A 47,718-nucleotide genomic window follows, 5' to 3' on the forward strand; every position below is an offset into this window, starting at 1 on the left:
AGTTCCGTCAGTTTGAGAACCTTGTTAGATTATAAAGGTGTAAAGCGCTGCTTTATGGACAGGAATCAAAGAGTATGTTTGAGAACCTTGTTAGATTATAAAGGTGTAAAGCAAAAAGGTAACTTCAATAGCTTACGTGTATGTTTGAGAACCTTGTTAGATTATAAACGTGTAAAACAAAACACATCTGAACAATGTTTACAGAATAGTTTGAGAACCTTGTTAGATTATAAAGGTGTAAAGCAGTATTCATCTTTTCTGTGGGACTGTGCTTGTTTGAGAACCTTGTTAGATAAGAAAGGCGTAAGGCACAGGCAACGCAAGCGGAAGTTATACTTCATTTGGTATGGTTAAGGAATAATTATTAGATGTAAAAAAATGGGAATGCTTGGTATGATAATGGGATGATGTTATGCAATAAATTTGAAAAAGTGTATCAGTTTGGCGGCTTAAACTGCCTAAATTAAAGATACTGATATTATAGCAGTACAAAATCGCTGAAAATGAACTATATTTTGATAAAAATGACCTAAAATAAATAGATTTGAAGGGATTATCAATAAATAAGTAACAGATAAATGATTGTTAGTAAAAAAAGCAAAAATTTAACTGCCGTAATTTAAATAATGCAAATTACGGCAGAGTCATGTTTTTAAAGTTTACGGTATTTTGGAAAAAGAGTAGATCTGGTGACTCTTATCTTCAGAAAGCAAATTCATGTGATTTGCTAACTGTTTAAAATTGAGAGATGTTCAGGCTACGTATCATATTAAGTTCCGAAAGGAATGCCGTTCATTCTGACAAGGTTTCCCACTCATCATACAGTGCTGCAAGCTTATCCTGAATTTCAGACTGTTCATCTGTGAGTTTTCTAAGCTTTGCAAGGTCTGTGCCTACCGATGGATCAGCGAGAAGTTCATTTATTTCTCCATCCCGTGTTTCGAGTTTTGCAATTTCTTCTTCACATTTTTTGAGTGCAGCTTCCTGCTTGCGCTTCTGGGCCTGAGCTTCTTTCTGGGCTTTCCAGTCCATAGCACCGCTTGAAGAGCTTTGTGCTGAAGAAGCAGCGCCCGTATCGTTTGAAGCCTGTGAGGAGGTTGTCATATTTGATGATGAAGAAGTATTGACTGAAAAAGCGCCATTATCACTTGATCCTGCATACTTAAAACTTCCTGAACCGAGAGAACTACCGTCATTTGTAGAGGTCTCGCCAAACAGTCTGTTGTTCTGCTCATCGCAGTGATCAATATAATAGTCGTAGTTGCCTATGTAGTTAACAATCCGGCCGTGAGTAAGATCTAGGATTCTTGTAGCTGTCTTGTTTATGAAATATCTGTCATGGCTAACATACAGGACAGTTCCCTCATAACCTGAAATTGCACTTTCAAGGATCTCTTTACTGGTTATATCAAGGTGGTTTGTAGGCTCATCCAGGATAAGAAAGTTGGCGTCGGAGAGCATAAGCTTTGCCAGCGAAACCCGGCCTTTTTCTCCGCCTGATAAGTCACCGATTCTCTTAAATACATCATCGCCTGTGAAAAGAAAAGCAGCAAGAGTGTTGCGTATTTCTGTATTATTAAGTGTCGGATAAGCATCTGAAATTTCTTCAAAAAGAGTCTTTTCATCGTGAAGAACGTGGTGCTCCTGATCGTAGTAACCAATCTGCACTTTTACTCCAAGTTCAATTTTTCCATGGTCAAGGGACTCGATGCCGTTGATCATTTTGAGCATGGTTGTTTTTCCTGTTCCGTTATCACCTATAATGGCAACGTGTTCGCCTTTTTTGATTTCGAAGCTTATATTGGAAAAGAGCTGTTCATTGCCAAAAGATTTGGAAATACCATCGACTGTAAGAACATCATTACCGCTTTCGCAGACAGGTTTAAGAGAAATCTTCATTCTGTCATCGATAACTGTCGGTTTGTCCAAAACCTCAATCTTATCCAGCATTTTTTCGCGGCTTTCAGCTCTTTTTATTGATTTTTCCCTGTTAAAGCTTTTTAGCTTTGCAATAACCTCTTCCTGATGCTTGATTTCCTGCTGTTGTTTTAAGTAGGCGCTGAGTTCAGCGGCTCTGACCTGTTCCTTTTTTATTGCGTAAGTGCTGTAGTTACCGGTAAAAGAGCTGACTTTTGTGTTTTCAACTTCGATTACCTTACCGGCAATTTTATCAAGGAAATATCTGTCGTGTGAAACAATAAGAACAGCCCCCTTGTAGTTTAAAAGGTAGTTTTCAAGCCATCTGATAGAATTCATATCAAGGTGGTTGGTTGGTTCGTCAAGGATAATAAGATCGGGCTTTTGAAGGAGCAGTTTACCAAGTGCTACTCTTGTTTTCTGACCGCCGGAGAGAGTAGAAATCTGTTTATCATATTCTTCCTGAATAAAACCAAGACCTTTTAATACGCCTAAGATTTCACTTTTCCAGGCATAGCCGGATTCTCTTTGAAACTTTTCGTTCATCCGGGTATATCTGTCCATAAGTCTTGTAAGATCATCACCTGTGAGATGTTTCATCGATTCTTCGGCATCTCTGAGCTCTTTTTCGAGATCAATGATATCTTTTTTTACTGTAACAAGCTCATCCCAAATGGTGTTTTGGGTGTCTATATTCTGATTCTGAGCAAGATAACCCCAGGAGGTGTCCTTTGAAAAAGTAACCTCACCATCATCAGGTGAGAGCTCTCCGATAATCATTTTTATGAGAGTGGTTTTGCCTGCGCCGTTGCTGCCTACAATAGCGGCTTTTTCATTATTTTCTATATGAAAAGAGGCACCTTTCAAAATGTCTTTTCCATCAAATGACTTGCATAAATTGTGAACTGATAAAATCATTGTTTTTCTCCATATGTAAATGCTGTGACAACACATTTTAGCATGATAATTTAAAAGATACAAAACTAATAATTTCTGAATAAATATGATTGACCTTGTCAAGACCTATATATATAATATGAGTGGATTTTTTGATTGTTCAAAGGAGTTTGCCTTGAAACGAATATATATACCTGTTGCGTGGGAACTTGTTTTTGTAATTGCCACAATTATATGGCCTAAGCAAGCTTTCCATTTATTTTTTGGATTCTATTTTGGATTACTTACATATTTCTATTTTATTTATAAGCAGTTCTCATTCAGAAAGCTGTACAAGAATTTTGGGAGAGTGACGGGATTTTGGATTCCGGTTGCAGCAACCTTTATTGGACTGATACTTGCGAGTAAGTTGAGGATGCTTTTGTCATCACAGTTTTCATTTAATATTGACGAGGGTGCTGTTAGCATAATAGTTCATAATGATATCGTTCCGACTTTCTTTTATGCTCTTATGATGATTATCATAAAGCCGGTATCGGAGGAACTTTTCTTTAGAAAAGCGCTAATTAGATTTGACAATAAAAAGCAAACTATATGCTTTACTATAATAAGCTTGATTCTGTGTGCACTGACAAGAGCACATGGACCGTTGGGGATTTTGGAATGGGCAGTCATGGCTCTTCCGGTAACAATTGCATATATTGCCACCAAAAACATTTATATATCGGTTATGGCTCACGTATTATTCGAGTTTTACGACAATATCTATGAGGTTGTTTACACTGTCGGAAGAATCTTGAATAGATGATTCTAAGTGTTTAAGAACAAATTTATAAATGTCTTCAAAGGAGAGGAAAAAAGTATGTTGGAGAAGTGTTTCAAACTCAAAGAGCATGGCACTACCGTAAAGAGGGAGGTGCTTGCCGGATTAACCACATTCCTTACTATGGCATATATTCTTGCCGTAAACCCTAACATTTTAGGAACAGTAATGAATGCAAACGGCGTATTTGTCGCAACTGCGCTTGCTTCTGCAATCGCAACATTTGTAATGGCTTTCTTGGCTAATTATCCGATCGGTCTTTCAGCAGGACTTGGACTTAATGCATATTTTGCATACACAGTTTGTCTTGGTGAACTTGCCGCAGAGGAGAATCCTTTCACAATCGCTCTCACAGCAGTATTTTGTGAAGGTATTATCTTTATTATTCTTTCATTCTTTAAATTCCGTGAGCAGATTATCAACAGCATTCCACAGAATCTTAAGTATGGAATTTCAGCAGGTATTGGTCTTTTCGTAGCATTTATCGGTATGCAGAATGCTCATATTATCGTTGCAAATGATGCAACAATAGTAGGACTTGGAAGCTTCTCGGATCTTGATATGGTTCTTGCCCTTGTAGGACTTATCATTATTGCAGCACTTGTTCATTACAATGTAACAGGTGGCGTTCTTATCGGAATCATTGCAACATGGATTATCGGTATGATTCTTCAGGCAACAGGAGCTTATACAGCAGCTAACCTTTTCCCTGATTTCTCACAGGGACTTCAGCTTGGCGCAATTTCAGAAACAGCATTTAAGCTTAACTTTGGATGGGCAGCTAAGCACCTTATCCAGTTCATTGCAATTACATTCAGCTTCCTTTATGTAGATCTTTTCGATACAGTCGGAACTGTTGTAGGTGTAGCTGATAAGGCAGGACTTCTTGATAAGGATGGAAACCTTCCAAGAGTTGGTCAGGTATTTATGGCAGACGCCGTTGGTACAACTGCAGGTGCTCTTCTTGGTACATCAACTGTAACAAGTTTTGTAGAGTCAAGTGCAGGTGTAGCTGCAGGTGGAAGAACAGGTCTTACAGCATTAACTACCGGCGTAATGTTCCTTGTTTCAATCGTTCTTAGCCCATTGTTCCTTGCTATTCCTTCATTTGCTACAGCTCCGGCACTTATCTATGTTGGTATGCTTATGCTTATGTCAATTGCAAAGGTTAAGTTTGATGGTGACATTGCTGATTCTGTAGGTGCTTATCTTGCAGTAGTTATGATGCCTCTTGCATATTCAATTGCTACAGGTATTATGTTCGCAGTTCTTGCATGGGTTATTCTTAAGGTTATTACCAAGAAGGCTAAAGATGTAAGTCCGGTTATGTGGATCGTATTTGCATTATTTGTTCTGAGAATTGCAGCTCTTATTTTTAATTTCCAGTAATATATTTTTGAACAAAAGGATGCATGACATGCTGTATGAGTGCATGTCATGCATTTTTAATATCATACGAGGAAATTGCTTTGCAATACCGCTCGGACGCGAAGAGTCGCGAGCGACTCTTTATTATTTCTATTGTGCTTATGGAGAATATATATGTCAGCTAAAAAAAATAATGGTTTTGTAACTAAGAAGTTTAGCCTGAAGATAGTGTTTATTGTTATTGCAGCTCTATTTGTGCTGACTCTTGCTCAGGGTAGTTTTTACTCTGTAAAAGAGCAGGAACAGGCTATTCTTACAATGTTTGGAAAAGTTGTCAGAGTTGATACTGCAGGACTCTATTTTAAAATCCCATTTATTCAGCAGGTTCATCTGGTAGATATGACTACTCACGGTATCGGTATCGGATATGTTCTTAAGGATGGTCAGAACATAACTGTTGAAGATGAAGGAGTTATGATCACGTCTGACTTTAACTTTGTAGATATTGATTTTTATTTGGAATACAAGGTCAGCGATCCTGTTGCTGCATATTATAACAGCGAAGATCCTGAAATGATCATGAAAAACATGGCACTTGCCAGCATCAGAAACACAGTGGTTAATTATCCTGTTGATGATGTTATTACCACAGCAAAGGGGCAGATACAGGCAGAGGTTAAGGAAAGACTTACAAACGAACTTGCCGAAAAAAATATTGGTATGTCTGTAGTGAATATTTCTGTACAGGATGCTGAGCCACCGACAGAGGATATTGTTCAGGCGTTTAAGTCTGTAGAGACAGCCAAGCAGGGAAAAGAAACTGCTGTAAACAATGCCAGGAAGTATCAGAGTGAGGAACTTCCCAAGGCAGAGGCTGCTGCTGATAAAATCCTACAGGACGCAGAAGCTGCCAAACAGGCCAGAATCGCAGAAGCTGAAGGTCAGGTTGCCAGATTTAATGAGATGTACGAACAATATAAGCTTCAGCCATACATCACCAAGAAGAGACTTTTTTATGAAACAATGGAAGAGCTTCTTCCTGATTTAAAGGTAATAATAACAGATGGAAACACACAGCAGATGCTTCCGCTTGACAGTTTTAACGGATAAGGAGAACGACTATGGAAACAGTTAATGAAAAAAAAGGCATTTTTAAATATGTTTTACTTGTTGTAGTTCTCTTTTTAGCATTCATGGTGGGAGCTTCAACATATGTGGTTCATCAAAATGAATATGTAACTGTAAGAAGATTTGGTAAGATAATCAATATTGCGCAGGATCCGGGACTTCATTTTAAGACACCGTTTATGGACAGTACACAGTCAATTTCAGCAAAAGTAATCCTTTATGATATTCCTCAGTCCGATGTAATAACAAAGGATAAGAAGTCTATGATCACAGATACCTATGTCCTTTGGAAAGTATCTGATCCCCTTAAATATGTTCAGACACTTAATGCCATTGACGCAAGAGCAGAGGAGAGAATTGAGGCATCTGTCTATAATGCTACGAAAAATGCCATATCTTCAATGACTCAGGATGAAGTTATTGAGGCAAGAGGTGAGCAGCTTACACAGCTTATTACAACAGAGGCAGGTTCCGATATGGAAGGATACGGAATTGCCATAGTTCAGGCTCAGATCAAAGCTTTGGATCTTCCTGATGATAATAAACAGGCTGTTTATGACAGAATGATTTCTGAAAGAAATAATATTGCTGCTTCTTATACTGCGCAGGGTGATGCAGAGGCTCAGAAGATTCAGAACGAAACTGACAAGCAGGTTGCCATCATAAAAGCTCAGGCACAAAAAGATGCGGCTGTTTTAGAGGCAGAAGGAGAGGCTGCATATATGGAGACACTTTCCAAAGCCTATGACACAGAGGAAAAAGCAGACTTTTACAGCTATATCAGAGGCCTTGATGCTCTCAAGGAGTCACTAAAGGGTGAGAAGACACTGATTCTTGATAAGAATTCAGAACTTGCTCAGATCCTTTATGGTAATTTTAATTAAATAATAAGCAGTAGGTTAAGGCGTCCCTTGGGGGCGCCTTTTTATGTCTGCCGACGTAAAAAAAGCAGCACACAAAAAATTAATAATTTAACTGTTGATTTTCTTTTTTTTATGTTGTAAGGTATTTGTGACATAACGTTAGTTTACAGTATAAGTTATTTCTATTAGGACAGAATTCGTCAGATTGACGTAAATCGTTCGAAGATCCCACGTTAAGAGCTTTTATAGATACAAGGTATTGTTGATATAGTGCGTTATGCACAGAATGGAGTTAATTTGAGAGAAAAATACGAAACATTAAAACTTAGTGACCTCAGAGAAATTGCAAAATCAAGAGGAATAAAAGGCGCAACATCCATGAAGAAAGCGGAGATCATTGATCTTATGTGCGAAATGGATGAAAAAGAGACCAAAACCAAAACAGAGAAAAAAATTGAAAAGGCTCCAAAGGCTGAAAAAACTGAGAAATCAGATAAAACTGAAAAGTCAAAGGATAGCGAAGCACATTCAGAAAAAACTCAGAATCATGAAAAGAATGGTGCACATCGCAAAAATATCGTGGTTAAGACTGTAAAGAAAGAGGAAACAGCTGAGACTGCCAAGACAGAGCCTAAGAAGGAAGAGCCGGAGACACCTGTGGCTGATGGCGATGCTGCAGATGGAATCCTTGAAGTTATGCAGGACGGATATGGATTTATCAGATGTGAGAATTATCTTCCCGGTGAAAATGATGTATATGTAGCACCAAGTGTTATAAGAAAGTTTAACCTTAAGACCGGAGATATCCTTAAGGGAAGATGCAGAGAGAAAAAGGAATCTGACAAGTTCGCTGCTCTTGCAGTACTTGATTCTGTAAATGGGTACAAACCTGAAGTAGCTATGGGAAGGTGGAACTTTGAAAATATGACACCTATTTTCCCAAATTCAAGGATTAAGCTGGAACAGCCGGGGGCATCTGTAGCCATGAGGATTATGGACCTTATAAGCCCAATAGGTAAGGGACAGAGAGGTATGATAGTTTCCCCTCCAAAGGCAGGTAAGACAACTCTTCTTAAGGATGTTGCAAAGTCTATTCTTAAAAACAGTCCTGATATGCATCTTCTTATCCTGCTTATAGATGAGCGTCCCGAGGAAGTTACAGATATCAAGGAGTCAATAGAAGGATCAAATGTAGAAGTTATCTATTCTACATTCGATGAGCTTCCGGAACACCATAAGAGAGTAGCAGAGATGGTTATGGAAAGAGCGAAGCGCCTTGTTGAGCATGGCAAGGATGTTGTTATACTTCTCGACTCAATTACACGTCTTACAAGAGCTTATAACATTGTAGTTCCACCTTCAGGAAGAACTCTTTCCGGTGGTCTTGACCCTGCAGCTCTTCATATGCCTAAAAAGTTCTTCGGAGCTGCCAGAAACATGAGAGAGGGCGGAAGTCTTACAATCCTTGCAACAGCTCTTATTGAGACAGGTTCCAAGATGGATGATGTTATTTACGAGGAGTTTAAAGGAACCGGTAACATGGAAATGGTTCTTGACAGAAAGCTTCAGGAAAAGAGAATCTTCCCTGCAATCAATATACCAAAATCAAGTACAAGACGAGAGGATCTTCTTCTTTCGAGTGAAGAGCTTGCTGCTATTAACAGCTTAAGAAAGGGATTCAACGGCATGAAAGCAGATGATGCTGTTGATCAGTGCATAAACCTCTTCTCCAAGACCAGAAACAACGTAGAATTTGTTCGTATGGTTGAAAAGCAGATTCGTTATTGATAATAATAATAAAAACCATGTCCTATTGATTAAATGATAGGGCATGGTTTTTTTGTTAGATATCTCGCAGATCAAGAAGGTTTTCAATTTCTTTGGCCTGTTTTGCCATGTTTTCTTCCTTCTTTTTCTGACGAAGTGTTTTATCTGTAATATGCTCAAGGTTAGAAGGATCAAAAGGATTGGTACCGTTAGAAGCAATGTTTAGTGCTTTCTTTTCATCGGGTACAATCTCTTTGGCAATATCTTCCTCGACCTCGTTGATTTGTTGCTTTTGGGATATTTCGGGATTCAGGTTTATTTCAGGTGCTTCGGCCAGCGGAGCATGTTTTTCATTTCGCTTTGCAGCCAAAAGACCGATCAGGTCTACATTTAAGTTGGATATGCTGCAACCGACAGCATTTTTACCCTGAATATCAAAATTTCTGACTACAATAGTGCTCATTTCATAGTTGTGGAGTGTGGCACCATAGCGGAACCTGACATCAAGCGCATCTCCGGGCTTTAAAGTTGTATTTTTGTCTAAAATAAGTGAAATGCCTCTGAGTGAGATGTCGTGTATGATACAGTTTTTTAGATCGGCGTTGTTGCCGTTAACTGACATAAGTCCGAGCTTTTCAATATAAAATCTTTCAGCTCTTCTGGAGTTTTCGGGTTCAAGCTTTGAAGAAGCTTTTATCAGGTGAAAATTACCATATCTGGTTTTGACAGGAGTAATTGTTGTAGACATGAATTTGTAGATACGACCGTCACGTTTGTTGAATACCTGAACCTGAGATGGCTCTAAAAACTGCATATATTTGCCAAAGTATTCCATTGGCTTGACCAATAGACCGGCAGATACACCAAATACGGCTTCTGTCATAATGACAATACTGTGACCACCGATTGCGGCATAGATTTTTATCTCGGAACCATTTGCAATGTCATTGACATTCATTATTATATAATACCCCCTCTTTAGGAACTGAAGTAAAGTTCCTTACTATTTCTCTTTTTGGTTAGAGAGTTTTATCCCCTAAAAATATGATATAATAAGCCCCAGAAAAAATAAAGCGTAAAAACGTTTAAAGTTATAAACATAAATGGAGCGAGACAGTATGATCAAAGAAAATCTTGAGTTTGTGGAAAAAAGAATAAGTGATGCCTGCAAAAGAGCAGGGAGGGATAGAAGTGAAGTGACTTTAATAGCTGTCAGTAAGACAAAGCCTGTCAGCGACATCAGACAGGCTATGGAAAGCGGAATAAGAGTCTTTGGTGAAAATAAGGTGCAGGAGATCAGAGATAAGCATGCTGAAATCACGGAGCCTCTTGAATGGCATATGATTGGACATCTTCAGGCCAATAAAGTCAAATATCTTCCGGGGATTGTCTGTATGATACATTCAGTTGACAATGAAAAGCTGGCACTTGAGATTGAAAAACAGTTTTCAAAGGCTTCCCTTGTTGCTGATGTTCTTATTGAAGTTAATATGGCAGGTGAAGATACTAAATTTGGGATCAGACCTGATGAGGCACTGGATTTTGTAAAGAGTATAAGTGTTTTAAAACACCTTAATATAAGGGGACTTATGACAATTGCTCCATATACTGATGATCCTGAAAGTAACAGAGTCTATTTTAAAGGCTTAAGAGAACTTAAGGACAGGATAAATGCCGGGAATATTGATGGCGTTCAAATGGATACGTTATCTATGGGAATGACAGGCGATTACGAGGTTGCCATAGAGGAGGGAGCCACATTTGTGCGTGTTGGCACAGGTATTTTTGGTGAAAGAAATTATTCAAATATTAAATAAATATAAACGAATTTACACTAAAACTGCCAGATAGTATAATTGATTTATACTATTTGGCTCTTTTTTTGAGATTATTAAGCTGAATAAAGGATGTTTTATATGTTAAAGACCATTCCATTGAGCAAAAATTATACTATAGATCAACTGAATCATTTGATAGATACCGGCCATGTGTTTATTACTCCTTTTGTGCTTAACAGAACTGCGTATATTGTGGTAAATCATAAGCCTTTTATGGTCATTACAACGGATATTTCCATAAAAGGAGTTCAGCTTAGCGGCGCCTGGTACTCATGGGAAGATCTTGAGGCTATGGGTGGTGTTTATGAGTCTGAATTCGATGCTTTAAAGGCTATAGCAGGTGGAGCTTAAGTCCCAAATTATAAACAATGTATAAAATCGCATAAAAATTCATTACAAGGCTACTTTTTCGTGATAAAATTCTTTCATTGCACGAAAATGGTGGAGGTTTTATTTTGGGGTACGTTTTTTACTATGTAGAAGCCCATTTGGCTTGTCTTTTTTTATTGAGCATAATCCTGTATAAAATTGCCAAAGGTGTTAATAAAGATCTTTCGACAGTTTATCTTGGCGACATAGTCTTTGTGACAATGCTGTATTTTTTGGCGGAAATTTTCTGGGCACTTGTTGACGGCAATGTTATAAACAGCACTAAGCCTCTTCTTTATTTATCCAACATATTTACTTATCTGTTAGTAAGTTTAGACGCATATTTGTGGTTTATTTTGTCGGAAACTCTTCAAAAAGGCAAAATAGTAGAAAAGGATATTGCCAAACTTCTTATAAGCATTCCTGTGTGGATTTCAGGAATATTATGTATCTCTGCGTACAGAACAGGTCTTGTTTTTTACGTGGACGAAAATAACGTTCTGGTAGGCGGAAAATTATATGTGATTCTGATTATCGTTCCGTTTGGATATCTGATAGCATCTTCTGTAAAGGCTTTTTACAGAGCTCTTGATAAAGACAGATATGCCGATAGAGGAATGTATTTTATGATCGGCGTATTTCCTGCAATGCCGATTATTCTGGGTATAATGCAGGCACTTTATTGGAGAGTTCCGTTTGTCTGTTACGGCATGGTCGCTGCTGTTTTTTATGTTTATGTGACTCAGATGGAAGGTCTGATATCGCTTGATCCTCTTACTCAGATAAATAACAAAAATCAGATGTACAGATATCTTGCCAAGAAGATGAGAGAAGAAGATCCTGGAATGTCTCTTTTTATTCTTCTGATTGACATTGATCATTTCAGAACAGTTAATGAAACCTATGGACACCTTGAGGGAGACAATGCGCTTGTCAGAGTGGCAGATGCCATTAAGGATGCCTGTCAGGGACCAAGAAGCAGATTTTTTGTTTCAAGATATGGCGGGGATGAATTTATCGTTGTAGCTGAGATGTCTTACAGAGCTGAAGCAACATGGCTTGCTGACCAGATCAAGAATAATATAAAACGTATAACTCAAAACTACGGTACTAACTATGATCTTTCAGTGAGCGTTGGAATTGCCCAGTATGATTACAATTCACCGATATCGCTTCAGGCATTTATTGCCAGAGCAGATTCTGATCTCTATAAGCAAAAGAAGATTAATTGAATAAAAGAATGATTGATAATACCTATGAATGCTTACGCCTATAGCGCAAGCGTTCTTTTAATTTAGAAAAGCCTGCCGATAAGACTTACCAACAGTCCGGCAAGGATAAAAGCGGCAAGTATTGCAAAAGCATAGATGAATTTCATTCGTCCCATAACAGTTAATCTCCTATTCTAAAAAGTGCCTTTATTTAAGGAAAAGTATACCATAAAAGTGTTATACTATTTATAGATATTTCTTGATATATGTCGTATTACAGGAGGGGAGTATGCAGATATATGTAGCGGGTAATGTACCACGAAGTGGTGATGGCAGCGTTAATCATCCTTTTAGAACCATTCAGGAAGCTGCGGATACAGCAAGGTCAGGTGATATCGTTTTAGTTGCACCGGGAATTTACAGAGAATGGGTAAAACCAAAAAACTCCGGCAGCGAGGATGCAAGGATCGTATATAAAAGTACAGCCAGAGGAGCAGCGATAATAACAGGCTCCGAGGAACTAAAGGGATGGGAAGCCTTTGAAAATGTATGGAGGGTACGGATCCCCAACAGCTTTTTTGGTGAGTACAATCCATATATTTCTGAAGTTTCAGGTGATTGGTTTTCTTCACAGGACAAAAATCCCCACACAGGTGAAGTATATCTAAATGGCAGATCAATGACGGAAGTATTTGATCTTTCTTTTTGTATGCATCCATCTAAGGATAAGCGCTCCTGGGATCCCGATTTTTCTGAGTATGTATGGTTTACTGCTCAGGAAGACAACAATACTGTTATTTATGCTAATTTTCAGGGAAAAGACCCTAATCAGGAAGAAGTGGAATTGGCAGTCAGAAGAGCCTGCTTTTTCCCTGAAACAAAAGGGATTAACTATATTACTTTAAGCGGATTTACAATTAAAAATGCTGCAACACAGTGGGCGCCACCTACCGCTATGCAGGAAGGTATGGTAGGACCTAACTGGTCCAAGGGATGGATAATTGAAGAGTGTGAGATCAGCGAGTCTAAATGTGTCGGAATCAGCCTTGGCAAGTACTACCAGAAGGGGAATAACAATAAATGGACAACCTACTGGCTAAAGGACGGGACGCAAAACCAGAGAGATGCAGTCTGCCAGGCGGTTAACGACGGATGGGATAAGGAGACAATAGGCTCACATATCGTAAGAAGGTGCGATATTCATGATTGCGGTCAGGCAGGTATTGTGGGACATATGGGATGCGCATTTTCAATCATTGAAGACAATCACATCCACCACATCAATAATAAACATAATCTTGCCGGTGCCGAGATTGGCGGTATAAAGCTTCATGCAGCCATAGATACTCAAATAAGACGAAATCATATCGATCATTGTACCAGAGGCATATGGCTTGACTGGGAAGCACAGGGTACGAGAGTTTCCCAGAACTTTCTTCATGATAATGTTCCGCCAAAAGGAACAATCATAGAAAGCGGTCTTGCTCTTGGAGAGGATATTTTTATAGAAGTATCCCACGGTCCCACACTTGTAGATCATAATCTGCTTTTGTCAGATATTGCAGCAAGACTCAGTACTCAGGGTATAGCCTTTGTACACAACCTTATAGCAGGTTCTTTTACCTATGTGGGAAACGGAACAGATAATGGCGGCAAGAAGTTTGCAACAAACAGATACACTCCATATCACGTGCCACACTCTACCGCGATTGCAGGTTTCATGACAATCCTTCATGGTGATGCGAGATTTTATAACAATATTTTTGTTCAAAAGACTATAAGACAGGACCTTCTTGACTACTGCGTTTCAAAAGAGGCAGATACAGTAGACAAGAACAATTTTATATGCGGAACAATTCCCTACAATACTTATCCAAGTCCTGCCGAGTACTTTGGAAAATTTGGGAAGAATGCCAAGAAGACTCTTGGTTCCAATGACCATTACTATGATCACCTGCCGGTTTACTTTGGCGGCAATGCCTATTTCAATGGTGCAAGGAGCTGCGATTTTGAACCATCGGCCCATGTGGATAAAGACCACAAGATAAGTCTTTATATTGATGAGGAAGACGGAAGATACACGCTTCACACAAATCTTTACGAGTATCTTCCAAGGAATTTTACGCTTCCGGTTAACTCTGATATATTGGGGCTTGCCTTTGAGCCGGAGCAAAGATTTGAAAATCCTGATGGCAGTGCGATTATCTTTGATCTTGATTATTTTGGAAGGAAAAGAGGAAGATTTCCTGCATCAGGTCCCTTTGAGGAATGTGGAAGCGACAGATTTACAGTTCAGACACCACTGTTTTATTCCTACAGGCTAAAGCATGACGAAAATGCCAGAATTGAGGAAAAAAACAATGCCGGGGAAGATGATTCTAAGTATGAGTCCGAATCTGAAATGGTTGCCGATACAATCGGATTTGAAACGGATATTGGAGATTATGTTGCTGAAGTAAATGCTAATGTGTTGCTTACAGGATGTTCAAATGTAGGCATTAAGTTCCCGTTTGAAGGCGAGCTGTTTGTGGTCAGTGATATGTTCGTCAAGGGAAATGAAGTGTGGCTCTATGATTCTGCCGCTGAAAAACTTGTGGAGCTTGACTGCGAGTATGGAATATATCATAGTTTAAAAAAGTGGTCGGTTGGAGCACTGCAGTCACTGGATGTAACAGAGGATCCCAACGCAGAAGGGATAGTAAGGACTGCAGGGACACTTCTTTGTATCTTAAATAAGAGCTTGGCACATGATCCGGCTGATACATGCAGTACCATCGAAGAGAAGGTCAATACCGGTCTGGAGCCAAAGGGCATTAAGATGAGATTTAAGCCCAAGTATTTAAAGTTTATTAAGGGCAAAAAGTTCATATCACTTGAGGATGTTATCTATAGGATAAGCAGAGCATCTATGGATATAGTTACCGAGAGAATTGAACATTTATAAAAAATAGATAAGGATTAGAATTTTTAATGGAGAGAAAGAATTGGTACAAGCTCGATAATGCTGCGAAGATCGTTCCGTCCACAGCAAGAGGAGCAAACACTAGAGTATTCAGACTTACATGTGAGTTAAAAGAAAATGTTGATAAGGATACACTTCAGATAGCACTTGATGAAACTATTGATGAGTTCCCTTTTTTTAACTGTGTTCTTCACAGAGGAATTTTTTGGTATTACTTGGAGGATAGTGACCTTAAACCTATTGTTGAAGAGGAGCATACGCCTGCGTGCATGCCGCTTTATATTCCGGGACACAAAAATCTGTTATACAGAGTAAACTTTTTTGAGAAGAGAATAAATCTTGAAATGTTCCATGTTCTTGCAGACGGAACAGGGGCGTTTATGTTTTTTAAGACACTAATAATCAGATATCTTCAGCTAAGACATAACCTTAGCGAGGATATCAAACCGATAGATGAGTTTTCTGTAGAAGAAAAGAATGTGGATGCCTTTACTGATAATTATAGTAAGCAAAAGGGACTCAAGCAGTTAAAAGAAATGTCTTCAGTAAAAGCATATCAGGTAGGCGGTGATCTTGATGAGAACCTTCTTCCGCATCTGCTGGAGGGAACTGTATCAAGCAGTAAATTTCTGGCATTTGCCCATGAATACAACACGACTGTCGGCGTATTGTGCGTTGCAATTTACATTAAGGCTGCGATACTTAGCATGAATAGGGGACAAAAAAAGAGACACGTTGTAGTAAGCGTCCCCGTTAATTTAAGACAGTTTTATCACAGCGGAACAGCAAGGAATTTCTTTGGTGTTATCAATATTGATTATGATCCTTCCAATTATGACGGAAATCTATCATCAATTATTGAACCTGTTGATAAAAAGTTTAAGGAAAAGCTTTCAGCAGAAAACATTGAGCAGACTATGAATTCATATTCTGCGCTGGAACATAACCTGGCCGTTAAAGTAGTTCCGCTGCCTATTAAGGATTTTACAATCGGCAGATTTGATTCAGCAGCAAAAAAAGGTGTTACCACGTCAATGTCCAATATCGGAAGGATAAAGATGCCAAAAGAGGTTGAAGAATATATAGACAGATTCAGTGCCTTTATGACAGCCTCATCCCAGCAGGTTACAGTATGCTCTTTTGGTGACAAGATGACCTTTGGAGAGGCATCACCTTATAAAACCCACAGAGTCATGCTTAATTTCTTTAGATGCTTATCAGAAGCCGGAATAGAAGTTGAGCTTGGTTCTAATGATTATGACGGGGAGGTTTTAGCGTGATGCAGATATGTCCTAAGTGTAAAGTAAATATCAGAGGCAACAAGAGCTGTTGCCCATTATGTCAGGGGAAACTTAAAAATGTTGAAGGCGAGCTTAGTCCCTCTTTTCCCACAATAAAAAGAAAAAAAATCAGTAATATTACTTTTTTGAAGGTATGTACATTTTTGTTTGTGGCATCTGAGATCGTGTTTACCACCATCAATATCATGACTGCGGGAAAATATCCTTTTATCAGTCCTGTTATGCTGGGAATTCTGGCCGGATGGATAACCATAATAACAACCATGTACCTTAGAAACAATCTCATAAAGGTAATAACCTGGGAAGTGATAGTTGCGATAGTAATAGATATCTACGTTGACATTCACACGGGCTTTAAAGGATGGAGTATAGAGTGGATGATTCCGCTGACACTGATCGGTCTGGCAATTGCAACCATCATTACAGCCCATGTGTTAAAACTAAGGCTTGATGAGTATATTCTTTACCTGGTCCTGGACCTTGTGATGGTTCTTTTGCAGATAATACTAATCAGAAATGGAGTCAATCAGGTTCCGTGGCCTGCAGTAAGCAGTGTGATGATTTATCTGATTCTTTTTGCAGCCGTAATAATATTCAGATTTAATGACTTAAAGAATGCTTCCGAAAAGATGTTTAATATGTGATGATATAGGTGTCACAGATTAAATATGTATTCATGCTTGCATGAGTAAACATATTTGATCTGGTGACCCTAACAAGCATGAGGAAGTAGGCATATGTGCCGGATTCCTCATGCTTGTAGGATTGAGAGAGCGAAGCGGAGCAATCCGTATATCATCACAAAGTGTAATAGGTGTTTCATGAGTTTAAAAAACAGACTTAATAAAAACAACTTCAAAAGGGGAATTGTCTTTGCAAGTAAGGTGGGAGATTTTGTTGAGAACTCTATAGGCAAAGCCATGGAGGACAGAAACAGACTTGCAGATGAACTTCCGGATGATCCTCAGGAGATGACATGGTACAGAGTAAGCCTTCCAAAGGGGCTTTCCGGAGACGGCTCCGAGTACTATATTTACGTTAAAATAGCTAATCCTGACAAATTGTGTATCTTTTTATCGGGAGGCGGAGTTGCATGGAATGAGTATACTGCAGCAAGGCCTGTTACCGGTGGGAAAGTAGCAGCTCACCTGCCAAACTTTTATTGGAACAATTTAAGGCCCTTTACCCAGATTATGAATATCAATGTGGGGATTACGGATATATCATCAGATAAAAATCCGTTCAAGGACTGGAGCTTTGTGGTAATAACATATGCAACCGGAGATTTTCATATCGGCAACAATGATTATACTTACAAATCGGAAGATGGCAAGGAGGAAGTGCTTCACTTCCATGGATATGTAAATTTTTTGGAGAGTATGAAAGTCTCCAAAAAACTATTTCCAAAGCCGTCAAAGCTTTTAATAGCCGGCAATTCAGCCGGAGCCTTTGCGGTGCCTGCACTTGCAGGAGAGATTGTGGATGATTATTATCCGGGAGCCGGAAATATCACATTGTTTTCTGATAGTGGTCAGCTCTTATATAAGAACTGGAGAAAAACCGCAAAGAATATCTGGAAGACCAAGGAAAGCCTTTGGAAGCCCATAGTATCAGACAATATTACTTTGGACTGGTATAAAGCATTATATACAAAGTATGGGGACAGATTCAAACTTCTTTATTCAAGCTCAACCAGAGATTATCTTCTGAGCGCTTATTACAATGACATTATTCGCAAGAAATATGAGACAGACGCAGCTGTTCAGGATGAATATTACTTGCAGCTTCGTCATATGATAAAAGAGCTAAAGAGTATAACTCCGGCTTTTGGAATCTTTATAGATGATTGGAAAATTCCCCTTATAACAATGGGAGGAACTGTTCACACCAGTGTAAGAGAGCTCCATTTTACAGCTTTTACCCAGAATGGTATATCCATGGCCCAGTGGCTTGGGGATGCAGTTGAGGGAAAGGTATATGATGTGGGAATGGATCTTTTGCGAGATGATAAAGAAAAGACAAAAAAGAAAGGGATAGCTAGGACTAGAAAGAAATGACTTACACAGCGGATTGGGATTCATTATCAAATTACAGAGTGCCACAGTGGTATTCAGACGCAAAATTTGGAATATTCATTCATTTTGGAGTATATTCTGTTCCTGCATATGCTAATGAGTGGTATTCAAGAAACATGTATATTCAGGGAACAAGAGAGTTTGAACATCATGTAAATACTTACGGACCTCACAAGGACTTTGGGTATAAAGACTTTATTCCCATGTTCAAAGCAGAAAAATTTAATGCTGATGAATGGGCGGAGCTTTTTAAAAAGGCCGGAGCTAAATATGTAGTTCCTGTAGCTGAACATCATGATGGTTTTCAGATGTATAAGAGTAAAATTTCAAAGTGGAATTCTTATGAGATGGGACCAAAGATTGATTATCTTGGAGAGCTTAAAAAGAGCGTAGAGAAAAAAGAAATGCGACTGGGAGCCTCTTCTCACAGAATTGAGCACTGGTTTTTTATGAGCCATGGAAGAGATTTTGAGAGTGATATAAATGATTCCATTACAAAAGATAGCCTTTATTGGCCGGCGATGAAGGAACCTGCCGATCACTATGATCTTTATGCTGAGCCTGCACCGACCGCAGAGTTTATGGAGGATTGGCTTCTAAGAACCAGGGAAATCATTGATAATTATCATCCTGAAGTCCTTTATTTTGACTGGTGGATACAGGAAGCGTGTTTAAAGCAATATCTTAGGGAAATGGCGGCATATTATTATAATGAGATGGAGAAAATCGGAAAGGTCGGTGTGATCAATTATAAGCATGACGCCTTCCCGTTCGGAGTTGCAGTTCCTGATGTTGAAAGAGGACAGATGGCTACTGCACAGCCTTTTATCTGGCAGACAGATACTGCCATTGGAAGACGCTCATGGTGTTACACAACAGACAACGAGTACAAGGATTCAGAGGAAATTGTATGCAATCTCATTGATGCCGTCTCCAAAAATGGAAATATGCTTCTTAATGTGGGACCAAAGCCTGATGGAACAATATCGGAAGATGATAAGAAAACGCTTCTTGGAATTGGAAAGTGGCTTTCTGAAAACGGAGAGGCGATTTATGATTCAAAGCCATACAGAGTCGCAGAGGAAGGTCCAACCAAGATGGCAGGAGGTCAGTTTACCGATAAGAGTAAGATTATTTACACACCTGAAGATATCAGATTTACAGTAGGGCATGGAAATATTTATGCTCATGTGCTCAAATGTGCTGATAACGGTGAGTATATAATTAAGAGCCTGGGTATTCAAAAAGATGCTGCAAGTTCAAGGGGATTTTCGGGTATTATCAAAAATATCAGTATTTTAGCGGATAATAGTCCTGTAAGTTTTGATAGAAAAGATGATGGACTCCACTTAAAGACAGAATATAGAAGTGATATGCCTGTTGTATTCAAAATTGAAATGCTGTAAATGATTCAGGTGGAAGTTCTGCCAGTCGTGAAACGGTTTAATTTAAAAATGCTTCAATAATGTTCAGATACCGGACATTATTGAAGCCTGCCGTCAATCGACGAAACAGGCTTCTATCTGAGCTTCGTATTCATCACGAAGTTCCTCAGGTATATCATATTCATCCAGCGCTTCCGCAACGGACCAGTGCTCATTGGTCATAGAACGAAGAATGCTACGTATAATAAGCAGGTCTGAAGCCTCCAAAGTAGCAACTTTATTCATAACACGTCCTCCTCAAAAAAACGAAAATTCATTAACATTCTAACTACAATATATTGTAGTATAAAAAAATATAGATACAAGTATTGACATTTTTATGATAATAACTTTTGTGCAAAGTGCACATAAAATGAGGGGTAATTTCATGCAATTGCTTGTAATTACAATTTTATTATCTGTACTTGGTTTTGCAACATCTTTCATATTAGTTGGAATATTTCCATCTATTATAGCGTTTTGTCTGAGTATTTATTGCTTTTTACAGAAAAAATCAATAAATATTGTCAGAGCACTTGGCATGTCTTTTGGAGGAATGCTCGTTCCGATCATCATGTACTTAAATTGTTACGGTATTTCGTTGCCTTTTGATAAGGGAACAGGAATGCCTTTTGCCAGACAAATTATTTATGATAATTACACCAATATGGGATTTGATATGTCTTTTCTTGAGAATAAAGAATTGAACTCAGAGGCAGACAGTGTAGATACTGAAAGCAATTCATCAAGAGAAGATAAGGATATTCATTATGTTAGTGAAGGTGCTAGTGATGATAGCGCAGGTTTGTTAAAAAGTGACAGCAAAATTGCCGGTGCAAAAGAAGAAAATGATGAAAAAGAAGTTAATGAAAATAAAAATGACTCCATTGATTACAGAGACTATCCTGATACTATTTTTGAAAAGTTTGAGGAGATAGAAAATAACTATGATATTAAACCGGCCAGCGGCTTTGTCGGAGCATCGGATGATGACATGCCATCCTATGGTGGTCTTCCTCTGGGAACAGTAGTAGTTGCTCAGTATTTCAGAGAGGATGATCACAACTGTAACCCTGTTATTGTATTGAAGAATGAGACAGGTAATCTTCACAGATATGAGTGCATATTTACCGCAAGAGATGAAGAGGGGAATGAAATAGCAATTTCGGAAAAAACGTCTGAAGTTGTACCTGACGGAGCACAGTTTGTAATTGAGGGCAGGTTTGACAAGAGTGAACTTGGCGGGAAAAAACCTTCGATGTATGAGTTCACCATAACAAAAAGAGTCCCCTATGAAGAGGACATGACTGATGAAGTTATGGTTTATACAAAAGTTGACGGAAATTCAGTTGTTTTGGCTGCTGATAATAAATCAGACAGAAAAGTAAAAGTAGATGCTTATGTGCTTTTCTTTGACGGAGATGAGCTTGTGGACTGTATTTGGCTCATTCCTTCAAACACAGATGAAGTGTGTATTGATCCCATGAGTCTGGCGACTATTAAAGGTGATGCATATTATAGATTTGACAGGATAGAAACATATTATACAGCCTATGAAGCCATAGAGACACAATGAATCATTCAGGTGGCATTTGTACCTTTATTTCCGGATTCCGTAAGAATACTGATGGCTTCTGAGGCAACCTCATATAAAGTAGCAAGGTCTTTTGCACCTTCATCGTCTTTTACGGCAAGCTTTCTGTACTGACTTGTGAAATAGAGCTTTGCCTGGTCTATTGTAGATTTTGATATAACATGTCCGTTGCAGTATAAAGAGCCTGCATCGACGTTGTATTTACTTGAGGAAATCTTTGATTTTTGGGCATCGCCAACGCCCATTGATTTTGCCAGTGAATGGATAAGATCTTCTCTTCCTATGGACATGAAAACCTCCTCTAATAATTTAATATTTGATATTGTGATAATATTATAAACCAGAAAAAGAATATTTGCTATAACGCAGGTTTAGGGGATTTTTTAAATCACAAGAAAACTAAAAATGATATATCAGTTTCCAACAAAAAGCATTTATTTAATTTGTGCAAAAGCAACAAAAATTAGTCCTTAATATTGTGAAAGTATTGCAAATAGCACAATAAGGACTTATCATAAAAGAGAAATTTATGACTATTGGGGAAGGGCAGGAATTTTTTATGTCTAAATATGTAATGGCTTTGGATTCTGGAACTACAAGTAACAGATGTATTCTTTTTAATCAAAAAGGTGAAATCTGTTCCTGTGCTCAAAAGGAATTTACACAGTTTTTTCCTGAACCGGGCTGGGTTGAACATGATGCCAGTGAAATATGGCAGACACAGTTATCTGTAGCCAGAGAAGCAATGAACAAAATTGATGCAAGTTTTGAAGATATTGCATCGATTGGAATTACCAATCAGAGAGAAACAGTTATAGTCTGGGATAGAAAAACAGGTCAGCCTATAACACATGCTATTGTCTGGCAGTGTCGCAGAACAGCGGATTTTGCAGAGAAGATGAAAGCTGAAAGACCGGGAATAGTAAAAGAGTTTCAGTGTAAGACAGGACTTAAATTCGATCCATACTTTTCCGGTACAAAGATAAGATGGATTTTGGACAATGTAGACGGGGCAAGGCAAAGAGCGGAGAACGGGGAACTTTGTTTTGGAACCGTTGATTCATGGCTTATTTACAAGCTTACAAAGGGGAAGGTTCATGTAACTGATTATTCAAATGCTTCAAGAACACTTCTTTTTAATATCAATACACTTGAGTGGGACAAGGAGCTTTGCGAAATTCTTGATATACCCATGAGCATGCTTCCTGAAGTTAAGCCCTCAAGCTGTATATATGGCGAGACCGATCCCGAATTCTTTGGAGGTCCAATAAGGATAGCAGGTGCAGCGGGAGACCAGCAGGCAGCACTTTTTGGACAGACATGTTTCAATGAAGGTGATGCCAAGAACACATATGGAACCGGATGCTTCATGCTTATGAATACCGGAGATAAACCGGTTTATTCCAAGAATGATCTTTTGACAACAATAGCCTGGGGCATTGACGGAAAAGTTACATATGCAATAGAAGGCTCTGTATATGTGGCAGGAGCGGCTATTCAATGGCTTCGTGATGAACTTAGAGCGATTGATTCAGCTCCTGATTCGGAGTATTTTGCTACAAGAGTAAAGGATACAAACGGCTGTTATGTAGTTCCGGCCTTTACAGGACTTGGAGCTCCTTACTGGGATCCTTATGCAAGAGGAGCAATCGTTGGACTTACAAGAGGCGTAAATAAGTATCACATCATAAGAGCAACGGTAGAATCGCTTGCATTTCAGACAGCTGATGTGCTTGCAGCAATGGAACTTGATACGGGCAAGAAATTAACGAGCCTTCGCGTTGACGGCGGCGCTTCCAGGAATAATTTTCTTCTTCAGTTCCAATCAGACATTATTGACACAGATGTTGTAAGACCAAGCTGTGTTGAAACAACAGCCATGGGAGCTGCTTATCTTGCGGGGCTTGCAGTCGGGTATTGGAAGAGCAAGGAGGATGTTATCAGCAACTGGGCTGTGGACAAAGAGTTTAAAAGCTCCATGGATAAAGAAAAAAGAGAAAAAGAACTTGCCGGATGGAAGCAGGCTGTTGCCTCAACCAGAGGGTGGGCCCGCGAGTAAATATAAAGATATCCGCATTCGACTTAAATTTATCGGATGAAAGCTATCGTTTTTCAGAGGAGAGATTATTATGTTTGATGTATTGATCATAGGTGCCGGCGTTTCCGGAAGCGCTATAGCACGTGAAGTATCAAGATATAAGCTTACAGCATGCGTTCTTGAAAAATGCGAGGATGTATGCGAAGGAACTTCAAAAGCCAATTCAGCCATAGTACATGCCGGCTTTGATGCTGAAGAAGGCTCTCTTATGGCTAAATTAAATGTTGAGGGCAACGAGATGATGGACCGGCTCACAAAAGATCTGGACATTCCATTTAAGAGAAACGGTTCCATGGTTGTATGTGTGCATAAAGAAGAGCTTGACGGACTTAAGGTTTTATATGACAGAGGTGTAAAAAACGGAGTAAAGGGGCTTAAAATCCTTACTAAAGAAGAAGCTCATGAGATGGAGCCAAATCTTTCAGACAATGTTGAGGGAGCTTTATTTGCACCTACAGGCGGAATCATCTGTCCTTTCGAGCTTACAATTGCCATGGCTGAAAATGCCAATGTGAACGGTGTTGAGTTCAGATTTAACACGGAAGTTGAAGATATCAAAAAAGGTGAAGACGGCCTCTTTCATGTTCGTACAAACAACGGAGAGTACGTGAGCCGTCTGATTGTAAATGCAGCCGGCGTACATGCTGATGAGATCCACAACATGGTCAGCAGCGATAAGATGCATATCATTGAAAGACGAGGTGATTACTGCCTGTTGGATAAACAGGTTGGTGACTTTGTGTCACATACTATTTTCCCCCAGCCCACAAAATATGGTAAGGGCGTTTTGGTAACACCTACTGTACATGGAAATCTCCTGGTCGGACCAACAGCCATTGATATTGAGAATAAAGAGGGAAATAACACAACGCAGGCAGGACTTGATGAAGTTATTTTAAAGGCCGGTGAAAATGTTAAGAACCTTCCTATGAGAAATGTTATTACTTCTTTTGCGGGGCTACGGGCTCACCTTGAGAGGCATGAGTTTATTATCGAGGAAGTAAAGGATGCTCCGATGTTTATTGATGTAGCCGGAATTGAGTCACCGGGGCTTTCGGCTTCGCCTGCTATTGGAAAAATGGTTGGAGATATGATAAAAGACATGCTTTCATTAGAGGAAAAAGAAAACTGGCAAGGCACAAGAAAAGGGATTACCAGAACAGAAGGCCTTTCAGTAGAAGAGATGAATGAGCTTATTAAGAAGAATCCGGCATATGGAACTATCGTATGCAGATGTGAATCCATAACAGAGGGAGAAATACTTGATGCCATTCACAGACCTCTTGGCGCGCGCTCACTTGATGGAGTAAAACGCAGGACAAGAGCAGGAATGGGAAGATGTCAGGCAGGTTTTTGCAGCCCCAGAACAATGGAAATCATCAATAGAGAATTAGGACTCCCATACGAAAAAATAACCAAGAGCGGTGGCAAATCGTACATTGTCCTTGAAAGAACAAAAGGGGAGGCAAGCTTATAATGAAAACAGTAGATATAGTTATCGTAGGTGGCGGACCTGCCGGACTTGCAGCCGCAGTTGCAGCCAAAAAAGCCGGAAATGACAGTATTTTGATTCTTGAGAGAGATCATGAACTTGGCGGAATTTTAAATCAGTGTATTCACAACGGATTCGGTCTCCATACATTTAAGGAAGAACTCACAGGTCCCGAATATGCATACAGATTTATTAAGCAGGTTTACGACCTTGGTATCGAGTACAAATTAAATACCATGGTAATGGATATATCAAAAGACAAAATAGTAACAGCCATGAACAGGGAAGATGGAATGTTCCAAATTTCTGCAAAAGCCGTTATTCTGGCTATGGGATGCAGAGAAAGGCCAAGAGGAGCCTTAAATATTCCAGGTTACAGACCTGCAGGAATATTCTCAGCAGGAACTGCACAGCGACTTGTGAATATAGAAGGTTATATGCCTGGAAGAGAGGTTGTTATTCTGGGTTCCGGTGATATTGGACTTATCATGGCTCGTCGTATGACATTAGAGGGAGCAAAGGTAAAGGTTGTAGCAGAGCTTATGCCTTACTCAGGAGGACTTAAGAGAAATATTGTTCAGTGTCTTGACGACTATGGAATTCCTCTTAAGCTTTCCCATACGGTTGTTGATATTGAGGGAAAAGACCATGTGACAGCCGTAACTATTGCTGAAGTCGGACCTGACAGAAAGCCTATAAAAGGCACAGAAGAGAGATATACCTGCGATACACTTTTATTGTCCTGCGGACTTATTCCTGAAAATGAGCTTTCAAGATCAGCAGGAGTAACAATGAGCCCTGTTACTTCAGGACCTGTTGTAAATGAGTCACTTGAGACCAATATTCCCGGAGTTTTTGCCTGCGGCAATGTACTTCATGTTCACGATCTTGTGGACTATGTTTCAGAAGAGGCGGGGAGAGCCGGTCAGAATGCTGTTAAATACATAAATGATGGCTGCAAAGATGAGAGTAGCGCAGAGACAATTGAAATTACGGCTACAGAGGGTGCCAGATATACGGTTCCAAGTTCTATCAATCCCGAACGCATGGATGATCTTTTGACAGTAAGATTCAGAGTCGGTGATATTTACAAGAACTCTTTTGTCAGCGTGTACTTTGATGATGAGCGCATCATGCATAATCAAAAGAGAATCATGGCTCCCGGTGAAATGGAACAGATAATACTAAGAAAAAGCCAGATTCAGGAGCATGGCGGACTTAAGAAGATAACGGTTAAGATTGAGAATGAGTGATTGAATCTAAAGATTACAGCTAAACTAAGAAAGTGTTATCGACTCAGATAACTACTTTCAAAGAACTTGAAAGATCTTTATAAAAATGATCAGGAAAATAGAGGTATAGGAAATGGAGAAAAGAGAACTTACCTGTATAGGGTGCCCAATGGGATGCCAATTAACTGTATCAATGGAAAACGGAGAAGTTTTGGAAGTTTTTGGCAATACCTGCCCCAAGGGCGATATATATGCAAGAAAAGAAGTTGTTAATCCAACAAGGATTGTTACAAGTACCATCAGAATAACAGGTGGAGATAAAGAGAGAGTATCAGTAAAAACTGCAAGCGATATTCCAAAGGACAAAATATTTGAAGTTATGAAGGATATTGACAGCGCAGTTGTCAGTGCTCCCGCTCATATCGGAGATGTCTTAATAAAAGATGTTGCGGGAACCGGAGTAAGTGTTATCGCCACAAGAGAGATAGCATCGGTTTGATGAAAAGGGGCTGTAAAAATGAATAATCATTTTTACAGCCCTTTTTGTGCTTTTAGATTAGTGATTAAGCTACGTTTGTTGCAGAAGTAAGTTCATTAATTTTTGCTACTACAGCTGAAGCATCTTCTTTCTGAGTTGCAAGCTTAGCGCCAAGAATCTTTTTCGGCAACTGAAGTGTGCACTTCTTTCCGGCTTTTACCATATGAAGTGATGAGCATGTCTTTCTATCAAGAGCAACAATTTTTTCAAGCTCAGAGAAATTAAACTTCTCTGCATATTTAATCTTATTGTTGTTAAGACCATCAAGGATAACTACATTAACGCCTGTAGCAGTAACACCAAGGTAAACATTGTGCCTTGTTCTGTAGCCTTCTTTGTCTACCATCTCACCGATAAGAACGCCAATAAGTCCAAACATTGAAAATAGGTTGCAACCGGGAGTTGTAAATGCATAAGCAGTTGCCAAATAGTTCTCTCCGGTACCAAATGCCTCCCCAAGCATTCTCATTTTTGCTTCATCATTAACTTTTGCCATTTTAATTTTTCCTCCGCATAATGTCATTTTTTTTCAACAGAAAAAAGTATACACTGAGATTTTATTTTTTCAACATATTTATTTAATAAAAAATTCATACTTTTTTCGCAAATTTCTGCGAGATAAAAAATATAAATATGGACTGTTAAATGAAAAATGTCTTCATTACACGGACATTTGTTTTTTCTACACAAGAAATAAAATAATCCATTAAAAATTTTGTTGATATTTTATCTAGTTTTGGGCTTTTCATATATGTTAAGTTTGGATTATAATTTTTTAAGACTTTAATCCGGCAAAGTAAATAAATCGGTTCAGGAGCTGAATATTGTTAGCGAACGTATTTTGATCGGTTATCAAAACGGATCAGCTGTGCGTCGCGGTATCAGCATCCGACCGGACTTATTCAGATAAAAACAATCGTTTTTCGAGGAGAAGAATAAATGGCGCAGCTTTGGGGTGGAAGATTTACAGGCAGCATAAATGAACTTGCATGGAGTTTTAATGCTTCGATTACTTTTGATAAGAGATTTTTGGAAGTTGACGTATTGGGAAGTAAGGCTCATGCACGTATGCTGGCAAAACAGGGCATTATTTCCGGTAAAGAAATGGAAGATATTGTAAATGGTCTTGATTCAATACTTAAAGATGTAAAGGCAGGCAACCTTGAAATAACTACCGGATATGAAGATATTCACAGCTTTTTGGAAGCTAATCTTATAGAGCGGATTGGTGATGCAGGCAAAAAGGTTCATACAGGACGTAGCAGAAACGATCAGGTAGCCCTTGACATGAGGCTTTATGCAAGGAACGAAGTAGAGCATATAAAAGGTCTTTTGACAGATATTCTGAAAGTGATAAATGGCATAATGGAGGAGAACCTTCAGACCTATATGCCCGGATTTACTCATCTTCAGAAGGCACAGCCTGTTACACTTGCACACCACTTCGGTGCGTACTTTGAGATGTTTAAAAGAGATGTTCTCCGAATGAAAGATATATATGAGAGAATGAATTATTGCCCACTGGGAGCCGGAGCCCTGGCAGGAACCACATATCCTCTGGATAGGGAATACACTGCAGAACTCCTTGATTTTTACGGACCTACACTTAACAGTATGGACTCTGTTTCAGACAGGGATTATCTTTTGGAATTTATGTCAGCTCTTTCAGTAGTGATGATGCATTTATCGAGATTTAGTGAGGAGATCATCATCTGGAATTCCAATGAGTACAGATTTGTAACTATTGATGATGCCTATTCAACAGGTTCAAGCATTATGCCTCAGAAAAAGAACCCTGATATAGCAGAGCTTGTAAGAGGCAAGACCGGAAGAGTATATGGAGATCTGATGAGTCTTTTGACTACCATGAAAGGTATACCTCTTGCATACAACAAGGACATGCAGGAAGATAAAGAGGCTTTCTTTGATGCCGTGGACAATACATCTAATTGCCTGATACTTTTTACGCAGATGTTATCTACTCTTACATTTAATAAAGAGAACATGAAGCGAAGTGCTATGCTTGGTTTTACCAATGCAACAGACGCAGCTGATTATCTTGTAAAAAAAGGAATGCCATTCAGAGATGCCCATTCGGTTATTGGAAGACTTGTGCTTTATTGCATAGATAAGAACTGTGCAATTGATGATTTACAGATCAGTGAGCTTAAAGATTTTTCAGAATTGTTTGATGAAGACATATATGATGAAATCAGTTTGGAAACATGTGTAAACAAACGCCTGACTATCGGAGCACCAAGCCTTAAGTGTATGTCTGAAGTCGTTAAGATGAATAATGAATTTATTAACAGCTTAGCATAAATTCACAAATATTAATAATATGGAGGAGTTTTTTATTATGAGCGAGAAGTTAAAAGTTGCAGTACTTGGTGGAACAGGAATGGTTGGTCAGAGATTTATTGACATCATCAATAACCATCCGTGGTTTGAAGTTACAACTATTGCAGCAAGTCCGCGAAGCGCAGGTCAGACCTATGAGGAAGCAGTAGGAAAAAGATGGAAGATGGATAACCCGATTCCTGAGTCTGTTAAGAATATCGTTGTTAAGGATGTTACAGATGTTAAGGCTGTTTCTGAGGATGTTGACTTTGTACTTTCTGCAGTCAACATGTCCAAGGATGAAATCAAACATATCGAAGAAGAGTATGCCAAGACAGAAACTCCTGTAGTTTCTAATAACAGTGCTCACAGATGGACTCCTGATGTTCCGATGATAATCCCTGAGATCAACCCTGAACACATGGATGTTATCGAGTTCCAGAAAAAGAGACTTGGAACAACTAACGGCTTTATTGCCGTAAAGCCAAACTGCTCAATTCAGAGCTATACACCTGCTCTTACAGCATGGAAAGAGTATGAGCCATACGAAGTTGTTGCCACAACATATCAGGCTATTTCAGGTGCCGGCAAGAACTTTGAAGAGTGGCCTGAAATGGTTGGCAATGTCATTCCTTTTATTTCAGGTGAGGAGGAGAAGTCTGAAAAAGAGCCGCTTAGAATCTGGGGAAAGGTTGAAGGCGGAGTTATTGTTCCTGCTGACGATGTTAAGATTACTTGCCAGTGCATAAGAATTCCTGTTCTTTACGGTCACACAGCAGCTGCATTTGTTAAATTCAAAAAGAATGTTTCCAAGGAAGAACTTATCGAGAAGCTTGAGAGCTTTTCCGGACTTCCTCAGAAATTACAGCTTCCAAGCGCACCCAAGCAGTTCATTCAGTATATGCAGGATGATAACAGACCACAGGTTACTCTTGATGTTAACTATGAAGGCGGAATGGGTGTAAGCATCGGCAGACTTCGTGAGGATACAATCTATGATTATAAGTTTGTCGGTCTTTCACACAATACACTTCGCGGAGCAGCAGGCGGAGCTGTAGAGTGTGCAGAACTTTTGAAGGCAAGCGGATACATTAACAAAAAATAATTTGATTTATATATTGGGGTTATGGAAGAACAAAGAAGAGAAGATTTATCTTTCCTAAACAGATACTATGAAAGCGGACTTTCCAATATTCTTGTGGTTTATGGCCACAGGAATATTGAGAGTACCTCTCTTTTGACAAAGTTCATAGAAAACAGAAAAAATTATTATTTTACTGCTCGCTCCGTGTCAGAGAGAGAGCAGCTTTTTTTGTGGGCGGGAGAACTAAAAAATAAAGGAATCAGCATTTCTGAATATCCTGATTTTAAGGAGTTTTTTGACGCTTTACTTGATGGCATGAACAGAGCACCACTCATACTTGTCTTTGAGTCTTTTGAAAATATAATCTCCAGGACAAGTGATTTCATGAAGGAAATGGTGGAGTTTATGTCTGAAAACGGCAGAGAAAGACAGATACTGATCCTTCTTGTCAGTCATGATATAAACTGGGTTGAAAACAATATGGTGGCAAGCCTTGGCGATCTTGCAGGTAATATCGCCGGATTCAGGAAAATAAAGCCGCTTCCGTTTTCAGAAATGAGAGCATATTTTCCAAATATGTCTTTTCGCGATGCGGTACTGACCTATTCGGTTCTTGGAGGGCAGACGGCTCTTTGGAAGTATTTTGATGACAAACTTTCTTTTAAAGAAAATATATGTAAGAATTTTTTGAATCCGGGAAGCTTTTTATATGGGGAACCTAAAAGGCTTATAGAATATACTTTGCGTGAGACAGCTGTATATAACACGATTATGTCCCAGATGGCAAGGGGAGTAAACAAGCTCAATGACCTCTACCATGCTACCGGATTTTCAAGAGCCAAGATTTCAGTATACTTAAAAACCCTTATTCATCATGATTTTGCCTGCAAGGGATATTCCTTTGGAAATGCAGGAAGAGAGAATGTTTTAAAGGGAGTTTACAAGATTGCAGACCCACTGCTTAACTTTTATTTCAAATTCATTTTTCCAAATGAAAGCAACCTATGTTTGATGCCGACAGATAAATTTTATGATATATTTATATCTGCAGGTATTCAAAGTTATGCAAGCGATAGTTTCAAAGCTGTATGCAGAGAATATATCTTTAAATCTGAAGAAAGGGGTACCTTCCCGTTTGAAATCGGAGACGATGGACAGTGGCTTGGCAAGGATGGTAATATTGATATCATTTTGCAGAGCGACATGGGAGATACTGCCCTTTGTTTGTGTAAATGGCAGAACCTTGTTACACATAAAGACTATGAAAAACTTGAATCCTGCGCAAGACTTGCAAGACTTGAGGGAGATTATTACTATTTCTTTTCAACCGCAGGATTTGATGCATGGCTCATTAATGCATCAATGCAATCAAACAGCAAGGTGCGGCTGATTGGAATAGATGAATTGACGAATGGGTAAAAAACTTATAATAACCGAGAAACCATCTGTGGCAAGGGATTTTGCCAGAGTACTTAATGTTTCCGGCAATAATAATGGGTATATTGAGAATGACACTTACGTTATTTCCTGGTGTTTTGGCCACCTTGTGGAAATGGTATACCCGGAAGAATATGATGAAAAATACAAAAAGTGGAAACTGGAAGATTTACCGTTTCTGCCTGTTAATTATAAATATGGAGTAATTAAGGCAAGTGCCGATCAGTATAAGCTTGTGAATTCTCTGCTGCACAGGGAAGACATAGATACTGTATATTGGGCAGGTGACTCAGGAAAAGAAGGTCAGACCATTGAGGAGAACATCAGAAACTATGGTGGTGTCAGAGAGGGAATGACTGAGCTGAGAGTCTGGATTGATTCTATGACTGATGAAGAGGTTAGGCGAGGCATTGCAGAAGCAAGGCCCATGTCAGATTATGAACTTCTTGGAAAGTCTGGAATCATGCGTGCCATTGAGGATTATAGCCTTGGCATTAATTTTTCACGTGCTCTGTCAGTTAAATACGGAAAGCTTATAAACGATGCAGCTGCCACAAAGTCATATACCGCCATCGCGATAGGGCGTGTAATGACCTGTGTTTTGGGAATGGTTGTCAGAAGAGAGAGGGAGATCAGGAACTTTGTCAAGACTCCTTTTTACAGGATTGTAGGTTCTTTTTCTGATGCGAATATACTTGCTGAGTGGAAGGCTGTTACCGGAACAGCCTTTTTTGAGTCCCCGCTTTTATACAAGGAGAATGGCTTCAAAAAAGAAGAGGATGCAAAAAAGCTCATTGATTCTCTATCGGGAAAGTCAGCCGTAATAGACAGCATTGAAGATGGCATATCTAAAAAGAAAGCGCCCCTTTTATACAACCTTACTGAGCTTCAGGCCGACTGTACCAAGCGCTTTAAGATAAGTCCTTCCCAGACTCTTGATATCGCACAGGAGCTTTATGAGAAAAAGCTTACAACATATCCCAGAACTGATGCCAGAGTTCTCACAACAGCTGTAGCCAAAGAAATCTATAAGAATATAAAGGGGTTGTCAGGAGTAGAGGAAGTCTCTGAATTTTCCGGGCATGTCCTTAAAAACGGTCTGTATAAAGGAATTGAAAAATCATATTATACCGATGACAGTAAGGTAACAGATCACTATGCCATTATTCCTACAGGTCAGACTGCAGCCATTAATTCTTTGTCAGCTCTGTCAAAAAATGTATATCTTATGATATGCAAAAGATTTTTGGCTATTTTCTATCCGCCTGCAGAGTATAAAACGGCTAAATTGCAGATTGATGTGGGTGGCGAAAAATTCTTTGCCTCTGCCAAGGTCATGACAGCTCCGGGATTCAGAGCTGTTTTGGGAATCCCTGAAGAGAAGAAAAATTCAGGTGAAAGCGAGAACAGCCGGGGCGAATCGGGAGATAGCGTCTTTGATGAAGAGGATGTTGGTATTTCCAAAGAAGAATTTATTAAGTTCGCCTCTACAGCCCATAAGGGTGATCCGATATCTGTAAATGGCATGAATATAAGGGAAGGCGCTACAGCACCGCCTAAAAGGTATACTTCAGGTGATCTTGTAATTGCCATGGAGAATGCAGGAAATCTCATAGAAGATGAAGAACTTCGTGAGCAGATAAAAAAGAAGGGCATTGGAACTGCGGCTACAAGAGCAGGAATCATCAAAAAGCTGATTGATATAAAGTACCTGAATCAGAGCAAGAGTCAGATCATAACACCTGAAAATCTGGGAGAAATGATATACGAAGTTGTTTATCTTTCTGTTCCGACTCTTTTAAATCCTGAGATGACAGCCAGTTGGGAAAAAGGACTTGAGGGAATATACAACGGCTCTGTTGATGCCGGTGATTACAGGGTAAAACTTGAAGACTATATCAGGCGCGAGACTTCCAGAATGATAGACAAAGATCTTACGACTGAGATAGTTAACCATATAAACCGGTTTACGGGAAAAGAGTCCAAGGGCATTGCAGCCAGAAAACCGATAGGTGTAAAGTGTCCTGTTTGCGGCGGAGAGCTTACAACAACTTCCTTTGGATATGGATGCAGTAACTATTTTGATGAGTCTAAAAAGTGCTCATTCAGTATAGGTAAGATTGCAGGAAGAGACTTATCAGAAGACGAAGTAAAACAGCTTCTTACAGAAGGTAAGACCGGTGTACTTGACGGTTTTGCAAGTAAAAAAAAGCAGAAATTCAGCGCAAGTCTCGTTATGGGAAAGGATGCGGAAGGAAAGCCGTCCATCGGTTTTAATTTTGAAGACGTTCCTATCGAATATGTGGAGGATTTAAAATGCCCGGCCTGTGGTGGCAGAATCATAAAAACAGGATATGGCATCACCTGCGAGAACAGGACAAAAGAAGAAAATCCATGTTATTTTAGCATCGGTGAAATAGCTGGCAAAAAGCTTGATACAGAAACGCTTAAAACTCTTGTAAATGAGAGAAAGACAGATGTCATAAAGGGGTTTAAGAGTAAGAATAAAAAGAGCTTTGATGCAAAGCTTGAACTAAAGACTGCGGAAGACGGAAAGCTTTCAATAGTTTTTGATTTTGATGGAATAGAACCTGACTATCTAAAGGATGTGGTCTGCCCTGACTGCGGCGGAAGAATTATAAAAAAGAGCATAGGTTTTGGCTGTGAGAATTTTAAAGCTGAGGACCCGGAGTCCTGTAAATTTTTTATTGGCAAGATTGCATCCAAGCAGCTTTCTGAAGCAAATGTGGTTGAGCTTTTGAAAGAAGGTCATACTTCTACTATCAGAGGCTTTAAGGGAAAAATAAATAAGAAATTTGACGCGTGCCTTGTGCTTAAGAAAAACGAAGAAGGAAAAAGTGAGATTTCTTTTGACTTCGAAAATGTTGAAGCACAGGTTGTCAAAGACGTTGTATGTCCGATGTGTGGCGGAGAAATTGTCAAGACATCTTTTGGCTACGGCTGCAAGAACTACAACCGTGATGACCCTGAAAACAGCTGTAAGTTCAATATAGGCCAGATTGCCGGAGTTAAGCTTAAGGATGCTCAGGTAAAAGAACTTTTGGGCGCAGGCATAACTTCTAAAATCAGCGGTTTTAAGTCAAAGAGTGGCAAGAAGTTTGAGGCTATGCTCGCTCTTAGCAAGGATGATGAGGGTAAGGTTACAGGGATCAGATTTGTTTTTGAAAACGAAGATGAGGTTTTGGAAGAATTAAAGTGTCCAATCTGTGGCAAGCCTATCATTAAAGGTCACATGGGATATCGCTGCGAGGATTATAAGAAGGGCGATGAAGGCTGCAGCTTCTTTGTCGGTAAGATTGCAGGCAAGGATATAGATAAGGAGCAGTTTTCCAAACTGATAAACGAAAAGAAAACAGATACAATTTCCGGTTTTATCAGTAAAAAAGGTACACCATTTGATGCAAAACTTGCCTTTGATGAAAAATTTAATATAGTATTCGATTTTAATTAAGCAAAGAGTTCAGAGTGATCCTGCTTAAATCTTTTTTGAAAATTGTGTTAATTCCATACTCCTTTGAAGTTGCAGCTGAGGATTCCTTAGCTGCAATTGTTGTTATATGGATATGGTTGAATTTATCTCTTCTTTTTATATATTTCAAAAACAGAATATCGTCGGAGTTTTTTTCATCAAACTCCATTATGATCATCTCTATAGAAGCGAACAGCTGGCACAGATATGGAAGTGCATTTCCGGATTCCATATCGAGGATGTCATAGTCATCACCAAAAGTGCTGTTTAGGAGAGGGAGAATTTCCGCATCATTGTGATTTAAGTATAAAAGTATATGCTTTTGCGGCACTTCAAACTTATGAGTACTCCACACAGTACTCATATTTTTTCCGCAGAGCTTTGATGTGTAAAGGGCATCATCAGCTACTCTAAATAAAACCTCAAGATCGCTTTCAAGACTGTCGAAAGCTGCACCTATACTGACAGTAAAATTAGCCGAACCATTAACTGAAAAATCAGTGAGAAACATTTGCAGATTTCTGAGTTTAAATGCAGTAAGGTCCAGACTTTTTGCATCCGGAATAAAGAGGACAAATTCATCTCCGCCGTATCTTCCAACAATATCTCCGGCATGTATATTCATGGCCAAAAGGTCTCCGATATGTTTTAAAACCTGATCGCCAACATCATGACCGAGATTATCGTTTACTTTTTTGAAATCATCTACATCAATGACACAAAGGGCATAGTTTTGATGTGAGTGATTATTATCCAGCCATTCATGAACTTTTTTATAAAAGGTTCTTTTGTTATGGGTGTGGGTAAGAGAGTCGTAGCTGCTAAGTTCAGAAAGCTTTATCCTGGCAAGTCCTTCGTTACAACGCATATCGATGATTATTCTGCCCAGCAAAAGTGCAATAAAATATGCGGCAATTGCACGGTATATATCAACTGAAAATACATTTGATGGCTCAAAAAGCAAGGCCATAAATGCATATATAAGAAGAAAAATAGTTTCGTAGAGGCTTATTTTATAGATTCGATCAATAAAGACAATAGGGAATGATAACAGGAAAAAAGGAAACCATAATGAAGCCTTTTTGGGAAAAGCTATTATGTCCATTATGAGGACACAAACAAAAAGAAGAGAATAGAAAGAAAGGCATAGTATTTTGGATGAAAGCGTCGATATGGACTTAGTTTTTATAATGGTCAGATTTATAAAAAAGTAGATTATTAAAACAATAGGAGTCAGGACAAAGTATCTGATCGAGTTTTTAAATGATGGCAACATAAAAAGTGCAAGAAAGAACATGACAATATAAACAATAGAGATATACATGCAGGTTCTTCTTAGCATGAATAAATTATTGTTTACTATATCTTTCTCACAAAGCTTAAAATACTGCTTTATTCTTTTTAGCTGCTCGTTATTTCTTTTGATATGATCAACAAATATATTGCTCATGCCAAAATTATAGCATCTTAGCAAAATGGCATGTATAAAGATTTTGTAAATTGAGTTATGTGAGCTATGTCATCCATATAAAGCAGGATATGAGTGATCGTTTTAAGGGATGGAAAGAAAAATCCAGTTGAAAATCCAAAACAAAATAAGCAAAAAACAGTAAACCATGCTAAAATATAAGTGTTGTATGTAATGATAATTATTCTAGGGGGTTGCATCTTATGCTGCAAAGAAATACAATCGCTGACAGCACAGCACAGCACAGCACAGCACTAGCCACTCCACTAAACTCAGTCTGCGCTTATAGCTTGACTTCGTTAAGTGGCTGTCTATGGCTCGCACTAAATTCGGACTGCGCCAAAGGCTTGCCCTCATTAAGTGCTCTGCTCAAGCACAGCATAGTTGAGTGCGCCCTTATTTCCTATAAATCAGAATATATTCGTGATGGATAACCGTCGGATTTGACGGGGTTACTATACCCTGTCAGGTTCGGCGGTCTTTTTCATATAAAAATTATTTTCTAGGAGGGAATTTGTAATGAAACAAAAAAGAAAATCAGGAAGGAAACTGCTGGGCTTTTTGCTCACGCTGGCGATGGTCGTCGGGCTGATGCCGGGGATGGGATTGACGGTGTATGCAGATGGTACAACATATAATCCGGCTTCAGAGTATCACGACTATGAAAATTTGATTTCAACCGATACCGAGGTGACCATTAGTGAGGTGTCCGGGCAAACCTGGTATGTAATTGCTTACGATAGTTCTAGTTCAACGGTCACACTGCTTCCAAAATCAGGTTTTGGGACTTACGCATTTAACAGCGAAAGGTTAGGAGGTAATGTTTATGCAAACTCCGAAATCAAGACATATGTGGATGGATTGACTGGAGAGGGGCAGCCGCTCGCAGAAATCAGCAGTGTGATATCCGATTTAACCCTGATTGATACATCAACTGCACAAGAATTGTCTGCGACTAAGAGAAAAGGAGCAGGCTCTTCCTGGTGGCTGTGCTCGCAGGGGAGCAGCACTTACAGTTATGACGCTGCGGCGTACGTGGACAGGTGGAACAACTGGAATGTCAATTTGTATGGCCTCGTTGTGACCAACAAGAGTGGTGTTCGCCCCGCTTTAAAGCTTGATCTGTCAAAGGTGATGTTTGATTCTGCTACCAATACCTTCTCGGTGGAATCGGCGACAAAAACTCCCGCGACCGTTAAAACGCCTCCGACAGCCAAGGCCCTGACCTACACCGGCTCAGCGCAGGAACTTGTGAATGCCGGTAAAGCAGAAGGCGGCGAGATGCAGTACGCAATCGGTAAAGATGCAACTACTGCACCTGTAGATGGATATAAAGCATCCATACCTACCGCTACCAACGCCGGAACCTAAATCACAACACGCTACGGCGCAAAGATGATTTTTTCATTTTCGTTTTTTCAAAAAAGGTACTAATAAATCAAGAAAACGGGAGAAAAGGGGTAAATAATGTAGAGGTGTTTGCAACGAGCAGAGTTGAAACATTGATTACAACTAAGAAATCGTGCTAAGAGGCAAAAACACATGGATTTTTGATGGAGAGACCGAAATCGGTCTTATTTTTTTGCTTTCTTTCCTTGGGTAGGGTATTAATACCTAATTCCTACCAAGATAACTACCCAGGTAGCAAAATGCCCACCAGACGGATGAGACTGGTGGACAATTGCGTTGCATAGATTTTTTCAGTGAGATCCTCGTGAGGGACATCATGAGGGACTCCGTGAGGGACATTGTGAGGGACAGTATCCATAACTCATTAATTTCTGTGCTGGTTTCCGTGGGTTGCACAGTAATTTGGAAGGTTGATGTAAGGTTTCTATTGGTTCAATACCTGGATTAGTCCCCTATCATTACCTTGGGTATCAATTCGGGTGAGTGATCCATCTTCCGGATCTTGGGGAACCTTCTCTTTCCAACCTTTTTTCATCTTTTAGCATATCAATAGTTCGGGTAAGCTGCCGTCTGGTCAGATTAAGCTGATCTTGGATTTCATCGAGCTTGATGCTGGGATTATTTTGTATGAGGGCAAATACCATCTCTTTGCGTTCTGTCCAGTCCACTCCGATTTGATTATTACCTGGATCATTACCCTGATTGTTACCTTCTTTATTACCTTGGTAATAATTTAGGTTCTTCAGCGTCAGGAAAAACGAACCATGTTCCGACCGAAAAGCAGGAGCAAGCTCTTCTGTATAGTTATGCTGGAATTGGTAGTCTTCGATGATCTTCTTGAAGCCGCTGCCGCGCCTCTCCATATAGATCAGGCGTGTGAACACATCGGCGATGATGGGATTCCGGCGCTGCGAGGGAACGGTCATGATATCCCGGTCCTGTATATTTATCCCGTCAAACATCCCGCCGGGAGAGTAGATTTCGAGTCGATCATCAAAAATATCGATGTGAACTTCACTGCCAAAAACGAGGTAATCCCGATGTATTAGGGCGTTTACGATACCTTCGGTCACAGAACGCTCCGGGTAGTCGGGAAGCTCGACACGCCGATCCGGTTCCTTGAACCAGCCTTTATGGGAATTACGCTTCACAAATGCTTCTCCTTCCTGAAGGAGCGTGATCAGGCTTCCTGTGTATTCCGCATCATCGAGGGCGTCCTGAAGACCGGATGCCTTCGTCAGTCCATTCCATCTTGTGCAGAAGAGACGGGACTGGTAAATAGGGCAGTTGTCTGCAAGCAGCGCACCGGCATTTGTAAGGTTGCCATTGACATCCCGGATGCCGAATGACTCGTAATCAGTGTCCTGAAAATCTTTATGTGCCCTCTGGTAATAGGTGGAGATGAGCTTGGTAAAAGCCATCTTGGAGAACTCATATCCTGATGGAAGGCTGTCAAAGCTGCGCCCGGAGCCTTTAAGAGTGAGTTCTCTCAGCTTGGCTGAATTGCAGATGACGCTTTCGTTCCCAACGCGATGATAGGCAGTTCTCTCACTCTTTCCTGCATAGAAATACGGCGTTTCGGAGCCGGGATAAACCTCAACGATGATCAGCTTCTTTCCGTCAACGGTAGCAAAACGGAGATTAAACGGCGGGATGGGATCCATCTTGTCTCGTAGCACACGGCTGATCTTTTCAGAATCGCCCTCAGCATCGTCAAGTCCCACCACCTCATTGGTCTTATCGACGATACCGAAGATAAGCGAGCCGCCAATGCCGTTGGCAAAGGCACTGATGCTCTTGCACCAGCTTCGCGGATCTTTTTCTTCCAACATTTCTTTTTTATCATATTCGGTGGCCTCACCGATGAGATTCTTTATTTCATCTTCCTGTATGATGTACATGGACTGTCACCTGCTTTCTTTCATTATGTAGTATCGGCAGTAAGCCGTGGAATATACATATCATGATTTATTCCAGTTAACGCTTTCCATCATCATATCAAAATGCTGTTGTTGATCCATTGCCCGGAAGATACGCTCAAAAATATCACGGTAGCGTTCCAGATCGCTCTCGTCCTCAATGAAGTGCTCCTCGGCAATGACGGATGGAGGTGTTGTTATTTTGGAGATAAATGCTTCGGCAAGGTTATATTCTGATGTGTCAAGCGTCCCATCGGAAAGGCGGTTGAAGAACTTGTCCTCCCGCTCTTTCAAAATGGTATTTATGAGCTTTTCGCCATCATAGCCACAGAGCTGAACAAAGTAATACTCCAGTATCTGATGCATGACGTTGATAAGCGCGGAGGGGCTTCTAAGTTCCCTGTATTCACTCCAAAGGGTGAAATAACTGTTCTTGACCGGGTTATAGTTTTCATGCTGACCGGCACTGCATGGTCTGACACAGCGCTTACATTCTGAACGGCTATTTTCCTTCCGAACAAGGAAAAATGAGGTAGTGTCATAATAATCAGCTACGGAGCGACCTGCGGTGATGTCTCTATGAAAGTGTACATTATGTGTAAGTATAAAAATCTGGTCGATCTGAGCATCCCCATACTTGTCGTCCACAAGGGTGCCACGCATCCTGCAACGCTCGGCAAGCTGCTTCACAAGGGAGCCTATGATGAATAGGGCACTGTCATCCATGCTGGAGACAGGGTCATCGATCACGACGACCTTGGGCTTTTTCTTTTTGTTGTCATCATCGTCTTTGAAACCAAGAACATCATAGTAGAAATACAGGAAGGCGATAAAGCTGCGCTCGCCTTCGCTCAGCTTGTCGGCAACTTCATAAGGCTTACCGTCCTTCATCCGCATAACGGCGTATACATTTTCCTTTCCATCCTCCGGACGGAGCTCGAAGCCCTGGAAATTAGAGTGCCGCAAGAGGTCGTTGATCTTGGACATTGCTTCCTCAGTAGGGACACCTTCCGAGTTGGCTTCCTCAAGTTCCTTCTGGAGTTTGACCAGTTCTTCTTTTTGAGCTTTAAGCTGAGCGGAGAGAGCCGTTCGCTGTGTCTCCGTGTCCTTCAGTTCTTTGCGGTATTTCTTGTTATCATCCTCAAGCAAGAATGCCACATACTCCCATACTTTCTTTTTCAGTTCTACTTCTTTGTCGCCGCGTTCTTTGAAGAGTTTGTTATTATCTTCAATCTTTGTATTCAGATCCTTCACAGTCCGTTCTATCGATTCAATTGCAGAGCGGATGTCCGGAAGCGTATACTTGCCGGAGGGATTAGCAATTTTCTCACGGATGGTATTCAGGCATTCCTGCGTTACGGTGCCGAGGGTTTCAATCTGCGCATTAAGAGCAGATGTAGAAACGGCAGAGAATGGATTCTTTGCCAGCTCCCGGAGAGAAAGATAGAGCGAGGACAGAGTCTGCTTGAAGGAATCCAGGTATGCATTCAGACTTGCCATATTCCTGGCGTAGTCTTCGTTAAAGAGGTCTGCAATATCCTGCTTGAATTCTTTTGGAAGTCCCTGTTTACAGAAAGGGCATAATCCGTCCTTGTTTTCTTCGTGATACGCATAATGCTCAACGCCTGTCTGCACCCAGGTCATGGCATCCAGCTTCTTGATAAACAGGGCATATGGTCTGTTGCTGCTGCTGGTGATTTCTGTGCCCATTAGCTTCGCTCCTGGCAGGTTTTCAAATGAGTATGCATTTGAAGGAAAAGACAGCGTGGGATATTTCTGGAGGTCTGAAGCGAAGAGGGCATTATATTCCTCGGTTAGAGCCTTGGGATCATGCTCAACGGGAGTGGTGCTTGCACACTTTGCACTCGCCTCACGAAAGAAGGGTTCCTTTCCGTTCAGGCATCCAGCCATTGATTTCTTGAAGGTTTTTCTGCAATAATCGGTCAGTTTCCAAAATGGATCCCAGTATTTCTTTGCAATATCATCATCGGATAACAGCTTGCCAATGGCTTCCTGTGAATCCGTTATTTCTTTTCTATTATCCGCTATTTTGCCCTTGATGGCGTCCTGTTTTTTGATCGCCTGGTCATTGGCCTTATGGAATATCAGGCGTCCGGTCAGCCCTGTATAATCAGTGAAATTTTCATCGATGTAATCCTGATCGTAAACCTTTACATCGAAAGAATCATGTGTTTTAAGATCTTCCCAAACAACGCCGTCATCTGCCTCGATGGCTTTTGCTATCGTGGATTTTCCTGCACCATTCCTGCCAAAGAAATAGTTGACGAGAGTGGGAGTAATAGGTTTTGTATTACCCTCGAAGGATTTCTTTGTGGGCATTATTGTTTTGATGGCGGCGGTCTTTTTGCCTAAAATCTCATCATCTTGCATAATAGCTCCTTTCCAGCGTCCAGGCTTATCAGAGTTTTCCTTCGAGTACTAGCTTATCGATTTCAGAAAGCCTGAATTTGTATCTCTTCCCGACCTTGTTTGCGGGGAGCTTCCCCGAGCGCACCCAGGTACGAACGGTATCCGGTGTGACACTTAAATGCTCTGCCACATCTTCGATATTCACCCATTTTTCGTTATCAAGTTCTTGTTCCTTGCCCATAGTATTCCTTCTCCTTCAGTTTTTGGGGTTTGAAAGCTTCACGTGACGGCTTAGCGTGGTGATCAGGTCGGCATTCTTTACGGACCAGTGTATCTCGGTAAATTCGCTGGTGCGTGGCTTGGTAACGATATGGAGATCTTCCACAAGTGATTCGATCAGCGACTGGTCTATGGAGTCAGACATCTTAAATCCGAAATAAATGATTCCATGCTGTACATCGATATCAGTTAAATGTCCATAATGAAATTTCTGTGTTGGGTCGATCTCACCATTATATCTGCGTGTTTTGTTCGCCACAATGGTAGGGAACTTCATGATCTCGGCTATTTCCCTTTTCGTGAGTGGTTTAAGCCACTTGGCTATCGGCCTCTCCGTGGCATATTCTTCGCATAGGCAGCATTCAGGAATCATCTGAAAATGGCGTGACCGCAGTTTTTCGCCCTCAATGACGAAAAGGTTGAAATAATCATGGCTGATATCGATGGGGAAGGGGACATTTGATTCCTCATCGACAATCACATTTCCTTCCACCTTGCCAATGGAAACATGCTCCGGCTTGCATTTGGTCACCATGTTCATAAGTTCAGCATAGGCCGCCGGTGACAGCTCGTTTTGGAGATTTTCCGTTTCCATGTTTGCACGATGCAAGGAGGGTGGGGTATTTGGTTGTGGTAACAAATCATTCATATGGTCACTTCTCCTTACAGATGCAGGTCGCCAAGAACTGATCCGACAATGACACCGTTGTTGATATAGTTGATGGTTGATCCGCTCTTTGTGCAATCGCCATCCTCTTGGAAACTGTCCCTGCCTGATTCACTATTCGGTTCGATCACATCGCCTTCCACGACAGGGATATCATATGCCGCAGGGTCATGTATATCATCCCCATATGCTTCTGAGAGTTTAGCCTCAACTCCTGGAAAGGATGGGCGGTTCACGATAAGATCGGTACGGAAGCCATTTGCAAAGGATGGATTGTAATCACCTGTGTCGTTTGGGTTTTCCTTATCGAGATAGATCAGCTTAAGTGTATCCTGCCCGTGCTTATTATCCGGTCTGTTCTGCAGGATATAGTTCCACACACCCAGAAGGAAAGGCTGTATATCTATGGCTTTTGCCTGTACGAGGTCTTTCTTTTTAATAGGGGTACAGTTTTTACCACATAGCAACTCATCATCACGCCCTATGTCATCATCCTTCTTTATCACATACAGGATTTTTCTGACGGCGAGGTCAAGCGGGTATATCCCGTCACCCCGTTTTTTCATTGCAAAGTATTTCTTAAGAATTATTGACATCAGGTAGAGGGCGCGGTCTGTGTCCTGGGTGATCTTTTCACGAAGGCTCTCCTTGTATTCATACTTGCGAAATGGCATGGACATGCCGTAGTCGCTCCTGCAATTCTTGTATTTTGATACGCTGTCGCCAAAATCGCTCTGTTTATCGAAATTCGCAAATCCTTTTCCGGGTAGCTCCACCAGATCTTTCATGATGTACTCGTCGCGGACATCGCCCTTGATGCCCTTATATCCCTTCGTGGGGGAAACGCGTTCACGGCTCGCTTCTACAAGCAGGGTAAAGAACACACCGCCACAAAGATAAGGCGCAGTCTGATCAGCCATAAGATAACCTCCAGATTTATTTCAAAACACCGGCAGACTGAGCGACCCCTAATATTTCTCTGAGCGACTGAAATCAACTCCTAAACTGTCGCTTGCGGAAATTGACCGTATCAGTGCGCTACTCCAGAATTTTAAGTGAAAGGAGGAACCCAGACCGCCTGTCAGTATTCAAGTAAAAAACCACATAAACACATATAAACCATTATATCATGACAAGCGATTTTCAACAACATAAATAAGCAATAAATTTCCCGCTTTGCGGAAGTACTCGAGTTTACGCAGGGCGGTGGACATTAAAAGGAAAAAAGAAACAAGGGATACCTATATCCTTTTTCCAAAATTCCGAAGTCCACCGTTTACTTGTCGTGCTTGGGTATATTTCCAAAGCAACCGGTCGGTGAATCTTTGGAAACACCGGCCTTTTTCGTGTCCACCGCTCTGCTGGAAAAGCAGAAAGGAGGACGCGAAAATGCGATTCCACAAAACACCAAGCATCAGTAAGGCAAAGAAGGCAGAGCTTCAGGAGAAGATGAAGCAGGAAAAGGATCCCCAAAAGAGGGCAGAACTGCGGCTTCAAGATCCAAGGGCTGTGTACAAGCAGATCGACGAGGATGGTCATGTTATAGCCACGTTCGATCCGTTGAAGGATACCACCTTGAATATCACGCTCGTGGAAAAGGAGGCGCTCACGGACGCTATGCACAGAATAGATGACGCTGAGGCGAGACAAAACTGCAAGGACATCCAGCTTGACGATTTCGACAAGGCGCTTCGGGAAAAGGAGCGAGAGGATTTCATAAGGAAATACAGGGAGGAGTATGGATGTGATCCGCATCCTGCTGACCTGCCAAGCCGCCACTGTACCTATATCTATTACCAGGCGACCACGGAGAACGAAGACGAGGGGGAGAACGAGATCGGGGACTCTTCCAATATAGAATTGGAGCTTTCCGTCAATCCCTTCGAAGATGAGCCCGAGACCGCCACAGAATGCATGAGGAGGCTTGTGCAGGGCTTTACCAAGAGGGAGCAGGAGGTTTATGAGATCGTTTTCCGAAGGGGAAAGACAAATGTGTATGCCAGCGGAAAGCTTGAAATCTCGGAGCAGAGGGTAGGTCAGATCGTAAAAGACATTATGAGGAAGCTCGCCGCGAATGAGGAATTGAGAAAACATTTCCGGGGCCTTTAGATTCCGCTTCCGGGCGCGGCCTTTAGAAGTGTAAAGGCAAACAGCACCCATGAAAGGAGGAATCGGAAATGGGATTGAAACACAGAGTAAAGATCAACGTGACCGACGAAACAGCAGCTAAAAAGAGGGTTCTGGAGGGAGCCGACAAAAGGCTCCCCAGGAGGCTCCTTCGTTTCCTGTTCGGGGATTTCACGACAGTGTATTTACTGTCTCCCGGACAGAGTGTCGAGTCGGTTGAGATCCACGAGGTTAAGCCTGACGGCGTATAGGCCGCAGCGGAAGGGAGGAAGGGATGAAGCTATACGAGGTAAATGCCGCCATACAGTCTGCGCTCGACAGACTGGACTTCGATCCGGAGACCGGAGAGATCGGCGAGAACACGGAGGCGGTGCTTGAGGAACTGGATGCGCTGGAAATGGAGAGGGATCGGATCCTTGAATATATCGCTATGGTCGCTCTCAACATCAGATCCGATGCGGCGGCACTGAAAGCGGAGGAGGAAAGGCTCTCCAAGAGGCGCAAGGCTTTGGAGCGAAAGGAAGAGAAAATCATTTCCATCTTAGACCGTGAGTGCGGCGGTGAGAAGAAGGATCTGGGATTTGCCACGGTTTCCTATCGGAAGTCTGACAGCCTTGAGGTCATTGATTCTGCCAAGGCGTGTGCATGGCTCCATGATAACGGGCATAACGACTGTGTTCGCATAAAGCCGCCGGAGGTCATTAAGGACGAGGTCAAGAAGCTGGTTAAAAATGATGCAAAGATACCCGGCGTAAAGCTGGTTATCAAGAACAACTGCTCGCTTAAGTAAAGGAGGTACAGAGCAATGTTAAACATATCACAGGGCAAGGTAAAGCGTCCACTGCGTGTCGTGGTGGATGGGGTCGAGGGCGTAGGGAAGAGCACCTTTGCTGCACAGTTTCCTGATCCGCTTTTTATCGACCTTGAGAACGGCACGGATTCCATGAATGTAAAGAGGACGCAGAAACCGGAAACATGGGAAGAACTGTTACAGCTGGTACGGGATGTGGCGGCTGATCCGAGTGTCTGTAGGACGCTCATCGTAGATACCGGGGACTGGGCAGAGGCGTTATGCGTGAAGTACATCTGCCGCAAGTATAAGACCGACGGGCTGGAAAGTTTTGGATATGGCAAGGGCTATGTGTATCTGCGGGAGGAATTCGAGAACCTCCTGCACGAGTTGGATAAGGTGATCGCCGCAGGGGTGAATGTGGTGATATGCGCACACGCACAGATCAAGAAGTTCGAGCTTCCGGATGAGGCGGGCAGCTTTGACAGATACGAGCTGAAGATGTCAAAGAACGTGTCACCGCTCGTCCGTGAGTGGTGCGACATCCAGCTGTTCGCAAATTTCAAGACTTATGTCGTGTCCACGGAGAATAAGCACCATAAGGGCACGGGCGGAACCAGGAGGGTTATGTATGCTTCACATACTGCATCCTGGGATGCGAAGAACAGGCACGGTCTGCCGGATGAGATGGAGCTTGATTTTAAGCGTATCGCTCATCTTTTCGGCGGCGTTGCACCGGTGCAACAGGAGATATCCCCGTTGGAGAAACTTAGGGAGCTTATGGAGGAGTCGGGCGTGACCGAGGCGGAGCTTAGGAAGGTGGTCTCGGACAAGGACAAGTATCCCGCCGATACACCGGTTTCCGAATATGACGGTAGGTTCATCACGAACTGGGTCATTAAGTACTGGAATCAGATACTGCCCATTGTTGAGGCGAACAGGAAAGGAGCGGGCGTGTGATGGAAACAGCGATCATTACATTTTTATGCTCTGCAGGAATGATAGGAATCGGAGTGTTGGCGGTTTATATCATTTCGGAGATCCATGACGCGAGAAAGAAGGAAAAACAGAAGCGCCAGGAGACCTTCGATGCCATGAACAGGAGTCTTGACCGGATCATCCGCGACATGGAGGAGATACAGAAGAGCCTGAAAAGGTAGGAAGTCACGGGGCTTTTGCTCCTCAGAAAAGGCCGCAGGAAATCTTTTTCAAATTTACGGGTGTCACTCTTTAGATTCCGAAAAAACCTGCGGCCTTTAGAACTGTAACAGTAAAACAGGCCGTAAGGCCTGAGCATATCAAAGTCCAGCTAAGAAATGTCAAGGAGTAAATTGAAAATGTTAGAAATTAGCCATTACCTGCATTTTGGGTAACCTTAATAAAGCTAATTCATTTATAGCACATTGAAAATGACAAATTAGATATCAGGCAGCTTTTGTA

The 47,718-nt window shown here is 40.9% G+C and carries 39 protein-coding genes; 28 read left to right on the forward strand and 11 right to left on the reverse strand.

Annotated features, from left to right (window positions below; genetic code table 11):
• Positions 1-792: 792 nt before the first annotated feature.
• A complete protein-coding gene (gene abc-f, locus J6O61_RS18680; RefSeq protein WP_292215821.1) occupies positions 793-2,835 on the reverse strand; it encodes a ribosomal protection-like ABC-F family protein in 2,043 nt (680 codons plus the stop codon).
• Positions 2,836-2,989: 154 nt separating this feature from the next.
• On the opposite strand from abc-f, the gene J6O61_RS18685 reads away from it, so the two are divergent.
• From J6O61_RS18685 to rho, 5 genes are all read left to right on the forward strand, one after another.
• On the forward strand, positions 2,990-3,622 hold the full coding sequence (locus tag J6O61_RS18685) for a CPBP family intramembrane glutamic endopeptidase (RefSeq protein ID WP_292215822.1): 633 nt from the start codon (positions 2,990-2,992) through the stop codon (positions 3,620-3,622).
• A 54-nt stretch (positions 3,623-3,676) separates the two neighbouring features.
• Positions 3,677-5,026, forward strand: a complete 1,350-nt coding sequence (locus J6O61_RS18690) for an NCS2 family permease (protein ID WP_330613830.1) — start codon at positions 3,677-3,679, stop codon at positions 5,024-5,026.
• Positions 5,027-5,179: 153 nt separating this feature from the next.
• The gene (hflK, locus tag J6O61_RS18695) at positions 5,180-6,115 is read left to right on the forward strand and encodes an FtsH protease activity modulator HflK (protein WP_292215823.1); all 936 of its coding nucleotides are present in this window, start codon (positions 5,180-5,182) and stop codon (positions 6,113-6,115) included.
• An 11-nt stretch (positions 6,116-6,126) separates the two neighbouring features.
• Positions 6,127-7,017 carry a protease modulator HflC gene (gene hflC / locus J6O61_RS18700; RefSeq protein WP_292215824.1) on the forward strand — a complete coding sequence of 297 codons (891 nt, stop codon included), beginning with the start codon at positions 6,127-6,129 and terminating at the stop codon, positions 7,015-7,017.
• 276 nt (positions 7,018-7,293) lie between these two features.
• Positions 7,294-8,784 carry a transcription termination factor Rho gene (rho, locus tag J6O61_RS18705; RefSeq protein WP_292215825.1) on the forward strand — a complete coding sequence of 497 codons (1,491 nt, stop codon included), beginning with the start codon at positions 7,294-7,296 and terminating at the stop codon, positions 8,782-8,784.
• Positions 8,785-8,839: 55 nt separating this feature from the next.
• Here the strand turns inward: rho and J6O61_RS18710 are convergent, their stop codons facing one another.
• Complete coding sequence (locus J6O61_RS18710; RefSeq protein ID WP_292215826.1) at positions 8,840-9,721, reverse strand: PilZ domain-containing protein; 882 nt, start codon at positions 9,719-9,721, stop codon at positions 8,840-8,842.
• 160 nt (positions 9,722-9,881) lie between these two features.
• Between J6O61_RS18710 and J6O61_RS18715 the strand changes: the two genes are divergently transcribed.
• From J6O61_RS18715 to J6O61_RS18750, 8 genes are all read left to right on the forward strand, one after another.
• Complete coding sequence (locus J6O61_RS18715) at positions 9,882-10,580, forward strand: YggS family pyridoxal phosphate-dependent enzyme (protein ID WP_292215827.1); 699 nt, start codon at positions 9,882-9,884, stop codon at positions 10,578-10,580.
• A gap of 99 nt (positions 10,581-10,679) precedes the next feature.
• Entirely contained in the window at positions 10,680-10,952 is a 273-nt protein-coding gene (locus J6O61_RS18720; RefSeq protein ID WP_292215828.1) for a hypothetical protein, read from the forward strand.
• 104 nt (positions 10,953-11,056) lie between these two features.
• A complete protein-coding gene (locus J6O61_RS18725) occupies positions 11,057-12,202 on the forward strand; it encodes a GGDEF domain-containing protein (protein ID WP_292215829.1) in 1,146 nt (381 codons plus the stop codon).
• 268 nt (positions 12,203-12,470) lie between these two features.
• Positions 12,471-15,125, forward strand: a complete 2,655-nt coding sequence (locus tag J6O61_RS18730; protein WP_292215830.1) for a right-handed parallel beta-helix repeat-containing protein — start codon at positions 12,471-12,473, stop codon at positions 15,123-15,125.
• Positions 15,126-15,151: 26 nt separating this feature from the next.
• Positions 15,152-16,423, forward strand: coding sequence for a hypothetical protein (locus J6O61_RS18735; protein WP_292215831.1), 1,272 nt, complete (start codon positions 15,152-15,154; stop codon positions 16,421-16,423).
• Complete coding sequence (locus tag J6O61_RS18740) at positions 16,423-17,088, forward strand: DUF6320 domain-containing protein (protein WP_292215832.1); 666 nt, start codon at positions 16,423-16,425, stop codon at positions 17,086-17,088. The genes J6O61_RS18735 and J6O61_RS18740 overlap by 1 nt, the downstream gene beginning before the upstream one ends.
• Before the next feature lie 177 nt (positions 17,089-17,265).
• Positions 17,266-18,501, forward strand: a complete 1,236-nt coding sequence (locus tag J6O61_RS18745) for a pectin acetylesterase-family hydrolase (protein ID WP_292215833.1) — start codon at positions 17,266-17,268, stop codon at positions 18,499-18,501.
• Positions 18,498-19,925: an alpha-L-fucosidase gene (locus J6O61_RS18750; protein ID WP_292215834.1), complete on the forward strand. Its 1,428-nt coding sequence runs from the start codon at positions 18,498-18,500 to the stop codon at positions 19,923-19,925. The genes J6O61_RS18745 and J6O61_RS18750 overlap by 4 nt, the downstream gene beginning before the upstream one ends.
• Positions 19,926-20,018: 93 nt before the next feature.
• Here J6O61_RS18750 and J6O61_RS18755 read toward each other — a convergent pair whose 3' ends face one another.
• Positions 20,019-20,189: a hypothetical protein gene (locus J6O61_RS18755; protein ID WP_292215835.1), complete on the reverse strand. Its 171-nt coding sequence runs from the start codon at positions 20,187-20,189 to the stop codon at positions 20,019-20,021.
• A 142-nt stretch (positions 20,190-20,331) separates the two neighbouring features.
• Here J6O61_RS18755 and J6O61_RS18760 point away from each other — a divergent pair, with 142 nt between their 5' ends.
• Positions 20,332-21,519 (forward strand): hypothetical protein, encoded by a 1,188-nt coding sequence (locus J6O61_RS18760; RefSeq protein ID WP_292215836.1) that lies wholly within the window; start codon positions 20,332-20,334, stop codon positions 21,517-21,519.
• Between the two features lie 5 nt (positions 21,520-21,524).
• Here the strand turns inward: J6O61_RS18760 and J6O61_RS18765 are convergent, their stop codons facing one another.
• On the reverse strand, positions 21,525-21,827 hold the full coding sequence (locus J6O61_RS18765) for a hypothetical protein (RefSeq protein WP_292215837.1): 303 nt from the start codon (positions 21,825-21,827) through the stop codon (positions 21,525-21,527).
• Between the two features lie 269 nt (positions 21,828-22,096).
• On the opposite strand from J6O61_RS18765, the gene glpK reads away from it, so the two are divergent.
• From glpK to J6O61_RS18785, 4 genes are all read left to right on the forward strand, one after another.
• Entirely contained in the window at positions 22,097-23,596 is a 1,500-nt protein-coding gene (glpK, locus tag J6O61_RS18770; RefSeq protein WP_292215859.1) for a glycerol kinase GlpK, read from the forward strand.
• A 70-nt stretch (positions 23,597-23,666) separates the two neighbouring features.
• The gene (locus J6O61_RS18775; protein WP_292215838.1) at positions 23,667-25,112 is read left to right on the forward strand and encodes an NAD(P)/FAD-dependent oxidoreductase; all 1,446 of its coding nucleotides are present in this window, start codon (positions 23,667-23,669) and stop codon (positions 25,110-25,112) included.
• Positions 25,112-26,380, forward strand: a complete 1,269-nt coding sequence (locus tag J6O61_RS18780; protein WP_292215839.1) for an NAD(P)/FAD-dependent oxidoreductase — start codon at positions 25,112-25,114, stop codon at positions 26,378-26,380. Before J6O61_RS18775 ends, J6O61_RS18780 begins: the two co-directional genes overlap by 1 nt.
• Positions 26,381-26,492: 112 nt before the next feature.
• The gene (locus tag J6O61_RS18785; RefSeq protein ID WP_292215840.1) at positions 26,493-26,858 is read left to right on the forward strand and encodes a DUF1667 domain-containing protein; all 366 of its coding nucleotides are present in this window, start codon (positions 26,493-26,495) and stop codon (positions 26,856-26,858) included.
• A 64-nt stretch (positions 26,859-26,922) separates the two neighbouring features.
• Here the strand turns inward: J6O61_RS18785 and J6O61_RS18790 are convergent, their stop codons facing one another.
• A complete protein-coding gene (locus tag J6O61_RS18790; protein ID WP_292215841.1) occupies positions 26,923-27,393 on the reverse strand; it encodes a hypothetical protein in 471 nt (156 codons plus the stop codon).
• 443 nt (positions 27,394-27,836) lie between these two features.
• On the opposite strand from J6O61_RS18790, the gene argH reads away from it, so the two are divergent.
• The 4 genes from argH to J6O61_RS18810 are packed head-to-tail and all read left to right on the forward strand — an operon-like array spanning position 27,837 to position 35,230.
• A complete protein-coding gene (gene argH, locus J6O61_RS18795; protein ID WP_292215842.1) occupies positions 27,837-29,219 on the forward strand; it encodes an argininosuccinate lyase in 1,383 nt (460 codons plus the stop codon).
• A 37-nt stretch (positions 29,220-29,256) separates the two neighbouring features.
• Positions 29,257-30,342 (forward strand): aspartate-semialdehyde dehydrogenase, encoded by a 1,086-nt coding sequence (gene asd / locus J6O61_RS18800; RefSeq protein WP_292215843.1) that lies wholly within the window; start codon positions 29,257-29,259, stop codon positions 30,340-30,342.
• Positions 30,343-30,363: 21 nt separating this feature from the next.
• Positions 30,364-31,740, forward strand: coding sequence for an ATP-binding protein (locus tag J6O61_RS18805; protein ID WP_292215844.1), 1,377 nt, complete (start codon positions 30,364-30,366; stop codon positions 31,738-31,740).
• Entirely contained in the window at positions 31,733-35,230 is a 3,498-nt protein-coding gene (locus J6O61_RS18810) for a DNA topoisomerase III (RefSeq protein ID WP_292215845.1), read from the forward strand. The genes J6O61_RS18805 and J6O61_RS18810 overlap by 8 nt, the downstream gene beginning before the upstream one ends.
• On the opposite strand, the gene J6O61_RS18815 is transcribed toward J6O61_RS18810, so the two are convergent.
• The gene (locus tag J6O61_RS18815; RefSeq protein ID WP_292215846.1) at positions 35,223-36,698 is read right to left on the reverse strand and encodes a GGDEF domain-containing protein; all 1,476 of its coding nucleotides are present in this window, start codon (positions 36,696-36,698) and stop codon (positions 35,223-35,225) included. The genes J6O61_RS18810 and J6O61_RS18815 overlap by 8 nt on opposite strands.
• 537 nt (positions 36,699-37,235) lie before the next feature.
• Between J6O61_RS18815 and J6O61_RS18820 the strand changes: the two genes are divergently transcribed.
• Positions 37,236-38,087 (forward strand): hypothetical protein, encoded by an 852-nt coding sequence (locus J6O61_RS18820; RefSeq protein WP_292215847.1) that lies wholly within the window; start codon positions 37,236-37,238, stop codon positions 38,085-38,087.
• 509 nt (positions 38,088-38,596) lie between these two features.
• Here the strand turns inward: J6O61_RS18820 and J6O61_RS18825 are convergent.
• From J6O61_RS18825 to J6O61_RS18845, 5 genes are read right to left on the reverse strand one after another with little or no spacing between them, the layout of a single operon-like run.
• Complete coding sequence (locus J6O61_RS18825; protein WP_292215848.1) at positions 38,597-40,027, reverse strand: ATP-binding protein; 1,431 nt, start codon at positions 40,025-40,027, stop codon at positions 38,597-38,599.
• Between the two features lie 60 nt (positions 40,028-40,087).
• Entirely contained in the window at positions 40,088-42,436 is a 2,349-nt protein-coding gene (locus J6O61_RS18830) for an AAA family ATPase (protein WP_292215849.1), read from the reverse strand.
• 28 nt (positions 42,437-42,464) lie between these two features.
• Complete coding sequence (locus J6O61_RS18835; protein WP_292215850.1) at positions 42,465-42,656, reverse strand: helix-turn-helix domain-containing protein; 192 nt, start codon at positions 42,654-42,656, stop codon at positions 42,465-42,467.
• A gap of 15 nt (positions 42,657-42,671) precedes the next feature.
• Complete coding sequence (locus J6O61_RS18840) at positions 42,672-43,343, reverse strand: hypothetical protein (protein ID WP_292215851.1); 672 nt, start codon at positions 43,341-43,343, stop codon at positions 42,672-42,674.
• Between the two features lie 14 nt (positions 43,344-43,357).
• Positions 43,358-44,281: a hypothetical protein gene (locus tag J6O61_RS18845; protein WP_292215852.1), complete on the reverse strand. Its 924-nt coding sequence runs from the start codon at positions 44,279-44,281 to the stop codon at positions 43,358-43,360.
• A 469-nt stretch (positions 44,282-44,750) separates the two neighbouring features.
• Here J6O61_RS18845 and J6O61_RS18850 point away from each other — a divergent pair, with 469 nt between their 5' ends.
• The 5 genes from J6O61_RS18850 (at position 44,751) to J6O61_RS18870 (ending at position 47,438) form a co-directional block, all read left to right on the forward strand.
• A complete protein-coding gene (locus J6O61_RS18850) occupies positions 44,751-45,470 on the forward strand; it encodes a hypothetical protein (RefSeq protein WP_292215853.1) in 720 nt (239 codons plus the stop codon).
• 68 nt (positions 45,471-45,538) lie between these two features.
• Positions 45,539-45,739 (forward strand): hypothetical protein, encoded by a 201-nt coding sequence (locus J6O61_RS18855; RefSeq protein ID WP_292215854.1) that lies wholly within the window; start codon positions 45,539-45,541, stop codon positions 45,737-45,739.
• 23 nt (positions 45,740-45,762) lie between these two features.
• On the forward strand, positions 45,763-46,278 hold the full coding sequence (locus J6O61_RS18860; protein WP_292215855.1) for a siphovirus Gp157 family protein: 516 nt from the start codon (positions 45,763-45,765) through the stop codon (positions 46,276-46,278).
• Positions 46,279-46,293: 15 nt separating this feature from the next.
• Positions 46,294-47,238 (forward strand): ATP-binding protein, encoded by a 945-nt coding sequence (locus J6O61_RS18865; RefSeq protein ID WP_292215856.1) that lies wholly within the window; start codon positions 46,294-46,296, stop codon positions 47,236-47,238.
• Positions 47,238-47,438 (forward strand): hypothetical protein, encoded by a 201-nt coding sequence (locus J6O61_RS18870; RefSeq protein ID WP_292215857.1) that lies wholly within the window; start codon positions 47,238-47,240, stop codon positions 47,436-47,438. The genes J6O61_RS18865 and J6O61_RS18870 overlap by 1 nt, the downstream gene beginning before the upstream one ends.
• Positions 47,439-47,718: the final 280 nt, after the last annotated feature.

It is taken from the genome of Butyrivibrio sp. (genome assembly GCF_017635265.1).
Classification (GTDB): domain Bacteria; phylum Bacillota; class Clostridia; order Lachnospirales; family Lachnospiraceae; genus Butyrivibrio.

Coding starts and splice junctions, on each gene's coding strand:
- J6O61_RS18825 (WP_292215848.1), bottom strand. CDS start 40,027: ATGTACATCATACAGGAAGATGAAATAAAGAATCTCATCGGTGAGGCC.
- J6O61_RS18815 (WP_292215846.1), bottom strand. CDS start 36,698: ATGAGCAATATATTTGTTGATCATATCAAAAGAAATAACGAGCAGCTA.
- J6O61_RS18735 (WP_292215831.1), top strand. CDS start 15,152: ATGGAGAGAAAGAATTGGTACAAGCTCGATAATGCTGCGAAGATCGTT.
- J6O61_RS18780 (WP_292215839.1), top strand. CDS start 25,112: ATGAAAACAGTAGATATAGTTATCGTAGGTGGCGGACCTGCCGGACTT.
- J6O61_RS18730 (WP_292215830.1), top strand. CDS start 12,471: ATGCAGATATATGTAGCGGGTAATGTACCACGAAGTGGTGATGGCAGC.
- J6O61_RS18835 (WP_292215850.1), bottom strand. CDS start 42,656: ATGGGCAAGGAACAAGAACTTGATAACGAAAAATGGGTGAATATCGAA.
- abc-f (WP_292215821.1), bottom strand. CDS start 2,835: ATGATTTTATCAGTTCACAATTTATGCAAGTCATTTGATGGAAAAGAC.
- J6O61_RS18805 (WP_292215844.1), top strand. CDS start 30,364: ATGGAAGAACAAAGAAGAGAAGATTTATCTTTCCTAAACAGATACTAT.
- J6O61_RS18765 (WP_292215837.1), bottom strand. CDS start 21,827: ATGTCCATAGGAAGAGAAGATCTTATCCATTCACTGGCAAAATCAATG.
- J6O61_RS18860 (WP_292215855.1), top strand. CDS start 45,763: ATGAAGCTATACGAGGTAAATGCCGCCATACAGTCTGCGCTCGACAGA.
- J6O61_RS18870 (WP_292215857.1), top strand. CDS start 47,238: ATGGAAACAGCGATCATTACATTTTTATGCTCTGCAGGAATGATAGGA.
- J6O61_RS18855 (WP_292215854.1), top strand. CDS start 45,539: ATGGGATTGAAACACAGAGTAAAGATCAACGTGACCGACGAAACAGCA.
- hflC (WP_292215824.1), top strand. CDS start 6,127: ATGGAAACAGTTAATGAAAAAAAAGGCATTTTTAAATATGTTTTACTT.
- J6O61_RS18840 (WP_292215851.1), bottom strand. CDS start 43,343: ATGAATGATTTGTTACCACAACCAAATACCCCACCCTCCTTGCATCGT.
- J6O61_RS18775 (WP_292215838.1), top strand. CDS start 23,667: ATGTTTGATGTATTGATCATAGGTGCCGGCGTTTCCGGAAGCGCTATA.
- J6O61_RS18710 (WP_292215826.1), bottom strand. CDS start 9,721: ATGAATGTCAATGACATTGCAAATGGTTCCGAGATAAAAATCTATGCC.
- glpK (WP_292215859.1), top strand. CDS start 22,097: ATGTCTAAATATGTAATGGCTTTGGATTCTGGAACTACAAGTAACAGA.
- J6O61_RS18820 (WP_292215847.1), top strand. CDS start 37,236: ATGAAACAAAAAAGAAAATCAGGAAGGAAACTGCTGGGCTTTTTGCTC.
- J6O61_RS18810 (WP_292215845.1), top strand. CDS start 31,733: ATGGGTAAAAAACTTATAATAACCGAGAAACCATCTGTGGCAAGGGAT.
- J6O61_RS18830 (WP_292215849.1), bottom strand. CDS start 42,436: ATGCAAGATGATGAGATTTTAGGCAAAAAGACCGCCGCCATCAAAACA.
- asd (WP_292215843.1), top strand. CDS start 29,257: ATGAGCGAGAAGTTAAAAGTTGCAGTACTTGGTGGAACAGGAATGGTT.
- J6O61_RS18755 (WP_292215835.1), bottom strand. CDS start 20,189: ATGAATAAAGTTGCTACTTTGGAGGCTTCAGACCTGCTTATTATACGT.
- J6O61_RS18720 (WP_292215828.1), top strand. CDS start 10,680: ATGTTAAAGACCATTCCATTGAGCAAAAATTATACTATAGATCAACTG.
- J6O61_RS18850 (WP_292215853.1), top strand. CDS start 44,751: ATGCGATTCCACAAAACACCAAGCATCAGTAAGGCAAAGAAGGCAGAG.
- J6O61_RS18865 (WP_292215856.1), top strand. CDS start 46,294: ATGTTAAACATATCACAGGGCAAGGTAAAGCGTCCACTGCGTGTCGTG.
- hflK (WP_292215823.1), top strand. CDS start 5,180: ATGTCAGCTAAAAAAAATAATGGTTTTGTAACTAAGAAGTTTAGCCTG.
- J6O61_RS18845 (WP_292215852.1), bottom strand. CDS start 44,281: ATGGCTGATCAGACTGCGCCTTATCTTTGTGGCGGTGTGTTCTTTACC.
- J6O61_RS18760 (WP_292215836.1), top strand. CDS start 20,332: ATGCAATTGCTTGTAATTACAATTTTATTATCTGTACTTGGTTTTGCA.
- J6O61_RS18690 (WP_330613830.1), top strand. CDS start 3,677: ATGTTGGAGAAGTGTTTCAAACTCAAAGAGCATGGCACTACCGTAAAG.
- J6O61_RS18745 (WP_292215833.1), top strand. CDS start 17,266: ATGAGTTTAAAAAACAGACTTAATAAAAACAACTTCAAAAGGGGAATT.
- J6O61_RS18750 (WP_292215834.1), top strand. CDS start 18,498: ATGACTTACACAGCGGATTGGGATTCATTATCAAATTACAGAGTGCCA.
- J6O61_RS18785 (WP_292215840.1), top strand. CDS start 26,493: ATGGAGAAAAGAGAACTTACCTGTATAGGGTGCCCAATGGGATGCCAA.
- argH (WP_292215842.1), top strand. CDS start 27,837: ATGGCGCAGCTTTGGGGTGGAAGATTTACAGGCAGCATAAATGAACTT.
- J6O61_RS18740 (WP_292215832.1), top strand. CDS start 16,423: ATGCAGATATGTCCTAAGTGTAAAGTAAATATCAGAGGCAACAAGAGC.
- J6O61_RS18715 (WP_292215827.1), top strand. CDS start 9,882: ATGATCAAAGAAAATCTTGAGTTTGTGGAAAAAAGAATAAGTGATGCC.
- J6O61_RS18790 (WP_292215841.1), bottom strand. CDS start 27,393: ATGGCAAAAGTTAATGATGAAGCAAAAATGAGAATGCTTGGGGAGGCA.